At 47.1% G+C, this 57671-nt stretch carries 47 protein-coding genes (2 of these 47 running past the window's edge); 31 read left to right on the forward strand and 16 right to left on the reverse strand.

The window, feature by feature from the left end; translation table 11 throughout:
* Positions 1-140, forward strand: partial view of a DUF6544 family protein gene (locus DCMF_RS24405; RefSeq protein WP_148136844.1) — the final stretch only. Its footprint begins 712 nt before the window's first position; only the last 140 of its 852 coding nucleotides appear in the window; its start codon lies beyond the left edge, outside the window; the stop codon is at positions 138-140.
* Between the two features lie 4 nt (positions 141-144).
* Here the strand turns inward: DCMF_RS24405 and DCMF_RS24410 are convergent, their stop codons facing one another.
* The gene (locus tag DCMF_RS24410) at positions 145-1014 is read right to left on the reverse strand and encodes a carbon-nitrogen hydrolase family protein (RefSeq protein WP_214658872.1); all 870 of its coding nucleotides are present in this window, start codon (positions 1012-1014) and stop codon (positions 145-147) included.
* Between the two features lie 73 nt (positions 1015-1087).
* Positions 1088-1435 (reverse strand): PilZ domain-containing protein, encoded by a 348-nt coding sequence (locus tag DCMF_RS24415; RefSeq protein WP_148136846.1) that lies wholly within the window; start codon positions 1433-1435, stop codon positions 1088-1090.
* 245 nt (positions 1436-1680) lie between these two features.
* Between DCMF_RS24415 and DCMF_RS24420 the strand changes: the two genes are divergently transcribed.
* On the forward strand, positions 1681-2454 hold the full coding sequence (locus tag DCMF_RS24420; protein WP_148136847.1) for an acyl-CoA dehydratase activase: 774 nt from the start codon (positions 1681-1683) through the stop codon (positions 2452-2454).
* 247 nt (positions 2455-2701) lie between these two features.
* Here the strand turns inward: DCMF_RS24420 and DCMF_RS24425 are convergent, their stop codons facing one another.
* Positions 2702-6133 carry a pyruvate carboxylase gene (locus tag DCMF_RS24425; protein WP_418219662.1) on the reverse strand — a complete coding sequence of 1144 codons (3432 nt, stop codon included), beginning with the start codon at positions 6131-6133 and terminating at the stop codon, positions 2702-2704.
* A gap of 362 nt (positions 6134-6495) precedes the next feature.
* On the opposite strand from DCMF_RS24425, the gene DCMF_RS24430 reads away from it, so the two are divergent.
* From DCMF_RS24430 to hisC, 8 genes are all read left to right on the forward strand, one after another.
* The gene (locus tag DCMF_RS24430) at positions 6496-7731 is read left to right on the forward strand and encodes a phenylacetate--CoA ligase family protein (RefSeq protein ID WP_418219663.1); all 1236 of its coding nucleotides are present in this window, start codon (positions 6496-6498) and stop codon (positions 7729-7731) included.
* A 488-nt stretch (positions 7732-8219) separates the two neighbouring features.
* Positions 8220-8648, forward strand: a complete 429-nt coding sequence (locus DCMF_RS24435) for a HutP family protein (protein ID WP_148136849.1) — start codon at positions 8220-8222, stop codon at positions 8646-8648.
* A 287-nt stretch (positions 8649-8935) separates the two neighbouring features.
* Positions 8936-9571 carry a cobalamin B12-binding domain-containing protein gene (locus DCMF_RS24440; RefSeq protein WP_214658873.1) on the forward strand — a complete coding sequence of 212 codons (636 nt, stop codon included), beginning with the start codon at positions 8936-8938 and terminating at the stop codon, positions 9569-9571.
* A gap of 32 nt (positions 9572-9603) precedes the next feature.
* Entirely contained in the window at positions 9604-10980 is a 1377-nt protein-coding gene (locus tag DCMF_RS24445; RefSeq protein WP_148136851.1) for a monomethylamine:corrinoid methyltransferase, read from the forward strand.
* Between the two features lie 210 nt (positions 10981-11190).
* Positions 11191-12588, forward strand: a complete 1398-nt coding sequence (locus DCMF_RS24450) for an FAD-binding oxidoreductase (protein ID WP_148136852.1) — start codon at positions 11191-11193, stop codon at positions 12586-12588.
* Entirely contained in the window at positions 12585-13853 is a 1269-nt protein-coding gene (locus tag DCMF_RS24455) for a (Fe-S)-binding protein (RefSeq protein ID WP_148136853.1), read from the forward strand. Before DCMF_RS24450 ends, DCMF_RS24455 begins: the two co-directional genes overlap by 4 nt.
* Positions 13854-14033: 180 nt before the next feature.
* Positions 14034-15536, forward strand: coding sequence for a Na+/H+ antiporter NhaC (gene nhaC / locus DCMF_RS24460; RefSeq protein ID WP_148136854.1), 1503 nt, complete (start codon positions 14034-14036; stop codon positions 15534-15536).
* An 84-nt stretch (positions 15537-15620) separates the two neighbouring features.
* Positions 15621-16736 carry a histidinol-phosphate transaminase gene (hisC, locus tag DCMF_RS24465; RefSeq protein WP_148136855.1) on the forward strand — a complete coding sequence of 372 codons (1116 nt, stop codon included), beginning with the start codon at positions 15621-15623 and terminating at the stop codon, positions 16734-16736.
* 76 nt (positions 16737-16812) lie between these two features.
* Here hisC and DCMF_RS24470 read toward each other — a convergent pair whose 3' ends face one another.
* Both DCMF_RS24470 and DCMF_RS24475 read right to left on the reverse strand, forming a co-directional pair.
* Positions 16813-17190: a hypothetical protein gene (locus tag DCMF_RS24470; protein WP_148136856.1), complete on the reverse strand. Its 378-nt coding sequence runs from the start codon at positions 17188-17190 to the stop codon at positions 16813-16815.
* A gap of 246 nt (positions 17191-17436) precedes the next feature.
* Entirely contained in the window at positions 17437-17805 is a 369-nt protein-coding gene (locus tag DCMF_RS24475; protein WP_148136857.1) for a YtxH domain-containing protein, read from the reverse strand.
* 253 nt (positions 17806-18058) lie between these two features.
* On the opposite strand from DCMF_RS24475, the gene DCMF_RS24480 reads away from it, so the two are divergent.
* From DCMF_RS24480 to DCMF_RS24535, 12 genes are all read left to right on the forward strand, one after another.
* Complete coding sequence (locus DCMF_RS24480; RefSeq protein WP_214658874.1) at positions 18059-18967, forward strand: ketopantoate reductase family protein; 909 nt, start codon at positions 18059-18061, stop codon at positions 18965-18967.
* Between the two features lie 10 nt (positions 18968-18977).
* Positions 18978-19838 (forward strand): riboflavin kinase, encoded by an 861-nt coding sequence (locus DCMF_RS24485; RefSeq protein ID WP_148136859.1) that lies wholly within the window; start codon positions 18978-18980, stop codon positions 19836-19838.
* A 409-nt stretch (positions 19839-20247) separates the two neighbouring features.
* Positions 20248-21555, forward strand: coding sequence for an acetyl-CoA hydrolase/transferase family protein (locus DCMF_RS24490; protein WP_148136860.1), 1308 nt, complete (start codon positions 20248-20250; stop codon positions 21553-21555).
* 55 nt (positions 21556-21610) lie between these two features.
* Positions 21611-22750, forward strand: coding sequence for an acyl-CoA dehydrogenase (locus tag DCMF_RS24495; protein WP_148136861.1), 1140 nt, complete (start codon positions 21611-21613; stop codon positions 22748-22750).
* 13 nt (positions 22751-22763) lie between these two features.
* Positions 22764-23546 (forward strand): electron transfer flavoprotein subunit beta/FixA family protein, encoded by a 783-nt coding sequence (locus DCMF_RS24500; protein ID WP_148136862.1) that lies wholly within the window; start codon positions 22764-22766, stop codon positions 23544-23546.
* Between the two features lie 13 nt (positions 23547-23559).
* The gene (locus tag DCMF_RS24505; protein ID WP_148136863.1) at positions 23560-24489 is read left to right on the forward strand and encodes an electron transfer flavoprotein subunit alpha/FixB family protein; all 930 of its coding nucleotides are present in this window, start codon (positions 23560-23562) and stop codon (positions 24487-24489) included.
* 12 nt (positions 24490-24501) lie between these two features.
* Positions 24502-25788 carry an FAD-dependent oxidoreductase gene (locus tag DCMF_RS24510; protein WP_148136864.1) on the forward strand — a complete coding sequence of 429 codons (1287 nt, stop codon included), beginning with the start codon at positions 24502-24504 and terminating at the stop codon, positions 25786-25788.
* The gene (locus DCMF_RS24515; protein WP_148136865.1) at positions 25785-26069 is read left to right on the forward strand and encodes a ferredoxin family protein; all 285 of its coding nucleotides are present in this window, start codon (positions 25785-25787) and stop codon (positions 26067-26069) included. The genes DCMF_RS24510 and DCMF_RS24515 overlap by 4 nt, the downstream gene beginning before the upstream one ends.
* Before the next feature lie 107 nt (positions 26070-26176).
* Positions 26177-27724 carry a 4-hydroxyphenylacetate 3-hydroxylase N-terminal domain-containing protein gene (locus DCMF_RS24520; protein ID WP_148136866.1) on the forward strand — a complete coding sequence of 516 codons (1548 nt, stop codon included), beginning with the start codon at positions 26177-26179 and terminating at the stop codon, positions 27722-27724.
* Between the two features lie 104 nt (positions 27725-27828).
* Positions 27829-29472 (forward strand): AMP-binding protein, encoded by a 1644-nt coding sequence (locus DCMF_RS24525; RefSeq protein ID WP_148136867.1) that lies wholly within the window; start codon positions 27829-27831, stop codon positions 29470-29472.
* Between the two features lie 21 nt (positions 29473-29493).
* Positions 29494-30078 (forward strand): flavodoxin family protein, encoded by a 585-nt coding sequence (locus DCMF_RS24530; RefSeq protein ID WP_148136868.1) that lies wholly within the window; start codon positions 29494-29496, stop codon positions 30076-30078.
* A gap of 17 nt (positions 30079-30095) precedes the next feature.
* Positions 30096-30449: a hypothetical protein gene (locus tag DCMF_RS24535; protein WP_148136869.1), complete on the forward strand. Its 354-nt coding sequence runs from the start codon at positions 30096-30098 to the stop codon at positions 30447-30449.
* A 106-nt stretch (positions 30450-30555) separates the two neighbouring features.
* Here the strand turns inward: DCMF_RS24535 and DCMF_RS24540 are convergent, their stop codons facing one another.
* Positions 30556-31923: a hypothetical protein gene (locus tag DCMF_RS24540; protein ID WP_148136870.1), complete on the reverse strand. Its 1368-nt coding sequence runs from the start codon at positions 31921-31923 to the stop codon at positions 30556-30558.
* 845 nt (positions 31924-32768) lie between these two features.
* Between DCMF_RS24540 and DCMF_RS24545 the strand changes: the two genes are divergently transcribed.
* From DCMF_RS24545 to DCMF_RS24560, 4 genes are all read left to right on the forward strand, one after another.
* Positions 32769-34859 (forward strand): sigma 54-interacting transcriptional regulator, encoded by a 2091-nt coding sequence (locus DCMF_RS24545; RefSeq protein ID WP_214658875.1) that lies wholly within the window; start codon positions 32769-32771, stop codon positions 34857-34859.
* A gap of 332 nt (positions 34860-35191) precedes the next feature.
* Complete coding sequence (locus DCMF_RS24550) at positions 35192-36475, forward strand: ArsB/NhaD family transporter (RefSeq protein ID WP_148136872.1); 1284 nt, start codon at positions 35192-35194, stop codon at positions 36473-36475.
* Positions 36476-36541: 66 nt separating this feature from the next.
* Entirely contained in the window at positions 36542-36787 is a 246-nt protein-coding gene (locus DCMF_RS24555) for a heavy-metal-associated domain-containing protein (RefSeq protein ID WP_148136873.1), read from the forward strand.
* A gap of 98 nt (positions 36788-36885) precedes the next feature.
* Entirely contained in the window at positions 36886-37353 is a 468-nt protein-coding gene (locus DCMF_RS24560; protein WP_214658876.1) for a helix-turn-helix transcriptional regulator, read from the forward strand.
* A 62-nt stretch (positions 37354-37415) separates the two neighbouring features.
* Here the strand turns inward: DCMF_RS24560 and DCMF_RS24565 are convergent, their stop codons facing one another.
* The gene (locus tag DCMF_RS24565) at positions 37416-38603 is read right to left on the reverse strand and encodes an MFS transporter (RefSeq protein WP_148136875.1); all 1188 of its coding nucleotides are present in this window, start codon (positions 38601-38603) and stop codon (positions 37416-37418) included.
* 284 nt (positions 38604-38887) lie between these two features.
* Here DCMF_RS24565 and DCMF_RS24570 point away from each other — a divergent pair, with 284 nt between their 5' ends.
* Positions 38888-41350: a DsrE/DsrF/DrsH-like family protein gene (locus DCMF_RS24570; protein ID WP_148136876.1), complete on the forward strand. Its 2463-nt coding sequence runs from the start codon at positions 38888-38890 to the stop codon at positions 41348-41350.
* Positions 41351-41440: 90 nt separating this feature from the next.
* Here DCMF_RS24570 and DCMF_RS24575 read toward each other — a convergent pair whose 3' ends face one another.
* Positions 41441-41881: a hypothetical protein gene (locus DCMF_RS24575; protein ID WP_148136877.1), complete on the reverse strand. Its 441-nt coding sequence runs from the start codon at positions 41879-41881 to the stop codon at positions 41441-41443.
* 173 nt (positions 41882-42054) lie between these two features.
* Entirely contained in the window at positions 42055-42699 is a 645-nt protein-coding gene (locus tag DCMF_RS24580) for an S-layer homology domain-containing protein (RefSeq protein WP_148136878.1), read from the reverse strand.
* 237 nt (positions 42700-42936) lie between these two features.
* Here DCMF_RS24580 and DCMF_RS24585 point away from each other — a divergent pair, with 237 nt between their 5' ends.
* The 3 genes from DCMF_RS24585 (at position 42937) to DCMF_RS24595 (ending at position 46796) form a co-directional block, all read left to right on the forward strand.
* The gene (locus DCMF_RS24585) at positions 42937-44661 is read left to right on the forward strand and encodes a copper amine oxidase N-terminal domain-containing protein (RefSeq protein ID WP_148136879.1); all 1725 of its coding nucleotides are present in this window, start codon (positions 42937-42939) and stop codon (positions 44659-44661) included.
* A 75-nt stretch (positions 44662-44736) separates the two neighbouring features.
* Positions 44737-45546 (forward strand): ABC transporter ATP-binding protein, encoded by an 810-nt coding sequence (locus DCMF_RS24590; RefSeq protein WP_335582365.1) that lies wholly within the window; start codon positions 44737-44739, stop codon positions 45544-45546.
* Entirely contained in the window at positions 45543-46796 is a 1254-nt protein-coding gene (locus DCMF_RS24595) for an ABC transporter permease (protein WP_148136880.1), read from the forward strand. The genes DCMF_RS24590 and DCMF_RS24595 overlap by 4 nt, the downstream gene beginning before the upstream one ends.
* A gap of 36 nt (positions 46797-46832) precedes the next feature.
* Here DCMF_RS24595 and DCMF_RS24600 read toward each other — a convergent pair whose 3' ends face one another.
* Complete coding sequence (locus DCMF_RS24600) at positions 46833-47654, reverse strand: sulfite exporter TauE/SafE family protein (protein ID WP_148136881.1); 822 nt, start codon at positions 47652-47654, stop codon at positions 46833-46835.
* Positions 47655-47770: 116 nt separating this feature from the next.
* Here DCMF_RS24600 and DCMF_RS24605 point away from each other — a divergent pair, with 116 nt between their 5' ends.
* Entirely contained in the window at positions 47771-49126 is a 1356-nt protein-coding gene (locus tag DCMF_RS24605) for a sigma-54 interaction domain-containing protein (RefSeq protein ID WP_148136882.1), read from the forward strand.
* On the opposite strand, the gene DCMF_RS24610 is transcribed toward DCMF_RS24605, so the two are convergent.
* The 6 genes in view from DCMF_RS24610 to DCMF_RS24635 are tightly spaced (at most 10 nt apart) and all read right to left on the reverse strand, a layout consistent with a single transcriptional unit that may run on beyond the window.
* Positions 49123-49980: an FAD/NAD(P)-binding protein gene (locus DCMF_RS24610; RefSeq protein ID WP_148136883.1), complete on the reverse strand. Its 858-nt coding sequence runs from the start codon at positions 49978-49980 to the stop codon at positions 49123-49125. The two genes, DCMF_RS24605 and DCMF_RS24610, sit on opposite strands and share 4 nt — an antisense overlap.
* Positions 49964-51001 (reverse strand): 4Fe-4S dicluster domain-containing protein, encoded by a 1038-nt coding sequence (locus DCMF_RS24615; protein ID WP_148136884.1) that lies wholly within the window; start codon positions 50999-51001, stop codon positions 49964-49966. Before DCMF_RS24615 ends, DCMF_RS24610 begins: the two co-directional genes overlap by 17 nt.
* Positions 50991-51830, reverse strand: coding sequence for a 4Fe-4S dicluster domain-containing protein (locus tag DCMF_RS24620; protein WP_148136885.1), 840 nt, complete (start codon positions 51828-51830; stop codon positions 50991-50993). The genes DCMF_RS24615 and DCMF_RS24620 overlap by 11 nt, the downstream gene beginning before the upstream one ends.
* Positions 51823-52248: a hydrogenase iron-sulfur subunit gene (locus DCMF_RS24625; protein WP_472297455.1), complete on the reverse strand. Its 426-nt coding sequence runs from the start codon at positions 52246-52248 to the stop codon at positions 51823-51825. Before DCMF_RS24625 ends, DCMF_RS24620 begins: the two co-directional genes overlap by 8 nt.
* A 10-nt stretch (positions 52249-52258) precedes the next feature.
* Positions 52259-56671 (reverse strand): FAD-dependent oxidoreductase, encoded by a 4413-nt coding sequence (locus DCMF_RS24630; RefSeq protein WP_148136887.1) that lies wholly within the window; start codon positions 56669-56671, stop codon positions 52259-52261.
* A protein-coding gene (locus DCMF_RS24635; RefSeq protein ID WP_148136888.1) for a (Fe-S)-binding protein crosses the window boundary here: on the reverse strand, positions 56668-57671 show its 3' portion. Its footprint extends 247 nt past the window's final position; 1004 of the gene's 1251 nt are visible here — the last part of the coding sequence; its start codon lies off the right edge, out of view; it ends in the stop codon at positions 56668-56670. The genes DCMF_RS24630 and DCMF_RS24635 overlap by 4 nt, the downstream gene beginning before the upstream one ends.

A 57671-nucleotide genomic window follows, 5' to 3' on the forward strand; every position in this document is an offset into this window, starting at 1 on the left:
CGGTCAAGGATTACCAGGAAATGAACGGGGTAAAAGTACCCACTTACGGAGAAGGGATCTGGCATTTTGCCGAAGGGGATTTTTGCTATGCAAAATTCAGGTTCCTGGAAATTGAATATAATTGTAAACAATTTAAATAAATAACTATTTTCCCAAGCCACAGGCCTGGTATACTTCCGGCTTACGGTCAGCTAAGAAACAGCCGTTGATGGTGCGGCTGTTTCTTAACCCTGCGGCAAAAGGAACGGTTGTCACCAGCACCTCAGATTGACATTTTTCCCCCATCTGTATATAAGAGGCCTGGGAAATGGTTTCTCCCATGGGGGTGATGATCCGGCTCCAACCAAAAAAGTGGGATGTTTTGTCCGGGGTATCACCAACCATATTGGCCGAGGCACACCAAACCCCATTCACCAAAGCGGCAGCTTCATAGAGTTTTGTCCACCAGCCAAAGGTCTCGCAAGGGCTTTCGTAGGCCGTGGGGTGCAGGATCAGGTCTGCTCCTTTTAAGGCAAGAATGCGCCAGCTTTCCGGAAAGTCGCCGTCATAGCAAATCAGCATGCCAATCCGGCCTATTTCAGTTTGTACCACCTGGAAGCTGTTTCCTGGATGCCAGATTTTATCTTCTCCCAAGGCACAATAAAGGTGGACCTTGCGGTGCACCAAAATAGGGATGCCCTGGGGGTTGACTAAGATCGCCGCATCATAGCACCGGTCCTCCTGACCTTTTTCGGGGAATCCTCCCGCCAGGTAGATGCCATGCTTTTTCGCCTGATCAGACATAAACCCGGAGATTATTCCCGGGATTTTTTCCGCATATGCTTGCGGATTTTCTATTCCATAGCCGATGGCCCAAAGTTCCGGAAGCAGGACAATCTGAGCGCCTTGTGCCGCCGCCTGCCCGATCAGCATCTCCGCCTCCTGTAAATTTAAGTCCACTTTTCCCGGATGAGCCTGAAATTGGATCATCCCTAAGGTAAGTTTTTCCGGCAATTTTTCAAAGGGATTCGTCACCTGTTCTGCACCTGCCCTTATCCGGTTATTTTTTACTCCATTCTTTTGGTTCAAGCTAAAGCCGGACAGTTTATCAGTTTTCTTCCAATGCGCCGGCGTATTGCTCCACTAACCTGCTCATGGTATCGGACAAACCTACAAATTCACAACCAACTAAATACCCGTCTCCTTCTTTATCAATACGGATGATTTTTAAGACGGCAAAGAAAAATTTCTCTTCCGTTAACTGGATTTTGGCGTCAAAATAATAATCCAGGGGAAGTTCATGACCACAAGTAAATCCTATGCCGGCTTTGGAAATGTTAATCACCTGGATATTTTCGTTCAAATCGCCAATCAAATTTTGGTTTTGCTTAAATAGGGAAGAAATAGTTAATTCCAGTTTTGCAGGCAGTCTTGGGGATTTTCTTCGTTCTTCCATCAATCCTCATCCTCCTATGCTTTTTGCTGTACCTGATACTTTCCATCCTCTGATATGTTAAATTCTATCATAAAAAAACGAGACCAGCCTCAGGCCAGGAATAAAAATTTTTTAAAAATCAGCAGCATTCAAAAATAAATTTTATCTGAAACAAAAGATCCATAAAAAAAACTGATTAGACGGACGGGGCTTTTGAATCTATAATTTCTATATCCAGGCTTTCTTAGAAATGGTGAGGAAATAGCATGTTTTTTGCGGGTGTGGATGTAGGTTCCGTTGCGGCCAAGGCCCTGATTTTGCAAGATCGTGAGATTATTGCATCGGCTATAGAGCCAACCGGTTGGAGTCCCAGGGGTGCGGGGCGTAGCGTATTTGAGAAGGCGGCAGAAAGAGCCGGTATACAGCCGGCTGATTTGAAACGAGTCATAGGAACGGGTTATGGCCGGGTTTCTCTGGATTTTATTGATCAGGCGGTCACGGAGATTACCTGCCATGCCAAAGGGGCTAATTATTGGTTTCCCGATCCGGCTTTGGTGATCGATATTGGCGGGCAGGACAGCAAAGCAATCGCTGTGGACGGTAAAGGAAAAGTATTAAACTTTGTCATGAATGACAAGTGTGCTGCGGGTACAGGACGTTTCCTGCAGCTGACGATGCACACATTGGGTTTGGAATTGGACCAGCTGGATCAGTTAATGCTGGTAGAGCCTGTAGCAATCAACAGTATGTGTACCGTTTTTGCGGAATCGGAGGTGGTCAGCTTGCTTGCGGCAGGAGTGCCGAAAGAAAAGATTGCGGCAGGCCTATACCATTCCATTGCCCGGCGCATATCCGCCATGATTGGTTCATTTGGACCTTTTTCCCAGGTCATTTTTACGGGGGGACTGGCAAATAATAAAGGCATGCAAACCACCCTGTCCAAAGTGTTGGGGGCGTCCATTGCCGTGCCTGAGAACCCCCAAATGATCGGTGCTTTAGGAGCCGCACTGATTGGTGAAGGTATGGCACATCACCAGTAAGCGGCATGATTCCGTCTCCACCTCATACCATTTTCATAGAGCAAAAAAGATGGTTGGATCTATCCGGACCATCTTTTTTGCGATTAGGAAAAATTTTTCAGCCAATTGGTTTAGCGGAAAGGGGACACACCTGCTGAAGCTGTGGCCTTTCTTAAGAGACAGGAATGTCCCCAATAATATCTTATGGGTCTCAGCAAGTAAGCAATATTACTTTAGTTCGAAAAACCCTTTGGCTTTTGGGAGTGGATCATTTCAGCTTGATCAACAGTTCCCCGGTGTTCACATGCTGTCCTTGCTTCACGAAGATGGACCCGATCACTCCGGCCCCGGGAGCGGAAACATTGGTTTCCATTTTCATGGCCTCAATAATGAGCAGGCCCTGGTGCTCTTTCACCTCGTCCCCTTCCGCAACCAGTATTTTTAAAACCGAACCGGGAATGCTGGCCCCGATCTCTAATGGGTTGGACGGGTCGGCCATTTTGGTAAAACCGGCTTCACTGTTATTGACCGTACAGGCCTTGTCTTTAATTCTGATCTCTCTTCTGTTGCCGTTGATTTCGAAGATTAAAGGCCGGCATCCTTCACTATCCAGCTTGCCGATTTCCAAAAGGCGGATGATCAGAGTTTTACCTTCGGCGATTTCAATTTCACAGATTTCACCTTCACTCAAGCCATGGAAGAAAATATCACTGCCCATGCGGGTAACGTCACCATATTTCTCCCGGGCGTGCAGGTACTCTTCGTAAACTTTGGGGTAGAGGGCATATGAGAGGATTTCTTTCTTAGAGGGCTCTTTCTGATATTTCTCCTGAAGATATTTTTCAATTTTATCAAAATCCTCCGGTTCCAGGATTTCTCCGGGCCGGCAGGTAATGGGTTTTTCTCCCTTTAGGACCAGCTTCTGCAGTTTTTCCGGGAAGCCCCCTTCCGGCTGGCCCATCATGCCCCGGAAATAATCCACTACAGAGTCGGGAAAGGATAAATCTTTCCCTTTTTCATAGATATTTTCCGGCGTCAGCTGGTTCTTCACCATGAAAATAGCCAGATCGCCCACCATTTTGGAGGAAGGCGTGACTTTGACAATGTCGCCCACCATGTCGTTGACGGTTTTGTACATTTTTTTAATGTCATGGAAATGGTGCCCCAACCCAAAGCTTTCCGCCTGGGATCTAATATTGGAGTACTGCCCGCCGGGCATTTCATGGGCATAAATTTCTGCGGTGCAGGATTTGAGCTCAGATTCAAACTGGCTGTACACCGGCCGGACGTCCTCCCAGTAATCGGAGAGCAGTTGAATATCATGGGTATCCATTCCCGTGTCCCGTACGGTATTTTTTAAGGCGGCGACGATGGAGTTCAAAGCCGGCTGGCTGGTCAAACCGGACATACTGTTAAAAGCCGTATCCACAATGTCCACTCCTGCTTCCGCCGCCATTAATACCGTGGCCACGCCGTTTCCGCTGGTGTCATGGGTGTGCAGGTGCACAGGCAGGGAAATCTCTTCTTTTAAGGCCCGGATCAGTTTTTCCGCCGCGTAGGGTTTGAGCAGGGCGGACATATCTTTGATGCCCAGGATGTGGGCTCCCATTTTTTCGATTTCCGTGGCTTTATTTACGTAGTAATGGAGTGAATATTTATCCTTGGTAGTATCCAGAATGTCGCCGGTATAGCAAATACAGGCCTCGGCAATTTTCCCGCTTTTCAGCACTTCGTCTACGGCGATCTCCATCCCTTTCAGCCAGTTTAGGGAATCAAAAATGCGGAAGACGTCGATGCCGCTGGCGGCCGATTCCCGGATGAACGCCCGGATCACATTATCCGGATAGTTTTTGTACCCTACCCCATTGGCGCCCCGGAGCAGCATCTGGAAGAGGATGTTGGGAATGCGCCGCCGTAATTCCTCCAGCCGGTCCCAGGGAGATTCTTTGAGAAACCGGTAGGCCACGTCAAAGGTAGCGCCTCCCCACATTTCCAGAGAAAAAAGGTCTTGCGCCAAAACCGAGGTTGCCTTGGCGATTTTGATCATGTCCCTGGTTCTCAGTCTGGTGGCCATTAAGGATTGATGGGCGTCCCGCATGGTATTGTCGGTGAGGAGCAGTTTATGCTGGCTTTTGATCCAGGCGACCACTCCTTCCGGTCCCATTTCCTCCAAAATCTGTTTCGTGCCTCTCAAACGGTTGGGCTGCTCCACTTTGGGCACGACGGGAACGTTAAACTCTCTTTTCAGGCCCCGGGTTTCATTGACAATGATTTCCCCGAGAAATTTCAGCACCTTTAATTCTTTATCGGCCTTCGTTTTGATATCGAAAAGCTCCGGGTGGTTGTTGATAAATCCCGTATCACAGGTGCCCTGAAGAAATTTTTCGTGGTTTAAGACGTTGATCAGAAAGGCCACATTGGTTTTTACCCCCCGTACGGTCACTTCCCGCAGGGCCCGGATGGATTTCCGGATGGCGTCTTCAAAGGTGCGGGACTGGGATGTTACTTTCACCAGAAGACTGTCGTAATAAGGGCTGATTTTAGCGTCGGTATAGCCTTCCGCGCCGTCCAGCCGGATGCCGAAACCGGAGCCGGTCCGGTAAACATCGATTTTTCCGATGGACGGGGCAAAATGATTGGAGGGATCTTCTGTGGTCACCCGGCATTGGATAGCATACCCTCTGGGCTGAATCTGGTCCTGTGAGGAAATGCCGATTTCGGGAGCATGCAAGGCATAACCCTGGGCAATGAGCAGCTGGCTTTGCACGATGTCAAAGCCGGTGACCATTTCCGTAACCGTATGCTCCACTTGAATCCGGGGATTCATTTCAATAAAATAGTGGTTCCCATAAATGTCGACCAGAAATTCCACCGTACCGGCGCTGCGGTAATTGACCGCCCGGGCGATCTTCAAAGCAGCGGCGCAGATCACTGCTCTTTTTTCCTCGGAGAGGGAAAAAGCAGGTGTAAATTCAATCACTTTTTGGTGCCTTCTTTGGATGGAACAATCCCTTTCATACAGGTGCACCACATGGCCGTATTTATCTCCCAATACTTGCACCTCGATATGCTTGGGCTGCTTGAGATATTTTTCAATGAAAATGTCGTCGATGCCAAAGGCGGATTTTGCTTCGTTTTTGGCGCTGTGGAAGGCTTCCATTAATTCCGCTTCGTTTTTTACTATCCGCATGCCCCGGCCGCCTCCTCCGGCGGCTGCTTTCAGCATCACCGGGTAACCGCAGTAGCGGGCAAATTCTTTGGCTTCCGCCTCTGAGCCGATGGGCCGTTCAATTCCGGGGATCGTAGGGACGCCGACTTCTTTGGCCAACAGTTTCGATTTGATCTTATCGCCTAATCTGTCCATCATCAGATGGGTCGGCCCGATAAATTCCATGCCGGCTTCTTCGCATTTCCTGGAAAATTCCGGGTTTTCGGCGAGAAAACCATACCCGGGATGAATGGCATCAACCCCTTTTTTTAAGGCCAGATGGATGATCTCATCAATACCTAAATAGGCTTGAATGGGCCCCTTGTTTTTCCCGATCAGGTAGGATTCATCTGCTTTGGTTCTAAAAAGAGAGCATTTATCCTCATTGGAGTATATGGCCACGGTACGGATGCCTAACTCGGTACAGGCCCGGAAAACCCGGATCGCGATCTCTCCCCGGTTTGCCACTAATACACGTTTCAATCTCTTAATCAATCCCATGTCCTCCTCTACTTACTCACAAAAAAGATATTTAGAAAATATCATAGGTGTTTTTACATAGATTTACAAGCCTTTTCCTTCATGTATACAATATATTATTCGCCAAAGGGCGGGAAAAAACTAGTGACGCTTCCCGGATCATTGTGCTATAATATAACTTAAGTTGAGAGATTTCAGTTTAGTTGACAAAATTCCATAGATGAGTTGAGTAGAGATGAGGGGAGCAGAGTCAGGTTGAGGTGAGCTTTTGGGAAACCACCAAACCGGGCAAAAGCCTGGTTTTTATTTTTTTACCTGAGAAACGGGGGAAAGGCACGATGGCGATTCAATTGGAGACCTACGACTTGGAGAGAATGTATCTGGAACAGGAAACAAAGCTGAGAGAATTTATGCACCGGCTCTTTGCCAAGTCTGCTTATTACCGGAACAAGCTTCAAGAAGCAGGGATCGGGCCAAATGATGTGAAAACAGTGGAAGACCTGAATGGGGTTCCTTTTACGGAGAAGGACAGCTTAAGGGAAGCATATCCCCTGGGCATGATGGCCGTAGACGAAGAAGAGGTGGTGCGCATTCATTCCTCTTCCGGTACCACAGGAAAACCTGTGATTATTCCTTATACCCGGCAGGATGTGGATACCTGGGCAGAGATGTTTGCCCGGTGCTACGAAACTGCAGGCGTGACGAAAAGAGACCGGGTTCAGGTAACGCCGGGATATGGGCTTTGGACCGCCGGCATCGGTTTTCAGGCCGGTGTAGAACGGCTGGGCGCCATGGCGATTCCTACCGGCCCGGGAAATACGGAGAAACAGTTGGAAATGATGCTGGACCTAAAGACCACGGTTCTTTGCGCTACTTCTTCTTATGCGCTTTTGCTGGCTGAAGAAATCAACCGTCGAGGCTTAAGGGACCAGATCCGTTTAAAAATCGGCATTTTCGGCTCTGAACGCTGGGGCGAAAAAATGCGGGCTAAAATTGACGACTATTTGGGCATCGAAAGTTTTGATATTTACGGGCTGACGGAAGTTTACGGCCCGGGGATTGCCATCGATTGCCCGGAACATCAGGGGATGCATTTCTGGTCCGACTATTTGCTCTTTGAGATCATTGATCCGGTAACAGGAAAACAAGTGCCCATCGGGGAACAGGGAGAATTAGTGATTACCACCCTGACCAAAGAAGGCTTGCCTCTCCTAAGGTATAGGACCCATGATATTACCAGAATTATTCCCCGCTATTGCTCCTGTGGCAGCCCCTACCCCATGATCGACAGGATTTTGGGGCGTACGGATGATATGATCAAAATCAAGGGCGTGAATATCTACCCGGGTCAAATTGATCATGTGCTCCGGATTACCCCGGGATGCAGCAGTGAATATCAGATTCATCTCAAAAGGGAGCAGGGCAAAGACCAAATGACCGTAAAAGCCGAATGCGAAGAAGGTTGTACTTCCCAAGAAGTGGGAGAGCGGTTGCAGAAGAATATCAAAATTAAAATCGGCATCGCCGTGGATGTGGAAATAGTACCCATCGGTGCTTTAGGGAGAAGCGAGAAAAAAAGTAAACGGGTATTTGATCTGCGCTATGTTTAATTTCTAAGCGCAGGTGTTTGATCCCTTCATTTTGGAAATAACCTTTTGAAGCCACGGGACATAGACTATAAAAAAGACGACCTAAACAGTCCGGCGGTGATTAGAAAGGGAAAGCAACAACATGGGGGGACAAAACATGGAGGGAAGAGGATTTGCGCACAAAAGCGGGTGAGGGCCTCGTCTTCCCAAGGATGGGAAAAAAGGCGGCTCTCAGAAAGAGGGAAATACTCCCGGAAAATAATGCATCATACCCCAAACCTATGTAAAGGGCTTGGGGTATTTTTTTGGATCGAAAGACAGAAGGATTACGAACACGACCGGAAAAATTTACTAAATATGGGAAGGAGAAAAAATTAATTTGCCGAATATGAAATATTCATAAGAGAAGAGTTTCCCTTTGTGAGATCCCATTTGGATCTGCTCTCGTTTCCGATTATCTTTCGTGAGATGCATACCCATCGTTAATTTTTAGGGAGGATAAAACAGCTATGAAACGGATAGGAAGGCTTGCCACTTTGCTTGTATTGGCCTCTGAAGAGGAACGGGAAAAAATGATGGAAAAAAGAAAAAAAGAGGGGTTACGCATCTGTATTGGAAAGGTGGGAACCATGCATGCGGAAAAAATAATTTCTGCCGTGATGACGGCAGCAAAGCGGGAAGAAATCTGGAACGGGGAAAGCTTTAAGGAGGAACATGCTCTTTACGCTGCCATTATGGAATCCCTGCATGGGATCTGCCGGGGACAGCTTATTTTTAATGAAGCACTGCGTACGGTTGGTCTCACTTTTTCTATTGTGAGAGGACAAATGCTGGAAGCTCCCGGCGATTGGGTTGCCGTATGTTTATATGGGACCATTGGGCCCCCGATTAAAGGATTTGAACACGAAGTGCTTGGCCTGGGCATAAACCATATCTAAATACCATGGAGTTACGCTGGTTTAAAAAAATAAAAAAATTTTAACAATAGAAGGAATTTTTAGTACAATATAGAAAATAGATTATTAATGATACAATGGAAAAAGCCCATAGATGGTTAGCGAATTAGGGGGCATGTTTAAGTTTTTGAAAAACTTAAACGTGCCCTTTTTTTGATGTGAAGAACGCATGAGAGGAAGGGGGATTGCAGGGGCAGAGGTGCTTTTTAATTATGGGCGGCACAGATTTGTACGGCACAAAGAAGAAATTTAATGGAGGTGTTCAAAAAATGGGAAGCAGGGAAAATTTAATTCAAGCCGTGATAGACGGCGACCGGCAAGCTGCGGAAAATTTGGCAGAAGAAGTGGTAGCCGGTGGCGGGGACCTGAAAGAAGTGACAGAACGGCTGACGGATGCCATGAGAATGGTGGGGGAAAAATTTAATCGATTTGAGATTTTCCTCCCGGAAATGATGTTGGCTGCCGAGGCTATGACCAGAGCGATGAAAGTGATTGGCCCGAAGATGATGGTTGGGGCAGGTATTCAGAAAAAAGGCAAGGTCGTGATAGGGGCTCCATCCGGTGATATGCACGAGATTGGAAAAGATATCGTCATCACCGTATTAAAGGCAAGCGGATTTGAAATTGTCAACTTAGGGACCAATGTGGATGCTCTGGAATTTATCAAAAAGGCCCAGGAAACCAAGGCAGATATAATCGGAATTTCTACTTTGATGACCACTACCATGCCCGGTGCGGGAGAAGTGATCGAATTATTAAAAGAAAAGGGGCTAAGGGATCAAATAAAAGTGATGGTTGGGGGAGCTCCCACTTCTCTGGAATGGGCTAAAGCTATAGGCGCCGACGGTTGGGCGGAAAATGCGTCTCAGGCGGTAAACCTGGCGGAACAGTTATTGAAAAAATAAAAAAACAACAAAAATTGGGGGAGGTAGATCAGATGGCATACAGAATGTGGGAAATCATGGAGCGAGCCCGAAAGGGCCCTTTTATGGAGCAGGAAGATTTCATCTACAACCGGATTATTCCTAACATGCGGGAAGTAGTAAAGAAATATGGCATCAAGTATGATCCCGCTCATCCCATACCGGCCGATGATGACCTGGCGGACCGGGTGTGGCAGGCGGCCGTGGAGTTTTTCCTGAAGACGGGTGTCTATAACCAAGATACCCATAGAATCATTGAATGTACGGAACGTGAAGTAAAGGAGGCCCTGTACGCTGCTCCGGACCATTATCTGGTCGGGACGGGTAAAGAGGAGAGAACCTTTGGGCATCGTGAGGTGGAAGACCAAAGACCGCCTTTTGTGATCATGAGTCCGGACATTACCTATGATGAGCCGGACCATCTGGCCTCATGCCTGGCCTATTTAAAAGAGCCGTTAATGGATGGGATTTGTTCACCCCTGTTGGAAGAATTTATGGGCATGAAAATCAGGGCAGGAAGTCCGGTGGAATTAGGCGGCTGTATCGAACATGCCATGAACTTGAGGCAGGCTGCCAAACTGGTGGGACGCCCCGGCATGTTTTTTGTCGCCGTGGGCACTGCCGAATCGGATATGGCCCAGATCGCCGTCAGTGATAACGACTGGGGAGTAAGAACGACGGATGGCCGCTTGGTGGGAACGATTACGGAAATGATGACCAATAATGCCATGTTGAATAAGGCGGCCCATTACCAGCAGTTCGGCTGCTTTGGCGGCAGTCTCACCGGGGCTATTTTTGGCGGATATGCCGGAGGCGCGGAAGGGACAGCCGTGCTGGAAACCGCATACCACCTCAAAGGCCTCATGGTGCACCAATGCCAGTTCCAGCAAAGTTTCCCCTTCCACCTGCAATATGGTTCCAATACGGGAAGGGAAATGCTGTGGGTTGTGAGCATCTTTTCCCAGGCCGTGGCGCGCAACAGTCATCTTGTTCAGGATTCCAACGGCTTTGCCAATGCCGGGCCGGGTACAGATATGCTCTATTATGAAACGGCGGCCCATGCTCTGGCCAGTACCGTATCGGGAAACAATCTGTGGGAAATGGCGCCTGCCCGAAACAAACATCACAATAGAGGAACCCCCTTAGAGTGCCGTTTGGCGGCGGAAGTGGGTCATGCTGTGGCGCGGCAAGGGATGACCAGAGCACAAGCCAATGAGATTGCCCAGAAATTGCTGGCGAAGTATGAAGAGCAAATTTCCACGGCCCCCATGGGAAAAACATTCCAGGAAATGTATGATGTGAGAAGGGCCGTGGCTAAACCTGAGTTTGAAGATCAATATTACAGGATTAAAGAAGAAATTGCCGGCATGGGCATCCAGTTTATCTATTGATAAGAAAATTTTCTGAAAAATTTTTAATCTTTAAAGGAATTATTTGCCAGATATAGAAATAACTATATTTATAAATCATAACTTTAATTCAAAGCATGATGCAAGGGATTAGGCCCATAGTTATTAGTGGATTAGGGGGCTGAACTGAAGAAATTCAGAACAGCCTCTTTTTGTTTCCTTCATTGAACAATAAGGTGGGGAGGGAGAGGGATGACACCGGAAATTCTTGCTCAAATCCGGAAAATTGTCGGGATGGATTATGTTTTTACGGAAAAGGAAGATTTATTCTGTTATACCTATGACGGCAGTTTTGTCCTTGACCGGCCTAAACTGCCGGGAGTCGTGGTGATGCCGGGAAATACGGAGGAGACTTCCCGGATCATGAAACTGGCCCATACCTACGGAATACCGGTGGTGCCGCGGGGAGCAGGGAGTAATTTAAGCGGGGGGAGTTTATCGGAGCAAGCCTGTATTGTCATGCAGATGACCAGGATGAACCGGATCCTCAACATGGACCGGCGCAACATGACGGCTGTCGTGGAAAGCGGAGTGATTACCGGAACCTTTCAGGAGGAAGTAGCCAAAATGGGCCTTTTTTACCCGCCCGATCCATCCAGCTTAGCATTCTCCACCATGGGAGGAAATGTAGCCGAGTGTGCCGGCGGTCCGAGAGGTGTCAAATATGGGGTGACCCGGGACTACGTCCTGGGGCTGGAGGTGGTTCTGGCGGACGGCAGTGTGATTAAAACCGGTTCCGCCACCATGAAATGTGTTGCCGGCTATGATTTGACAAAGCTATTTACCGGATCTGAAGGCACTCTGGGCGTCGTGACCCAAATCACGGTGAAATTGTTGCCCATGCCTCAAGCCAGGCAGACTGTACTGGCTTCTTTTTCCAATCTAGACCAGACTGCGGAAACAGTGGTGGAAATTCTTTCCCGGGGAATTATCCCGTCTGCCCTGGAATTAATGGATCAAGTTTATATTCAAAACATTGAGAGTTTCATGCCTTCAGGGCTTCCTTTAGATGCGGAAGCGGTTCTCTTAATAGAAGTCGATGGCCCGAAAAGCTCTCTGGACGAACAAATCAGTGAGATTGCAAAGATTTGCCGGAACCAGGGCGCGATGCACATCCGGTGCGCCAGTTCCCAGGAAGAACGGGAGAAACTTTGGGCCGCAAGGAGAGGGGCCTACGGAGCAATAGCAAGGAATTATCCTACCATTATCTCGGAGGATGTGACCGTGCCCAGGGATAAAATTCCGGAAGCAGTACGCCGGGTGCGGAAAATTGCCGAGACCTTTCAACTCACCATTGCCATCATCGCCCATGCCGGTGACGGGAATTTCCATGCCAGTATCCTTACCGATGAAAAGAATAGCACAGAAATGGCCAGGATTCAGCAGGCCCTCCCGGAATTGTTCAAAGCGGCCCTGGAGCTGGGGGGGACGATTACCGGAGAACATGGCGTGGGCCTTACCAAAGCCCCTTATCTCCCCTGGGAAACAGGTGCCGGGGGAATGCACGTCATGAAAGCTATCAAAGATGCCTTGGATCCCAAAAACATTCTCAATCCGGGAAAAATGTTTGGGAACAGGAGCTGGTCATGATGGACAGCAAAGATGTAGACGAAATGTTGAAAAAATGCAACAGGTGCGGGGCCTGTCAGTCTGTATGTCCGGTCTATGCGGAACTGGGAGTGGAATCAGGATTGGCCCGGGGTAAAATCCAACTGGTCAGAGGGCTTAAGCAGGGTGAACTAGTCTGGTCCCCAGGCATCGCCAAAAGAATGGATCTCTGTCTCCAGTGCAAACGCTGCACCGTAAACTGTCCTGGAGGAACCGAGGGAGATGCCTTGATTCGCTGGGGAAGAGCAGAAGCGCAAAAAAAAGTAGGGGTTCCTTTTCTCTATAAGCTGATTGCCCGCTTTTTACTGCCCAGACGTGAGATTTTTACTTCCGCATTGACCATGGGCAAATTCGGCCAGAAGATCCTTTTTCGTCCCGGGCCTAACGGGCAGGGTCAACTGCCCCGGATTCCCCTGGGATTGGATCAAAGAAGGGTAATCGGCACCCTGGCCTCTCAAACATTGAAACAAAGACTGCCCCAAGTGAATCCGGTGCCGTCGCCGGTGCTGAAAGTGGTCTATTTCAGCGGTTGCATGGCCAATTATCTCTATCCCCAGGTGGGGGAAGCACTGGTCCGGGTCTTAAATCAAAACAGGGTGGAGGTGGTTGTGCCCAAATTGCAGCATTGCTGCGGGATGCCGGTATATTCCTCCGGAGACTTTGAGACCGCCCGGATCATGGCCCAAGAAAACATCAAAGTGCTGGCCGGCGTGGCGGCCGATGCAATTGTAGTATCCTGCGGCTCCTGTGGTTTGGCCCTGAAAGAGCATTATCCGGAGCTTTGGGCAGATGGTTCCGAACTGAGGGAAAAAGCCCGCCAAGTAGGGGAAAAGGTAAAAGATATCACAGAATTAGTGGCTTTATTGGATTTCACAAAAGGATTGGGACGGCTGGATGGCAAGGTCACTTACCATGACCCCTGCCATTTGAGGAACGGCATGAAGGTGGCCCGGCAGCCCCGGGGCATCTTGAAAAGTATCCCGGGGTTAACCTTTATCGAAACCCAGCAAGGACATTGCTGCGGATCAGGCGGATCTTTCAGTTTAAAACACTATGATTTATCGGCCAAAATTACGGACTGCTGCCAGGAAGAGTTGTCCCGTACCGGGGCCGAGATCGTGGCTACCGGTTGCCTGGCGTGCAGGATGCAGTTGGAAGATGGGATCGCGCAAAAAGGAATAAACCTTCAAGTTAGACATACCGTGGAACTCTTGGATCATTCCTATCGGGGGAAAAGTATTCTGTGAAAGGAGGGTAGCAAAGCCCGGGACGATTGGCATATGGCGTCAAAATCCGGAAAGGAGGGAGGGGTGAAATAGTTTTTCACAAAAAGATGCAGTGAATAAAAAAGAAAGACCTAGAGAAAGATGAATCCCAAGAATTAGGTGCAGAATAAAAAATACAAAAAAGGAAAGAGGGGCTATTGAATGGAGAAAAATGTAAGACCATCCTTTGGTATTGCTCTATTTATATTCCTTGCCATTATCGCCACGCTTTCTATCGGCATGTTTGTCCTCAAGGTTGACTTGCATCCCCTGCTGATCATTTGTATCCTTTTTACCGCCCTTATTTGCATGAAAGTAGGCTTTACCTGGGAGAATGTAGAATTGGCCTTGTGCAACGGCATTAACCGCGCCATGACCTCCATGTTTATCTTCATTCTGATCGGCATGCTCATTGGTTCCTGGACCCAGTCCGGCACCATTCCCGGCCTGGTATACTATGGGTTAGGCTTATTATCCCCCCAATTTTTCTTACCGGCAGGCTTTATTGTTTGTTCCATCATGTCTTTTGCCACAGGCACCTGCTGGGGTACCGGAGGTACCCTGGGTGTGGCGCTGCTTGGTATGGGCGCCGGCATGGGCATGCCCTTGCCTCTGGTCGCCGGGATGGTGATTTCCGGGGCATATTTCGGTGATAAAATGTCCCCCGTTTCCGATACCAACAACCTTTCCACCGTCAACAGCGGGGCCAACATTTACGGCCACATTGCTTCCATGGCCCGTACCGCCATCCCCACCTTCATCATCAGCCTGGCCCTTTATTCTATTATTGGCATCAGTTATGCCGGCGCCAGCTATAATGCTGCTGATGTGGAAGCTATCCGCAGCACCATTGCGGGAAAATTCCATATTAACATCGCTATTTTGCTTCCCCTGGTGGTCCTTCTGATTGTTTCTTTCTTGAAGGTGGCTCCGGTTCCCGCCCTGTTTTCCGGGGTCGTGGCAGGCAATATCATTGCCGCACTTGTTCAGGGCACTTCCCTGCACGATATTCTCACCTGCCTGAATTACGGCTTTTCCAGTGAAACCGGCAATGCAGTGGTGGATAAAATCGTCAATAACGGGGGCATTCAGGATATGATGTGGACCTTTTCCCTTGCCTTCATTGCCGTTACTTTGGGCGGTTTATTGGACGATATGAAAATTCTCGAGGTACTCATCGAAAAGGTGGTAGTGAAGATCAAGTCCCAGTTTTCCTTGGTTACCACCACCATTTTTTCCTCGATCATCAGCAATGCCGCTATGGGTGAAAACTATCTCTCCTCCATCATCAACAGCCGCCTCTGGGGGAGAGCCTACGACAAGCTGGGCATGCAGCGCCGCATGCTTTCCCGCTGTGTGGAAGAAGGCGCTAACCTTACCTCAGCCCTGATCCCCTGGACAACGGCCGGGGCATTTTTCTACGGGGCCTTCAAAATCAACCCCTTTGTATACGCGCCCTATGCTTTCTCCAATTATATCTGCTTCTTGATGACCATCGTCCTGGCCTTTTTCGGCATTGCCATCGTCAAGGTCCCCGCAGAAGGGAAAAAGGACCGTTTCTACGAAATGGAGCAGGCCAACCTGCACAGGGCTGTCGCCTCAGGGGACATCAAGTTTAATCCCCGCGAAATCGAGCAAACTCCCCACGGGGACGTCACTGCTTAAAATCATCTTTTGGGCTGAGGCAGGAAGGAATGGGTGAGTGGTGCCAAAAGGGGAGCAAGTTCTTCATGTGAGAGGGGGAAATCCATGAAAAGAATAGAGAAGAAAGCTTTAGCCAGGCGAGGCATTGATGGATTAGCCGCCTATGTACCAGGCAAGCCTGTAGAAGAAGCAATAAGAGAGTATGGTCTAAAGGAGATGATCAGGCTGGCGTCCAACGAAAACCCTTTGGGTACGTCGCCCAAGGCACTCGAGGCCATGAAGCAGGCGCTGGATGACGCTTACCTGTATCCGGAAGGCAGCAGTACGGAATTGAGGAGAAAAGTCGCCGCTACCTTTGGCATAGAAGCGGATATGGTGATCTTCGGCAACGGGGCGGACAATATCCTTTTGATGATTGCTCAGGCTTTTATCGATGAGGACGATGAGGTGATCGTAGGAGATCCCACCTTTTCCGTATATGAAACCGTGACGCGAATCATGGGGGGAAGGGTGGTCAAAGTACCCTTGCGTGATTTTACCTATGATTTATCCGCGATTGTCCGCAAAATTACGCCCCAAACGAAACTGATTTTTGTGTGCAATCCCAATAATCCTACCGGGTCATTGGTTACAGAAAAAGAGGTGGCCCAGTTTATGGACCAGGTGCCTGCCCATTGCGTGGTGGTTTTTGATGAAGCCTATGCGGAATTCGTGCAAGAAAGAAATTACCCGCAAACGATCCGATATATCCATCACCAAAAAAATGTGCTCATGGTACGGACTTTGTCCAAAATATTTGGTCTGGCAGGGGTACGGATCGGGTATGCGCTAGGGCCCCAAAAACTGATAAATGTTTTATGTAAAGTAGCGGAGCCTTTTCCGGTTAATCGGGTAGCCCAGGCCGGGGGTCTGGCCGCTCTTGACGATGGGGAATTTGTTAAACGAGTTTTAGAAGTAAATGAAGAAGGAAAGCATTACCTGTATGAACAGTTTTCCCAATTGGGCATGTCCTACGTTCCCTCGCATACGAACTTTGTTTTTGTGCATCTGGGCATGGACGGAAAACTTGCTTTCCAAAAGCTGTGGGAAAAAGGCATTGTCATTCGTCCGGGAGATATCTGGAATCTGCCGGAATTTTCCCGGATTACCATCGGAACGGCGGAACAAAATGAAAAATTGGTAAAAGCGCTGGCAATGATCAAAAAAGAAAATGCATCCTAGATGGGGTTGTCAATCCCAGCCTACTTCGGAAAAAATCCCGTATCACTGTCCAAGTGGTACGGGATTGATTTTTCATTCAATCTTTGGACTTGCTGAAAATGTCGACGAGAATTTTAAAAATTTCCCCTACTCCTTTAATCAAGGTAATGCCGGTATCCGCCTTATCATTGATGGTGGCTACGGTCTCCGACAGGCCGCTGCCCAGGTTGGACAAGGAAGATCCCACTTCATCCACTTGATGCCTGATGGACTGGGTCATTTCGCTGGTATTTTTTAAGGTTTCGGGAAGCAATTTAAACGACTTATCCATATTTTCCTGGTGGTGTTTAAAAAAATCCCTTCCGCTTTTGAGCAGGTCGTTCAAATTTTTTAAAGTAACAATAAAATAGATTCCGGCACAAAGGGCCACAATGAAGAGGATAATTAAACCTAAATCATGCAGTGAAATATACATTTTAGCACCTTCAGTCTGCCCGCTCCAGGGCACTCGTTATCGCTGGGTCATCAACCCTGTCCACTAGCCTGCATCAGCAGGGGAATGCTCCAGGTGCCGGCGGCACCGTATCCTTCAGGGAAGAGTGTTCCCTAAAAGGCATTGCACTTCTTTAAGGGTACTTCTGCCTTTATGCGCAATATTCCGATCGTGAAGTTCCCAAACCCCGGCAACCGGTACCCGGATCCCGAAAAGCCCTTGGGGTTTTTATGGTTCTTCCATTTCCCCCGTGTTTGGAAATATTTCCGGCTCGCTTTCCCCAACAGGAGCTTCCTGAATTTGTTTCTTGCCTTGTTTACTTACGGAGGCGACTTTCTCTTTTACTTCTTTTGTCACCTTTTCAATTTTTTCTTTGGCATCAGACATTTTTTCTTTCGCTTTCTTTGCCGCTTCTTTCGTTGTTTCGGAAATTTGCTCCCTGGTTTCTTTCCCTGGTTTGGGAGCAAGCAAGACGCCTATGGTTCCGCCTACGGCCGTTCCTACGGCAGCTCCGATGGCCAGGTTCTTGGCGGTCTTTTTGCGTTCGGCCTTTTGCTTTTTCTTTTTGCTTTTTTCCAGCAGCTCTTTGATTGGCATTTTTAGCACCTCCTAAGTTTTTTTTGAAGGCAGCGTGCAAATGGATAAATTAACCTATAAACTAAATTCTATTTTTTTCTAATTATTCCTGCAAAATTTCGTTCATTTCCGTGAAAAAGGTAATGGAAAAAAATTATTTTCTCTCACAGGTGTTTTTGCGGTCCAATTTGGAGATTAAATTTGGCATTGTTTTTGCTTATAATTATTTTTGTGTTCAGTTAGATTAGGATTAATGTTACGAGGGGAAGGTATTATGAGAACAGTCATTGTCGGGGCAGGGGCAATGGGCAGTTTGTTTGGTGCATTATTGACAGAGGCAGGTGTTGAGGTATTACTATACGATATTGCAGAGGAGCAAGTAAATGCCATCAACAACCATGGGTTGATTATTGAACGGGACAACCGGCGACGGGTGATAAAAATTAAGGCTACTACACAGGTGAGCCACTTGGGAATAGCTGATTTACTGATTATATTCGTTAAGTCCTATGACACCATGACAGCTATTGAGGAAGTTAAGCCCTGCATTCGTTCACATACCCAGGTCTTAACCCTGCAAAATGGTGAGGGAAATATAGAGGCAATCATCAAAGCAGTTCCTTCCCGGCAAGTATTGGCAGGAGTGACATCCCACGGGGCAATGCTTATTAGTCCTGGAATCATTCGCCATAACGGGGGCGCCAAGACCTTTATCGGATCAGTAGGTAAAATGGAAGGATCTTCAGTTGAAGCTGTTGCTCAACTATTGAATCAGGGGGGCATCGAAACAGTGGTGTGTGAGGACATCAAACAGGCTATTTGGACTAAATTAATCGCAAATGCAGCCATCAACCCACTAACAGCTATTACTGGATGCTGTAACGGAGAGTTACTGGATGAAGAGAATCTGTTCGTGCTGATGAGGAATATTGTGGAAGAGGGTAAGAATGTGGCTAATGCTCAAAAAATAAGGCTTTTTCAAGATGATATGTTTGATTATGTAAAGAGCGTCTGTTTAGCCACTAAGAAAAATAAGTCTTCTATGCTGATGGATATATTAAAAGGTAGACGTACAGAAATAGATGCCATAAATGGAAGGATAGTTCTAATAGGTAGAAAAAGTAACGTGAATGTACCTGTAAATCAATGTGTTACTTTATTAGTCCAGTATATGGAGAAATGAGGTGGGTAATATGGATGTTGTTACGGGGTTAAAAAATTTGAATAAGTACCATCATATTGTTATTGCACTGGGAAACTTTGACGGGATTCATCGTGGCCATCAAAGGTTAATTAAAAAGACTGTTGAACTGGCCAAACAATTAGATGGAGTGCCCTCATTATTATTCTTTGAGCCACATCCCATGAACGTATTAAACCCTAACAGCAATTTTCGAACTCTTTTGTCCATAAAGGATAAAATTAGAATGATTGAACAGTTGGGGATTAGATTACTAATTATATTACCGTTTACCCAGGATATTGCTAATTTAACACCCCATGAATTTGTAAAAAGCGTTTTGGTTGACAAACTAAATGTGAAAACTGTGGTAATCGGCTATAATTATACCTTTGGTTATAAAGGCGCTGGAAACGTTTTGACCATGGACACTCTGGCAAGGCAGTATAATTTTAGAATGACCGTTATTAGTCAGTATAAAATTAGAAATCAAGAAGTCAGTAGCACGCATGCTAGAAATTTATTATTAGAGGGAAATGTCAGCGGCGCTGCTATGATTCTGGGTTATCATCCTTTTTTGTGGTGCAAAGCAGGTGCGGTAGACAGGTGGAAAAGTGGCCGGATGATAATGACATTGATTCCGGGATACAATGTCATAGTACCCGCTGACGGTGTCTACTTTGCTAAAATAAGTCTAAATGATGATCTGTTTGAAAGCATGGCCTATGTGGGTATTAAAGCAAGCACTGGCATAAAAATAGAAGCTTTTTATCTTTCTGAAGATATTTACGGATGCACAATCTGTGTTGAATTTATCAGGCGGCTTCATGATGGTTTAAGGTGCGAAGAAAATAATAGATTATTAAATGCTTAGAGACAGTTGTCTGGCGGCATCAGTGATGTCTCCAGACATCACTCTGATGAAGATCCTTTGATAAAAGAAAAATAGGAAAAATCAAAAAAAAGCAGAGGTCTAATGATGTCCAACAGCATCATTAGGTCCCCTGCTTTTTTTCTTAAATCGTCGTGATGTTTTGTTTCAGTATGGGAAATCATTAATTCATTTTCTGTTTAGTAAGAATTTGCAATGCAAAAGGGCAATTTTATCAAGGATTCAGGGGCAAAAGTTTAATCAATAATAACTTTCATCGGACACAAAAATTTGCATCTAAATACATTTTTCCCAAACGGGAAAAGTTGGCCCGGTTTATGCTAAATATCCATACTAAATGCCAATTCGGCAAATTAGTTAGAAAAAGTACAAAGAAAGGAGTCAGTATAAGATGAGCAAATGGGAAGAACTGTATCGTCAAAAGTTAACCACTCCGGAGGAAATCGCCAAGAAATTTAATTCAGGGGATTATTGTGTTAGTAATGGTCAAATAGCAGAGCCCTGTGCCATTATGCGAGCATTGGCCGAAAGGGCCCAAAAAGATGATCTGAAAGGCATTGTGCACACGATGCTGCTGCCCATGAGAGATCAATTGTATTTAAAACCGGAGATGTCGGAAAGAATCCATTATAATTCTTTGTTTATTAGCGGGTATTCCCGTGAGCTGATTTGGAACGGGTATGCCGACTATCTTCCCAGTTTTTATAGTGAGGATCCCAGGAATGTAAAAAGCCGGGGAGATATTGATGTGTTTTATGGCACCGTTTCCCCCATGGATAAACACGGCTACTTCAGCTTTGGCACAGCCTCGGATATGGGCGACCTGGTTTATGAGGCGAAAAAGGTTTTCTTGGAAGTAAATCCTACTGCTCCCCGCTCTCATGGCAATTGTTTTATCCATGTTTCTAAGGTAACCGCTCTTTGCGAATCCAAGGTCCCGATTACGGAAGTCCCCAGCCCGGAAATAACCGATGTGGACAGAGCCATAGGCGGATATATCGCCGCGGAAATCCCGGATGGGGCCTGTATTCAGCTGGGAATCGGCGGCATGCCCAACGCCGTTGCCCAAGGTCTGTTTGACCGGAAAGATTTAGGCGTGCACAGCGAAATGTTTACAGAATCTATGGTCGATCTGATCGAAGCAGGGGTGATTAATAATTCCCAAAAGAGGATTCACCGGGGAAAATGTCTGGTTACATTTACATTCGGGTCCCGCAAAGTGTATGACTTTCTTGACGATAACCCGTGCATTGAATTTGGCCCGGTAAATTATGTCAATAATCCTTTTTTAATCAGCCAAAACGATTACATGATTTCTATCAATGCCTGTGTGGAAGTAGACCTGTTCGGTCAGGTTTGTTCTGAATCCATTGGACCGAAAAATTTCAGCGGTGTAGGAGGGCAGCTTGATTTTGTGCGAGGAGCGATGGCGTCAAAAGGGGGTAAATCCTTTATTGCCATGCCCTCAACGGCAAAAGGCGGTAAAATTTCTAAAATCAGAGGGGTGCTTACTACCGGAGGGATCGTTTCTACATCCAGAAATGATGTGGACAATATTGTGACTGAATATGGGATTGCCCGATTACGAGGGAAAACATGCTCTGAAAGAGCAAAAGCATTGATTGCTATCGCTCATCCTAGTTTCAGGGAGGAACTCACCAAAGAAGCTCAGGATATGCATATTATCCCGAAAAAATAGGGTATTGCGGGCAGGTTCGTGTGGAGAAATGATATGTGAAACAGGGGGATTAAAAATGGATTTACAACTTACCGAAGAGCAGGAACTAATTATCAAAATGGCGCGTGAATTTGCAGAAACGGAGGTTGGGCCGAAAGCGGCCGAGGTGGATAAAAATCACCGTTTCCCGGAAGAAACGGTGGCCCGGATGGCAGAATTGGGGCTGATGGGCATTCCGATTCCGGAAGAATACGGGGGAAGCGGATCGGACTATCTGACCTATGTGATGGTGGTGGAAGAATTGGCCCGGGCTTGTGCGACTACCGGCGTGATCCTGTCCGTACACATGTCGGTATGTACGTATCCTATTTTTCAATTAGGGTCTGATGATCAAAAGAAAAAATATGTTGTACCCTTGGCTGCCGGGGAAAAGCTGGGAGCATTTGCCTTAACCGAGCCGGGTGCCGGCTCTGATGCGGCAGCACAGCAGACAACAGCCGTTCTGGACGGCGGCCACTATGTGCTAAACGGCACAAAATGCTTTATTACCAACGGAGCGTACGCCGATGTCTTCATTGTCGCGGCGATGACGGATAAAAGCAAAGGGACCAAAGGCATTTCCACCTTTATTGTGGAGAAAGGTTTTCCTGGATTCTCTGTGGGACAGACGGAAGACAAAATGGGCCTAAAGGGTTCCAGCACCACAGAAATCATTTTGAAAGAATGCAGGGTACCGGTAGAGAACCTGCTGGGAAAAGAAGGCGATGGTTTTAAGGTTGCCATGGCCGCTTTAGACGGCGGGCGGATCAGTATTGCCGCCCAGGCTGTGGGTATCGCCCAGGCCAGTTTAGACGCTTCCGTTGCCTATGCCAAGGAGAGGAAACAATTCGGGAAACCGATTGCTTCCTTCCAGGCGATTCAATTCATGATTGCGGAAATGGCCACGAAAATTGAAGCTGCCAGGGGACTGGTGCATCGTGCCGCCTGGCTGAAGGATCATCATTTGCCTGTAACCCAGACCTCTGCCATGGCCAAATATTATGCCGCAGAAGTTGCTTCCTGGTGCAGCAATCGAGCCGTGCAAATTCATGGCGGGGCCGGATATACCACAGCTTATCCCGCGGAGAGATTGATGCGCGATGCCAAGGTTACCGAAATCTATGAAGGCACCACGGAAATTCAAAAGATGGTAATCGCAGGCAGTCTATTAAGATAACGGGGTGGTAGCGATGAAAATAGTAACTTGTTACAAATGGGTGGCTGATGAGGCTGATATTCGGGTTGATGAACGAAACAGGACGCTGCAGTTCGACCGGGTCAAATATAAGATCAGTGAATATGACCGCAATGCGCTTGAAGTGGGGAGCGAATTACAGGAGAAATACGGTTATCAGTTTGTGGCGGCAACCTGCGGGGATCAGGTGGAGCCATCCTTAAAGGATGCCCTCTCCCGGGGCCCGGAAAACATCTATTATGTAAACGATGAAAAACTGGCGCAAGCCGATGGTTGTGTGACCGCAAAAGTTTTGGCCGGCATCATCAGGACAATTGGCGATGTTGATTTGGTAGTGTGCGGAGAGGGTTCTGGTGATGAGTATGCCCAACAGGTGGGGCCCCGGCTGGCGGCTCTTTTAGGATATGCATCTTGTACGTATGTCAACAAAATTACTGTTCATGATCATGGCTTTCTGGTGGAGCGAAAACTGGAAGACGGAGTGGAAGTGCTGGAAGTAAACGGGCCTGCTGTCGTCACCGTTCTGCCCGACATGAATACGGCGCGCATCCCCAGCCTGAAGCAAATACTGGGAGCCAAGAAAAAGCCTTCGACCAGGCTGACTTTTGAAGATATCGGTTGTAACCAGGCGGACTGCGCACCAAAATTAAAAACCCTGAGCACCTTGGGCACCGTGATGGAGCGGAAATGCTTATGCATGAATGCAGACGGCCTGCCTATTCAGGAAGCGGTGGTTAAATTGGCGAAACAGCTTGATGCTGACGGGGCTCTCGTCTAAAGGAGGAAACAGTATGAGTGGAGTTTGGGTGATTTCGGAAACACCGCAGACAGCCTGGGAATTGTTGGGGAAAGCCCGGGAACTGGCCGGGGGAGATGCTGTAACGGCTTTTGTGGTGGGGGATGATGCCGTTGGGCAGGAAACCATTGCTTATGGAGCCGATCAGGTAAGATTGATGGACCTGCCGGTAAGCACCCCATGGGAAGAATATGCGGGTGTAATGGGCCGGGAAGCGGAAACAGCCAGACCGGCAGCAGTCCTGGTAGGCGCCAGCCGCCGGGGCAAAGACCTGGCCGCCCGACTGGCCGCCCTGCTGGATGCGGCCTATGTCTCAGAATGCAAAAGCATCCGTTCGGAAGACGGAAAGTACATTACGGAAAGAATCGTTTATGGGGGTCTGGCGGTAAAGAAGATGGAATCGACCGGTTGTTTGGTGGCCAGCATTGCTCCCCGGACTTATGAACCAAAGAAAGATGGGGAAAGGACCGGTATTGTGGCAAAATTGGATCCGGCCGGCGCCAAGGTAAAGGTCAAAGAAAGAAGACCAAAACCGGCCGAATCAGTCAATATTTCTGAGGCCAGCATTGTCATCGGCGTGGGCAGAGGTTTCAGTTCCCAAGCAGAGGTGAAACTGGCGGAAAATCTGGCTGCTGTTTTGGGCGGCGAGATCGGCTGCACCAGGCCCATTGCCGAAGATTTGCACTGGCTGCCGGAAGACAGGTATATCGGCTTGTCCGGGCAGGTTGTGAAGCCTATCCTGTATATTTGTGCCGGAGTTTCCGGACAGGTACAGCATGTTTACGGGATTAGGGATGCCAAAACAATCGTGGCTGTTGAAAAGAACGAAAGTGCACCTATTTTGCAGGTGGCCGATTATTACATTATCGGTGATCTCAAGGAGGTTCTGCCTGCCTTAACGGAGGCTATTTCAGCAGTTAAATAGGGGGCTTTGACGATGTCGCAAGACAAGTTTGATGTGATTGTCGTAGGGGCGGGTCCGGCAGGCAGTACGGCGGCATACATGCTTGCCGGCGCCGGCAAAGAGGTCCTGCTCATCGAAAGAGGGGATGCGCCGGGGTCCAAAAATATGACCGGGGGGCGGCTGTATGGTCATAGTCTGGAACAGGTGATGCCAGGCTTTGCCAAGGAAGCGCCGGTGGAAAGAAAGATTGTCAAAGAAGTGATCTCATTTCTTACGCCGGACACTTCCGTTTCTTTGGATCTCCAGTCTCAACTTTTGCTGGGATCGCCAAAAGAGTCTTATTCGGTGTTGCGGGCCGAATTTGACCGCTGGTTGGCAGAAAAGGCCGAAGAAGCGGGAGCTTGTCTGGTGCCGGGAATCAGAGTTGACGATCTATACCGGCAAAATGGCCGGGTGGCAGGTGTGATCGCCGGAGAGGACACCATGGAGGCAGATGTGGTGATACTGGCGGATGGGGTAAACTCTCTCCTGGCACAAAAAGCCGGCTTGAAGACGGAATTGAAACCACACCAGGTTGCTGTTGGGGCCAAGGAAATTATTGAACTGCCTGAGGACGTAATTGAAGACAGGTTTAGCCTAAATCAAGGGGAAGGGGCATCCCGGCTTTTTGTGGGTGACTGTACGAAGGGAAAAATTGGCGGAGGATTTTTATACACCAATAGAAACAGTATTTCCCTGGGGGTGGTATGCACCCTTTCGGATTTGCCCGGATCGGAGAAAACCGTGCCGGAAATGGTGGAAGAGTTTAAACAGCATCCTGCCGTGCGGCCCCTGGTCAAAGGGGGAAAAACCGTGGAGTATTCCGGGCATCTGGTCACGGAGGCAGGTTATGGAATGCTGCCTAAACTCTATGCGGACGGTGTGCTGGTGGCGGGGGATGCGGCCGGCTTTGTGATCAATATCGGCTATATGGTGCGGGGAATGGACCTGGCTATTGCTTCGGGAGAGGCGGCGGCTCAGGCAATTATTTCCGCCCAGGGTGATCATAGCGCCCATGCATTGTCCCGGTACCGTCAATTATTGGACCAGAGCTTTGTGATGCGGGACCTGAAACAATACCGCAAATTCCCGGCATTTATGGAAAACCACAGAATTTTTCAGGATTATCCCAAGTTAGCGGAGGAGTTGATGACTGATCTCTTTTCCGTTGACGGGGCACCGGCCCCTTCTCTGATCAAAAGAGTTCTGGGCCCTGTAAAAAAAGTCGGTTTGTTTAAAGTCGCCGGGGATGTCTGGAAGGGGGGGAAGGCACTGTCATGAAGGGGATGGGAGTTGAGCAAAAATTAGGGGTCAACAAGTTTGTAGTAGATGATGGCAATCCCCATATCAAAGTCAATAAAGAAATATGCAAAACCTGCGGAATTAAGCCCTGTTTGGTTGCTTGTCCGGCATCCTTATACACTTTAAAAGAGGATGACATCAGCTTCGATTTTGCCGGGTGTTTGGAATGCGGTACCTGCCGTGTGATCTGCCCCAAGCCTGGTGCTATTGATTGGAACTACCCCCAGGGAACCTTTGGGGTGGTCTTTCGTTACGGTTAAAGTTTTGGGCTGAGAGATTTCTCTAGAGCGGCGACATTTGCGGTGCATCGAAAAGAAATGGATCAGCCCAAATAAAGAATAATAAAAATTTAAGGAGGAAAATCATTATGACCCTGAAAAACAAAGAAGCTTTCCAAAAGAGTATTCGTGACCGGAAACCAATGGATGTGTGGTTTCTGGGAGAAAAAGTGGATGATTTGACCAAGTTTCCCCCCCTGGCCGCAAGTTTCAATGCGCTGTCTAAAGTGTATGAGCTGACCAGCGACCCTGCCTGGGCGGATTTGCTTACCACCGATTCGGATTTGATTGAGGGGCCGGTCAGTATTTATACCGCCCCGATCAGGTCAGCTGCTGAAGCCAACCGGAAGACCCAAGCGGCTCGGGCTTTAGCCGAAGTGATCGGATGCTGCACCCATCGGTGCACAGGTTCGGAAGCTTTTGCCGGTTTGGGACCCTGCTGCTACGATATGGATCAGGATTTGGGGACGGATTATTTTAAACGTTTTACCAATTTTATGAAATATGTCCAGGAAAATGACTTAAGCTGCACGGCCACCGTTACCGATGCCAAGGGATTACGCACGCTGAGCCCCCATGAGCAGCCGGATAAGGATGCTTATGTACACATTGATGAATACCGGGAAGACGGTATTGTGATCAGCGGCATTAAGGTCAATCAGACCGGTATTCTTTTTGCCCATGAGGTCGTGATTGTACCTACTACGGCCATGAAGGCAGAAGACAAGGACTTTGCCGTGGCTTGTGCCATTCCTGCGGATGCTCCCGGATGCACCTATGTATTAGGGCGCACGCCACAGGATAAAAGATTTTTTGAAGTAGAAGGCGACATAGAAGGAATAGACCTGGGCAAGAACTTTGCCGACCACCAGGCTTTCATTTATCTGGACCACGTATTTGTACCGAAAGAAAGAGTTTTTATGGCCGGTGAATGGAAATATGCCGGACGTTTGCTGAATTACTTTACTGCCGTGCACCGTCTTACCGCCGGCGGGTGCAAATCCGGCGGGTTATGTGCCTTATGCGGGGCTACTTCTCTAATCGCCGACATGATTGGCGTGAACAAGGCCGGGCACATTAAGGAAAAATTAGGCGAAATGGTGATAACGGCAGAGACCGTATACGGATTGTCCATGGCGGCAGGTTCCCTGGGCTTTAAACATCCCAGCGGATTCTGGGTTCCCAATCCATTAATGGCCCATACCTGTAAGTATCAATGCACCTGGATCCCATTCAATGCTGTGCGTTTCGCCCGGGAAATCATTGCGGGCACCGGGGAAACTGCGCCGTCGGAAATCGACATGAGACACCCGGTAATCGGCAAGATCGTGCAGAAGGAATTCAACCCCGGCAATCCCAATTATGATGCCTTTGACCGGCTCCGCGCCACCAGGTTTGTAGAACATATGGCCCGGGGCTCCAACTGGACTGCCATGGCATTGCACGGCGGCGGCAATCCGGAGGCTGCCCGCATGATGGCTATAAGGTTTGCAGACTGGAAGCACATGCAGGATATGGTAAAAGTAGCAACCGGAATGAACAAGGATCCGGAATTCGTGCAGAAGACATATGAGAATATTGGACAGAAGAAAGGGGCGGTGGATACTCTTCTGGATCTCCCAGTGGCTGATAAATAGGAAAAACAAGAGTTACAGTATAGGCCGTATTTTTGAAAATAGCGCCGTGTCTTCGGGGATACGGCGCTAAATTAATCATGGAGTGAAATGGAAAGGTGGTCGCCATGAATACTGAGGAACTGGGAACTGACAATGCCGTTAGAGCCTGGCGCACAGAATACGGGGCAGAGGCGGTTGCGGTGGCCGACATGTTGTGTGACAGATATGCTTGTGCGCCTGAAAAGGTTGCTTTGTTTTATGAAAACGAGAAAGGAGAAAACCTCCAACTGTCTTTTGCCCAACTGTCCGCATCTTCGGCAAAGATGGCAGGTTTTTTAAAATCATTGGGTATTAGAAAAGGAGACAGGATAGCGGTAATGCTGCCGAAAACTCCCGAACTGGTCATAGCCGCCCTGGCCATTTGGCGGTTGGGAGCGGTGTATTTACCGCTGTTTACCGCTTTTGGGCCGGAGGCGATCAATTATCGTTTAAAAGATAGCGGAGCCCGGGCCCTGGTAACAGATGTAGGAAACAGGACAAAAATTTTGGAAGATGAAAGAAACAGGGACGGACTTCAAATTATTACCGTAGCCGGCCCCCGGGAAAGCGGGTTTGCCCCGGGAGATTTCAGCTTTTGGGAGGAATTGGAGTCCGCGGTCCCCTTGAAGCAGGCGGTTATAGTAAGTTGGAACGACCTCCTGGTCTTAATCTATACATCCGGGACTACAGGGCACCCTAAGGGCTGTGAAATGCCGGTAAAAAGTCTGGCCGCTTTTGAAGCCTACATGCGCTATGGACTGGACTTGCAGGAAAATGATGTCTACTGGAACATTGCCGATCCCGGATGGGCTTACGGGTTGTACTACAATCTCATTGGCACGCTGCTGATGGGAAAGACTATTTTGTTCTACCATGCTCCCTTTAATCCTGCCGGTGCCTATCATATTATGGAAAAGTATCAAGTAACCAATTTGACCGGGGCTCCCACTGCATACAAAGTTATAATGGGGGCGGGAGAAGAGATGGCCAGGAAAGCGCAACTTCACCTAAGAGTCCTTTCCAGCGCCGGAGAACCCTTAAATCCGCATGTGATCAAATGGGCAAAAAAAATGTGGGGGTTGCCTATTTATGATCATTACGGCCAAACCGAAGGGGGAATGATGCTGAACAATCATCATTTTCCAGGGCTGGATGAAAAAATTAAACCTGGGTCCATGGGCCGGCCCATGCCCGGATACAAGATGGTCGTGCTGAACAGCGAGGGACAGGAACTGGCCAACGGGCAGCGCGGAGAATTGGCGGTTGACCTGGCAAATTCTCCTTTATTCGGTTTCCGTCACTACTGGCAAAATGAGAAAGATACGAAAGAAAAATTTACCGGGGACGGACGCTATTATCTGACCGGGGATATTGCCCGCGTGGATATAGAAGGGCATTTCTATTTTGTGAGCCGGTCGGACGATATTATTTTAAGCGCGGGGTACCGTATTGGTCCCTTTGAAATAGAAAATGTCCTCATGCAGCATGAGGCGGTTCTGGAAGCTGCCGTGATTGGGGTGCCCGACGAATTGCGGGGAGAGATCGTGAAAGCTTTTGTTGTTTTAAAACCAGGGTCATTCAATAAAGAAGCTTTGGCCCAGGAATTACAAAATTTTGTCAAGAAAAGACTGTCCGCTCATGCTTATCCCAAACAAATTGAATTTTTAGATCAGATTCCCCGTACCAGCAGCGGTAAAATCCAGAGGTACTTGTTAAGAAGGGCGAATTAAGATGTCAGGGGAGGCCTTAAAATGAAGAAAAAAATTACTGCCATGTATTTTAGTCCGACAGGCACAACCAAAGAAGTAGTATCTGCATTAGCAAAAAACATTTTGGTGAATGTTGACAGGGAAATATCGGTAAATATTATTGATTTTACCTATCCGGAGGTAAGAAAAAAACCAGTGTCTTTTAGCGAGGAAGATGTTGTGCTGATCGGAGTTCCGGTCTATGCCGGAAGAGTTCCTAATGTATTGCTAAAATATTTAAGTACCATCACGGGCAATGGGGCATGGGCAGTTGCTGTGGTTCTATATGGTAATAGAAACTACGACGACGCCTTAATAGAATTAAAAGATATCCTGGAGTTTCAAGGGTTTAAACTGATTGCAGGGGGAGCATTTATTGGGGAACACTCATTTTCTAATCGTCTGGCCCAAAACAGGCCAGACGAAAAAGATATGGCTCTGGTGCATGATTTTGCTGATCACATATACACAAAGATAACAAGGTGTCCTGCTCAGGCTAAGTATTTCGATGATCAGGATTATTTAAGACATAAACATGAATTAGAATCTGAGTATTCGGGTCGAAAAGAACCGGAATTATTCGTGTAACTATAGGAGGTTGTCAAATGATTAACAGCAAGGTATTATTCGGCTGGGATTTTAGCTTTAGCGGTACTCCGGATTTTTGGAATGGACTCAGTATAGATGATTATTCCCTCAGGTATGTGGATAAAATGAATCAGGTGCGTCAAATGCATTTCAAGGAGATTTTTGAATTGGCGGAATATGTGCGTGCAAATGATATCCGGTTTGGCTCTTTCAAAAAAGAAATTTTCCCACCCTGCAGTATTGCCATGAAGGGGTATACTTTTTATTATTTTGATAATGACGTGCTATTAAAGGCCAGAAGATCTTTGTCCAATTCCTGGAAATCTCAGTATCATGCTGTGGATCGGGGAAAAAGTCTCATAGCCGGGTAACCGGCTTAAATTTTTTTATTTATGATAGCAATAGAAAAACTGCCGTTCCCAGGATTTACCCGGATGAGCCGGCAGTTTTCTTAACATTAATTCATCATATTAAGGTTCATCCACTTACAGACTCACCCGATTCAATTTTAACCGTGTTTTCGTGTTTGACTATTCCAATAGCAAAATAAAGGATAATTCCTGCTGCCAAACCCCACATTGCCCCTTTAAATGCCAGGAAAAGAGCCATACAAGAAGCTACACCCATATCTTCTCTTGTTTTTAACATTTGCATGGCCATATAACAACACCCATATGCCTGGATAGTCAATGTGGCAATATATGCAATGGGCATTACCGGTTTCATTCCCGATACAATCGGCAGGAGAATGGAGCCGATCGCCATGGCAATACTAAATGACATGATTCCGCTATGCACGCTGTCCATTTGCTTTCTCCCCTGCTTATATCGTTCGGTAATCGAGATTTGCACGCCCCCCCAGAGCGGGCCGCACAGGGTCGGATAGGGTGCAAGCGTGGCGAAGAAAAGGTTTCTGAACCCTGAAATAAGATTGGATCGGGCAGGGTTAAATGCAACCTTTTCATCGGTACGAACGTGGTCTGCATCACGAACAACAGTTTCGGCAAAAACAAAGTCCCCGTATGCAATGATATATGCGGCGATGGTCATGGGCAACGCTTTGATAAAATACTCAATGGGCGGAAATCCTATGGCAAAAACACTACATTGTCTAATGGCTTCACCAAATTTCCAATCGATAAAGCCCCATTCGATTGCCGGAAACTGGAGTTCACCCACCAGGGGGCCCACTATTAATGCCAAAGCAATCCCTGGCACCATGCCTAAATTTGCAATAGCCTGCAATATTCGATTTTTTTTCATTGCCCTTTGATAAACAGCAGAAAAGAAGAGCATATAACTGACAAAGGTTGCAACCATTGCCGATATTACCTTCCCATCCATCCGCCCCCCAGGCTGAATCACGCTGACCATGGCGGCAATGCCTGCCCCCAGAAGAATGCCTGCCCGCAGAGATGAGGGTACGATAGCTACAACCTTATTTGCTAACCCTGTTATTCCTAGGAAGAAGAAGATAAAGGCCATAGAGTACTGTAAAGCCATCACGGCATGAATTCTGTCGGGCCCCGGTTCAAAGCCGGCCGCAAAAGCTAATGTAAGAGGTATAGCCGGGGTAATCCATCCTGGCATGCAAGGGTCGCCGAACAAGGGGTGCAAAATATAAAGCATGGTTTGAAGCGCTATCATGGAAATACATACTTCATAAGGTAGCCCTAAACATTCTGTAAGGACAGGAAGGGCTCCAAATGCAACGGCATTTAAAAAAACTGCCTGGATCGCCTCCGGCCATTCCCATTTCAGATGTACAAAAGGAAGACGCATTTGGAATACTCCCAATGGAATATAAGGCTGAACAGCACCCTCTTCTCTTTTTAAAAAGGCCATTTTAAATTCTCCCCTTTTTTAATTTTTAGGTATTCAGTTAAATAGATAGAAAATAATCCGTTATTGTTTTTTTGTGTGTCGTTAGGGGTTAGGAACATTTAAAAATAAAAAAAACATTTCTGTCCTCCTTTCTTTTTTGAGATTGGTAGTTATAGGTTGTGAAATTCTTTACAATTGCAATAATTTTGCCAACATTTTTTTCAAGATAAGATTCGGCCAAGGTTTTATTCATTCAGCCGGCATTCATAATAGCTTCCCAGGCTCAATCGAAAGGATCAATTAGCTGCAATAATTATTACCTCTAGATTATAAGAATGGCATATGATCTGTAGTTGCATCGGCTTAGAAGCAAAAACAAAAATCCTCTATTAATCTAGGGCAAAAGTTGGCGATGCTCCTACGCATCACTGCCTGCACCAGGACATCACCTGCTAACAGTTGATAGGCATAGAAAAAGAGAAAGCGTGCTGGAGAAAGACGATAATTGGGCATGAAAAACAATAGACAATAAACGTAATTTAAGCAGGTTGTACCAATCAAGACTGGAAAAAATTTTTTCGCAAGGAAGGAAAAACCATTTATTTGTGGAAAATCCCCAGGAAATGATGTAAATATTAGAATTTTGTAATGCTGAGGTTACTTTGGCATCATCTTTGCAATAGATATTTTATTGCTCTTAAACATTCGGTTAGGAAAGAAGGATGTGGAAGGCTGAACGAAGGAATATCCGCCAATGCAATAAAGGTTTTGGTGCCTATTCTAATAGCTTCAATATTTGGCGAAAACCCAGAAGACCCTCAAGTTGTTCCAAGGAAATAAGTTACATTGTGATAGGAGGAATTGAAGTGTCGATTACGGATTTGATAGAAGATTTTTCTCCCACACCTTGGTCTATTCACCAGCAGGATTCAATTAAAGATGCTTTGGCAAAGTTTTCTGAGTCCAGAAGCAATATGCTTCCTGTGATAAACGGCAACAATGAGGTAATCGGAAGTTTATCGCTGTTTGATCTCCTCTTGCCCGTTCAGGATAGCGCGAAACTTAACGAGAATATATGTCGTTGGATGGAAGATCGTTTAGTTCCTTTGAAATCGGACAAGAATCATGACCCGGTTGTAGACAAGAATAATTTCAGGGTGATTTTGGCGGATCAAAATGACCGGGCAGAGTTGTTCAATCTATCTTCTGATAGCTCATATTTCTGGAGAGATCATGAGAAATTGGAATATGAGTTGTTGCGGCAAATTACGGAAAACGTTTATTGTGGAATCGTCACAATAAATGAAACGGGAAAGGTCGTTGTTTATAACGCGTCCGCCCAGCGGCTTCTCAAGCTGAAAAAAGAAGATATCCTGGGGAAAAATATCAAAACGGTCAGAGCTTTAGAGGACTTCTCCAAATTAATTTTGGATCACAAAGGGCAGGGAAGGCACAAATTATCCTTAGGCGATGTCACCTTTGTGATCAATCTGACTCCGTTATTTAGAAATAACCTGCGGATTGGGGTCTTGGCGGTTTTTCATGAATCAGCCAAAACAGAGTGCGTCTCTCAAGAACTTAAGGTTACCGAAACATTGCTAAAAGAGATTAATATCTTTATCGAATCTTCTTACGATGGTTTATTTGTAACCGATAACCAGGGAAGGGTCATCAGAGTGAATGCCGCGTGGGAAAAAATTTTTTCCGTATCGCGTCAAGACGTCATCGGGCAAAAGGCAAAAGACCTGGTTAAAAGGGGGGTCTACGGAAAATCGGCAGCACAAGAGGTTTTGGACACAGGAAAGAGTGCTACGGTTATGTTTGAAAATAAGGGCCGAAAAATTCTGGCAACCGGAACCCCGGTATTTAACAGTCAGGGAGAAATTACCACGGTTGTAGTCAATGTAAGAGATATTACCCAGCTGGAGGATTTAAGGTGCCAGTTGGAAAAACAACAGCAACTTACAGAGAAATACTCACAGGAGATCAAAGAAATACGCAGGCAGCAGCAGGTATTTCCGGGCATCATTTGCCATAGTAAAATCATGGTACAGGTTATGGATATGGTAAGCCGGGTGGCGGAAGTCGATTCAACGGTATTAATCACCGGAGAATCGGGTGTGGGAAAAGAAATGATTGCAGGCCTGCTCCACAAATTAAGTCCGAGACGAAACGGACCGATGATAAAAATTAATTGCAGCGCGATCCCTCAGACTTTACTTGAGTCGGAATTGTTCGGATACGAGCGGGGGGCTTTTACCGGGGCATCCGTACAGGGGAAGATCGGGCTTTTTGAATTGGCCAACGGAGGCACCTTAATGCTGGATGAAATAGGAGAGACCGCTATTGAGCTACAGGCGAAGTTGCTCAGAGTGATTCAGGAGAAAGAAATTATTAAGGTGGGAGGAAGCAAATCCAAAAAAATCGATGTCAGAATAGTAGCCGCAACGAACCGTGATCTAAAAAAGATGATTCAGGAAAGAACTTTTCGGGAAGATTTGTTTTACAGGCTCAATGTGATCAGGATTAACGTTCCCTCATTAAGAGAAAGAACGGAGGATATTGTCCCGTTGTCCCTTTTTTTCCTTGAAAAGTATAATAAAAAATACAATAAAAATAAGAGACTCTCTTCATTTTTGATCAATAGCCTGAATGATTATAATTGGCCCGGCAACATTAGAGAGTTAGAAAATCTGATAGAGAATTTAGTAATTCTGGCAAGAAATGATGAAATTACTGTTGATGACTTACCGGAAAATTATAAGCAACCGGTAATATCTGACCAGAGAATTGTTGTGAACGGGGTCATGCCGATAAAAAAGGCCATCGAACTGGTGGAATTGCAACTAATTCAAAACGCCCGGGAAAGATATGGCAGTACAAGAAAAATTGCCAACGCTTTGGGAATCAATCAATCAACGGTGGTGCGAAAAATGGCTGTACAGCGGCATCAGTGATGTTCCTGCGCATCGCCTTATTTTGTGGCTATCTACCGGATATTTTTTAGGTTTTATAGCATAGAGTTAGTCGTACGATTTTAGAAAGGAAATATAAAGATTAAAAGACAGTAAGCATCTAATCGATGACGCATAGCATCATCAGAAGCTTACTGTTTTTTGTATTGAGTCCCATGCCTGAAGACTAGAAGCCTTATGATCCGGATCTAGCCTCCAGCAACAGCGGTAACACTAAGGGCTAAGAGAATACAGTCCAAAAATTTTTTCTAATGATAAAGAATTGGTACGGTAGTTGCTTAAAAATAATCAAAATATCATTGGGAGGGGTATAAATGGAGCATTCAACATGGGAAGTGGCACTCTCTGGTGCCATATTTGTCGCAGCCTATGTGCTGATTATTTTGGATAAGTTTGACAGGACGATCATCGCGCTGTCCGGTGCGGCATTGATGATATTTTTGAAGATACTTAATCAGGAGGAAGCCTTTCTGGAAATAGACTATAACACCATCGGGCTTTTGATCAGCATGATGGTCATTGTGATGATCACCAGAAGGTCGGGGGTTTTTGAGTACCTGGCGGTGAAGACAGTAAAAATTGCCAAGGGAGAACCCTTTCAGATTATTATCCTCTTATCCCTGATCACAGGCATCATTTCCGCTTTTCTTGACAACGTCACAACCATCCTGCTCATCCTGCCCGTTACATTTACCGTGGCCAAAGATTTGCATATTAATCCTGTACCTTTCATTATCTCAGAAATATTTGCTTCCAACGTAGGAGGAACAGCCACCCTAATTGGGGACCCGCCCAATATTATGATCGGCAGCGCTGTGGGATTAAGTTTTATTGATTTTATCAAAAATGATGCGGTAATTGCTTTCCCCATGATGTTTTTAACCACATATATTTTTGCAGTGCTGTATAAGAAAAAGCTTACTGCCACGAAAGACGCGAAAGAAAAAGTGATGCAGATGGATGAGACCAGATGCATCACAGATCATACTCTGCTTAGGAAGAGCCTGATCGTATTAAGTATTACTATTCTAGGGTTTCTCCTGCACAGCCAGCTGCATTTTGAATCGGCCACTATTGCCATCGGCGGAGCAGTCTTGCTTTTGGCCATTTCAAAGGTGAAGGCGGAAAAGATTCTGGAAGAAGTAGAATGGAAGACCATCTTTTTCTTTATAGGCTTATTTATCATGGTGGGAGGAATCAAAGAAACAGGCATCATCAAAATGCTGGCCCAGGGTGTTCTGGACTTCACCCATGGGGATTTAGTCTTAACCACCATGGCGATTTTATGGGTATCGGCCATTGCCTCCGCTTTTATCGACAACATTCCTTTCGTCGCCACGATGATCCCTATGATTAAGGATTTGGGCGCTCTGTCCGGGATGAATCTAAATCCCCTATGGTGGGCCTTGTCCCTGGGCGCTTGTCTGGGAGGCAACGGCACCATCATCGGCGCCAGTGCCAACGTAATCGCTACAGGAATGGCCGAGGAACGGGGACATAAAATTACCTTTGCCAAATATTTTAAAATTGCTTTTCCCGTGATGCTTCTGACTATCGTCATTTGCATGTTTTATCTGTACTTGTTTTATCTGATGTAGATAATATTGCATCTCTCCTTTATTAAGGCTGATGCTGAATATCTTTGAAGAGATGGGGGCTTTTTGATGTGTGAGAATTGCGGTTGTCTCACAAACGTAAAAAAAACACAAATTGAAATATTTGTAAAAGGTTGTAGCAATAAAAATGTCCAGGGCATAATGAAAAGCCTCTCCGGATTACCGGGAGTATATCACGTCGATATTAATGCCAATAACGGAAAGACAGCCATTGATTACAACCCTGTCCAGACTTCTCTTGCTGAAATTTTGGATATGATGGAAAAATATGGTTTGTATGTAGATGAAATATAGTTGGGGTTTCTGTCTCGAAAAGTGTCAGTGGGATTACCGTGAAAGATGCAACATCCCCAATAAGTCATCAAACCACACGTGAAAGGGAGGCGTTGCCTGTGCTTAATATCGGCCCGTCGGAATTAATTTGGGAGCTGTTAGATATTGAAAAGGTGATAATTAAACCAGAGGAAAATGTTTATAATTTACGGAACGGCCGGCATGTTTATCTTATAGACAAAGCCGCTCGCTATATAGAAAAAAACTACCGGCAGGAACTAACTTTGGAGGAAGTGGCGCGCCTGATCTATTATAGTCCCTGTCATTTTAGCCATGTATTTAAACAAATAAAAAGTTGCAGCTTTAGTAAGTACCTTACTCATGTGAGGATAGAGCAAGCAAAAAGTCTCTTGACAAGCACAGATTTTCAAATTTCACAGATCGCTAAACTAGTGGGTTATCGAGATGTCCGTTACTTCTGCACTGTTTTTAAACAAAATACGAATAGTACGCCGACTAACTTTCGTTATAAGCATTTGATGAACAAATTCAAAGAGCCGAGATCAAGTGAAGGTACTCCAGGGTAGTTCGATAAAATGGATGTTGCTTTGCCCCTAAGTGAAGCGACATTTTTATTGTTATTATACCTCTACCGTGCCAGACTACGTTCGATACGGGCTGCCGGGCGACTTTTCATCAATAAGCCAATTAGCCCGGCTAAAATAGGGAGCAGGAAAATAACGAAAACGGCCGAGGAAAGACCCCAAATGTCGCCGATGCGGCCGATCAGAATGACGGCCAGACCCCCTATTCCTCCGGCAAATCCCATGGTCAGCCCTGCTGCCAGCGCTTTGTTATCCGGAATGGCTTCTTGGGCAGCTACAACAGTGACAGAGAAGCTGGACAATAATGTTGCTCCCGCCAGGGCCAGGAAGATGGTACCCAAAGTGCCCTGAGAATGGAAAAACGCAAAGAATAGAGGTGTAGACAGTATAAGTGAGCCGACAATTAATCGTTTGCGTCCATAAAAATCTGAGATAAAACCGCCCAAGATCCCTCCCAAAGCTCCTGCAAAGAGCATGATGGTGAGCAGGTGGCTGGCGGCAATGTTCGATAAGTTTTGTGATTTAAAGTAGAGAGGAAGGATGGTTAACATCCCCGTATAAGCAAGAGAACGAACCGCAATCACCGTGATGATGGCAGAAAGTTCACCCGCTGCTGATTTGAGCGAGCGGATTACCACGGAAAGTGACGGGGCGGGGCCGGATGAAATATCATTTCGGGGTGCAAATAAGAGGAGCAGGACGGCAACGAAAATTCCGGGGATCACTGTGATGACGGTGGCCCGTAAACCGTATGCTTGAAATAAAGGTACCAAGAGAAGTGGCCCTAAAGCAAAACCAAAATTGCCAAAAGCTACAAAAGTGGAGAGTAAAACGGCCTTACGATCACCGCTTAAAACGTTAATCATCGTTGACGCTTGCGGATGGAAAGCGGCTGTACCAAGACCTGCTAACCCTGCAAGGATCACGAGAATCCAATAGTCCTGAACGATCCCCGTCAGGCTAAGCATCACCGCCATCCATAAAGTGCCCACATGGACCAGCCAACGTTTACCCTGCCGGTCTAAAAAGTAGCCAAAAAGGGGCTGAATCAATGATGATGAGATGGTAAAAGCAGAGACTAAGATAGCAGCCCGGGTAGCTGTAAAATCAGGATTTAAAACAACCAGAAACGGGAGCATCTGGGGTAGATAGTTGCTGTAGAGATCATTAAGCATATGGGCTATAGAAAGTATCGTGATTTTAGAATATTGAATTTGGTTTCCCTGACGCATGTAAAGACTCCTCTAAGAAGTTTTTTAAATTGATACCCCTCCTGGGTATATAATAGCAGCGGTATCTTAAAATTTCAATAGATGAAGAGGAAATGTTTATTCCCTATATCCCGGGCTGCCCCCCTGTATAGATAACTTAATTTTGTGCGGTCCACTCTTACATAGATTTACTTAGGACGAATTGGGAAAAATAAGAAAAATGTTTATTGACATAAACCCTAAATTAAAATAAAATTTAAGTAACATCTACCCCTGCCCGGTAGGGGTTAAACGGAGGAATTCTGATGCAGAAAAAAATTATTATCGTCGGCGGAGTTGCCGGCGGTGCCGGTGCGGCGGCAAGACTGCGCCGGCTGGATGAACAAGCGGAAATCATCCTGTTTGAAAAGGGAGAATATATTTCATTTGCCAATTGTGGACTGCCTTATTATCTAGGGGGAGTCATTTCCGAGCGGGAAAAACTTTTGGTCCAAACAGTAGATAAAATGGAGGAACGGTTTCATCTTGATATCCGGACGAGAAGTGAAGTTACCGCAATTTTTCCAGATGTCAAAGAAGTGGAAGTGGTATCCGGAGAGCAAATCTACCGGGAGAATTACGATTACCTCGTTCTTTCTCCCGGAGCGGCGCCTGTTGTGCCCCCGGTCCAGGGTGTTGGCACGGAAGGAATCTTTACGCTGCGCAATATGGCCGATGTAGATTTGGTTAAGAATTATCTTAGCAACAGCAAGCCCCGCCGGGGGGTCGTGATAGGCGGCGGCTATGTGGGGGTGGAAATGGCAGAAAACCTGAAGCAGGCAGGGTTGGATGTCGTTCTCATCGAGGCGGCGGATCAGGTAATAGGGCCGCTGGATCAGGAAATGGCCAGGATTTTAGAAAAGGCATTGCTTGACAACGGGATAAAATTGGTTCTGAAAGATATGGTGGAGAAGTTTGAGAGAGAAGATAGGATCAGTGTTTTTCTGAAAAGCGGGAGAAAATTGGAGACAGACCTGGTTGTGCTTGCCGTGGGCGTAAAGCCCGATGTTAAACTGGCCCAAGAGGCCGGATTAGCAATAGGAGAAAAGGGCGGCATCAAAGTGGATGAACACTTAAGGACCTCCGATCCGTATATCTATGCAGTGGGCGACGCCATTGAAGTCAAGGATTTGGTGAGCGGGCAGTTTTCCCTCATCCCTTTGGCCGGGCCGGCTAATAAACAGGCGCGGATTGTTGCGGACAATATCTGCGGAAGGACAACAAAATATCAAGGGTCACAGGGGACGTCAATCCTAAAGGTTTTCCACCTTACCGGCGCTGCAACCGGGAATAATGAAAAAATGCTTCGGGCGGCAGGAACTCCTTACCTCAAGTCATATACCCATTCCGGCTCGCATGCCGGTTATTATCCCGGGGCGTTGACCATGACGGTGAAAATCCTTTTTGCCCCTGAAACAGGAAAAATCCTGGGTGCCCAAATTGTGGGGAGCAAAGGAATCGATAAAAGAATTGATGTACTGGCTGCTGCCATCAAACAGGGCATGACGGTTTATGATCTGGAAGAGCTGGAGCTTGCCTATGCTCCTCCCTTTTCTTCGGCGAAGGATCCGGTAAATATGGCAGGTTTTGTAGCCGCCAATATTTTAAAGGGAGACGTAAAAGTCGTTCACTGGGATGAAATGGGAAAGCTGAATCCGGACGCGTATTTTATCCTCGATGTGAGAACGAAAATGGAATATGAAAACGGGTATTACCCGGGGGCGGTCAACATCCCCCTGGACAATTTGCGCCAGCGTTTAAATGAAATACCGAAGGATAAAAAGCTTCTCGTCTACTGTAAAATCGGCTTAAGAGGCTACCTGGCCTGCCGGATTTTAACCCAAAACAGTTTCGAAGCATTTAACATCAGCGGGGGCTATGATTTATATTTAGCCGGCACCGATCAGAGCGGGAAAAGCTTGAATCTGGATGAACAGATGACCAAAATTGAAGATCCGGAGAAGCCCAAAAAGCCAGAAACCGAAACGGGCAAAAAAGTGATTAAAATCGATGCCTGCGGCCTCCAGTGCCCAGGGCCCATCATGCGGGTGCATCAAGAGCTTGAAAATATTTCTGAAGGAGATATATTAGAGATCCATGCGACCGACCCGGGATTTGCCATTGATATTAAAGCTTGGTGCCGCAGAACGGGAAATACCTTACTGGAGGTCAAAGCCACGGACATGGATCATGTCGCTTTGATCAGAAAAGGCAGCGATAATGAAGGAAATGGGGCTCAGGTGCCCACCGGGGAGCTTCCTCAAGGGAAATCTCTGCTTGTTTTCAGCGGTGACCTGGATAAGGCCATGGCGTCTTTCATCATTGCCAACGGGGCGGCAGCGATGGGGCGGAAAGTTACCATGTTTTTCACCTTTTGGGGGCTGAATATTTTGCGTAAAGACAGAGCCGTCCCTGTAAATAAGACATTGATGGAGCAGATGTTTGCCCTGATGATGCCGAGAGGAAGCAGAAAACTTACCTTGTCTAAAATGAATATGGGCGGCATGGGAGGAAAAATGATCCGGGGTATTATGAAACGGAAAAACATTGCTTCCCTGGAAGAATTGATTGACCAGGCAAAAGCACAAGGAGTAAAGCTGGTGGCTTGTACCATGTCCATGGATGTGATGGGAATCCGGAAAGAAGAACTGATTGACGGCATTGAGTTTGGCGGGGTAGCGGCCTATCTGGCAGATGCGGAAGAATCCAATGTAAATCTCTTTATTTAATGATCTATCCTGCTGATGCTGAAAGAAAATATTTAGATGCCCCAGGGGCCACTCAAAAGGATTTTGAGTAGGCTCCTTGCTATTTATGATTTAGACAGTTATTTTGGACCATTTTTTGAGCAGAATGGCCTGGATGATTCCCAGCACGGAAAGACAAAATAGGGCAACAAAGTTCGTCGCAGGTTCGTTGCGTATTTGAGGCCAAATATTTAATAGACGCATAAACAAGCCCAAATTAATAAAACCTAGAGCATTCGCGGCAATAATCCCTTTTAACCAGGCATATTCAAATCCGGTGGCCGATAAAATGCATGAGATTAGAAGTGAGGTAGCGATACTAAGGGCAATGGTGCCAATAAAGCCAATAATGATTCCGGACGGAGTGTAAATAAGGGGAGGATTTAAGAAGATACTGGAGGCGATTTCCCACGGGGTGCTCGTTGCGATGCCTAACTGCAGACAAAGGTAAGTTAAGCCGTCTACAATGACTGCCCCAATTATACCGGTAATAAATATAGAATTAAAGTTCATTGGATCAACACCCCGGATGAATTTACGACATAGATCTCACTTAATTTTTTTCTAAGAATATCTCTCAATAATAGTCTTTGCGGCAGTAAAATCCTTTATTCATGAAAAAACCAGGATAAAAATCCTTATTTTTCTGCTGCTGCCGTCTCTGCTTCATGGGGTATTCCGTCTGATTATTCGGCAGGCGCCTCCATAGGACTGGCGTTTTCTAGGGTAGCCAAAGTTCTGTGGAGTATTACCGCTAATTCCGCTTTGGTAATAGGATCGTCAGGAGAAAATTTTCCCTCGGTTTTTCCTTTCATAATACCGGTGTTAAATACAAAAGATAATGCATCGGTTTCCTCTTGGTCCAAATTTTCCGTGTCATCATAAACAGGGAACATGAGTGTCATGATTACCGATAGCTTTTTAGCCGTAAAGGACTTCTCAATGGCCTTTGCCGCTTCCATTCTGCCGATTCCCCCATGAAGGTCAAAACCAAAGTCGGGTTCGGTGTCAAAGGCAAAAATCTTATCTAAATATGCGGCAAATTCAGCCCCTGTGACCACCTCTTTCGGCTTAAATTCCCCGGATAAGTCCCCCCATACCCCTTTTTCCTCCAGGGAAACTATTTCGTCAAATGCCCAATGTTTCCGGATATCTTTAAATTTGGTTTCAAACAGTTTCTCCGGCTCTTCATTATTAATAGGGGCAGATATGGGGATAATTTGATCGGAGGGGAGGGTGTTGGTGTCTGCCGAATCAGCAAAAGCCATACCGCATCCCATTAATAAAATTGCCCCTGTTAAAGTAATGCCGATTAATTTCTTTTTTACCACTTTAAGCAGCCTCCTTTTTTATGTTTCATAATTTGGACGTGGCGAAAAGGAAAATTGTTCCCACCCTGGCGAGAAACAAAAAAGTAGTGTGAGAAATGGAACAAAAGAAGAGGGCTGACGTCTAGAGTAGTGGGACAGGTTGCCTGTCCCGCCTAGTCATGCCGGTTATGAATGGGATAATAAACCTGCCCCTTGTCCCTCGTTATTCTTGAAAGTATTGTTAGAAAGGGGTGTCATATGACAAAATCTAAATTATGGTTATGGACGGTAATTGCTATATTTTTTCTGGCAGGGGATGGTTTAAGTTCACCTGTTTTAGCTGACCAACCGGTAATTACGGTTACCATAAACGGTCAAAGGATTGAACTACCTGAGCCACCACGTATACGGAGCGACGAGAGCAATTATTTATGGCTAATCGTACCGGTGCGGGAGATTAGCAACGCTTTAGGAGCCAGTGTGACTTGGGACCCAGCCACTAATGTGGCTACTGTCATTAAAGATAATCAAACCATTAAACTGAAACCGGATGATCGGGAAGTTTGGGAAAACGGTCATCAGTTTGAACTCGCAACCTCGCCACAGATCATAAACAATCGCCTACAAGTCTCCCTTAATTTTCTGGCGTCCGCCCTGGGAGGCCGGGCTAGATGGGATCAAGCTGCATCAATGGCTCAAATCACCATCAGCCAACCGATCCAGCTACCTAAACCGGAACGGATTGAGACGGCGGCTTTTGACGCCCGAGTAGCTTTCACCAGTGATGGCCACTTGTGGCTGGTAGATGGCAGGCAGGCTGAGAGCATACCAATTCGTCTTACGGGGGCTGGCCTGGTAGAAATCGTGGGTTGGTCTTCAAATGGTGAGTGGTTAGCCTATCTGCAGAGCGATAGCAGTGATGAATATGCCAGTAAGCAGTATCTCTGGGTGGTAAAAGCGGATGGGACTGACGCTATACAGTTGGACGAAAGGCCAGTCTATATTACCCCATCCTGGTCGCCGACAGAAAATCTGCTTGCTTATACCACTCAAGATCCCCAAGAAGGCTATATTCCAGATGGTAACTTGAAAATTTCTTCTTTAAAAACCGGCGTGGCCGCCACAACCGCCTTGTGGCCACAGAATAGCGAAATCATTGAGAGTTTGGCCTGGGCACCGGATGGGAAAAGTTTAGCCATTTCTCTGCCTAGAAATGAAAAACAACCTTTACGAATTGATCAGGTTACATTAAAAGGAGATCATACCAATCTACTGACCCTAGGTGAAGCTGGTAAAATGGAAAACGGAAGTTATACCCGGGTTGCCACCGGGCTAAAGTGGTCCCCGAACGGACGATACCTGGCCTACTATTTAAAACCCAATTCAGCTTCAATATCGGCCGATGGGGTCGCCATACAAGTGCTAAATATAGCGCAAAAAAAGTCGATCGATCTGGGTGGTGGATTGGCCTATGTCCAATGGTTTGATTGGGCGCCTGACAGCAGTCAACTGGGTTATATTGTAGGTGGCGGCCGGGAAGCGACTATTCAGAAACGCTTACATATCGTAGACGTGGAAACTGGTCAAATTACTGATTGTGGGCAGACTGGTCAAGTTGATACTCAACCCAGGTGGCTGTCAACTCCGGCAAACGGTATTTTGTTCTGTAGGGGAACAGAAACATTAGGCTGGGAAGGTCAAGAGCAAGCTGGTGTCCTGGTCCCAGGACAGCGAATTTGGCACAGAACAGCGGATGGGAAAGAGTTAGCTGTGACAAGCGGACCGGTTGATACGGCTGATTATGCTCCGTGCCTTTCCCCTGATGGTCAGGGTTTATTATTCCTCCGGCTAACTGACTATAATTGCGGATCATTGTATTATCAACCGATGGCAGGTGGACCGCCCAAAGAATTAATTCGTGGTGTCAGCGGGGAACCTGGCTACTATGGCAATTACTATCCTGAGTGGATTAATATTTATTGAGCCGTTTAGTCTTGTCCGACAAAACCTGTCCCCCTGTCCCTCCTGACCCGCGCTAAAGGATCCTTGAAGGTGCAAGTGAGCCAGGAGACGGTTTCCCGGCTCACTTGCTATTTGACTTCAAATAGTACGTTTAGTATCATGGGTAAAAAGGTATTTGGCAAGAAAGAGGCTTTGACTTTGGAAGTATTAAAAGTGGACATTCACCATGCCGGTTATTCAGGCAGGCAAGACGCCGTGCAGGATATCCATTTTACTTTAAACAGCGGTAAACTGGTGGGTTTGATTGGCCCTAACGGAGCGGGAAAAAGCACCACCATCAAGGCGATTATAAATCTTTTGCCTGAGCTGGCGGGTAACATTCTCTTTATGCATGAAAATAAAACCTGTGCCTATATTCCGGAGCAGCCGGTTTTATATGACGAATTGACTTTATGGGAACATTTAGAACTGTCCGCCGCTGCCTATGAGATGGACCGGGAATATTTTATCAAAAGAAGCGAGGAATTGCTTTTCCTGTTTCATCTTACAGACGTGAAACACCATTTTCCCGGCAGTTTTTCCAAAGGCATGCAGCAAAAATTAATGGTGATTATCGGTTTGCTCATTCAGCCGGATGTATATATCATCGATGAACCTTTTGTCGGTCTGGATCCCCGGGCAACAATGCAATTCATCAATTTATTGGAAGAGGAAAAAACACGGGGCGCGGGTATTTTAATCTCCACACACCAGCTGGATATCGCGGAAAGAATCTGTGATGACATCATTTTGATCGCCAACGGCAAGTTGGTCACCCAGGGCAACTTGGAACAAATCCGGGAGCAATGCCGTTTGCCAAAGGCCTCTTTATTCGATTGCTTTAATAGCATATTGGAGAATGCATGATGATTACACCTGAAAAATTATTTTATCAACGGATTGTATCCGAATGGAAATATAACTTTGGTGCTTGGAGAACCGTGATTGATTGGACGGTAGCTTTATATATCCTGATTCCCTTCTTGGCCTTTAGCGGTTATCAGTACCTGGAATGGTGGAAAACCACTCCCCTTTGGCTTGAGCCGGTGCCATTCAGCTTTTTTGCGCTCGCTTCCCTGTTATTTGCCTGGTCCGGTACGATCAGGGTGTTTTTAAAAGAAGCCGATCAACTTTTTTTATGGAATCGGCATAAATGGATTAACACCCTGATGGGGAAAGGAATCGGGTACTCCATTTTCTTAAACCTTGTCACAAGTGTATTTTTCTTTTCTTTGCTGGCCCCCTTTCTGATCGGACATTACCGTATGGATATTGATAAACTGATCTTGCTGGGTTTCATTACTTTTTTAGCCAAAGTAGTTCTGGGCTTATCAAAACAGCTCCTGGCTTTAATCTTTCCTGGCTTTAAGCAATGGATCATCCTCAGAGTCTTGTTCCTCTTTTCCAGTTTGCTCTTTGTTACATGCATCCCTTATCTCCTGTTAAACCGTGTCCTTTGTATCCTCTGCATTTTCATCCTGTTTCTGGTTATCCTCATATTGATCCGCAGAAGATTGACGATTAGAGGCAGTTTCCTGCCGGACGTTGAAAGAGAGAATTCCGAGAGGCTAAAATATGTGACCTTCTTATTAAAGATGTCCGGCATAACCATTAAAAACCCGAAAAAACAAAAAAAGCAGCCCTGGATTTTCAGAAATTCAAAACTCATTTTTCATCAGCGTACTGCGGTGAACGGATTAGTCGAATTTGGTATTAAATCAATGTTAAGAAACAAACAACGCATCCAGCTATATATCTCATTTGTCGCCATTTGCCTCCTGGCAGTGCTGGGATTTTCCACCCTTAAATGGTTGGTTTGGCTGATACTGGCCTTTATTCTGACCAACTTTGTCAGTGCGGATTGGAAAGAAGCAATACAGTCTGATTTCATGAGAATTCTTCCCTGGAAAAAAGAACATCTATATCTAGCCACACGTAAGTTTCTATTTTTGATGACACTGCCCGGACTGATCATCATTAGTGCCGCCATGGGTTTTCAGACTTTCTCATGGCTGGGGGCTATTGCTGTTTTGCCTGTCAGCGTAGGCGTTGCTTTTTTTATGAGCTACATCGTTGCCTTTTGGTGTCAAGTGGTGTCAGGGGGACGGGGTTGTTGACACTAGTGTCAACAACCCCGTCCCCCTGACACCTATTCATGAAAAAGCCAGGATAAAAATCCTTATTCCCACCAAGGCTAAGGCAATGGCAAGGCTTTTCATGATGATATGGCTATGAATTTTCTTAGATAACCTGGCACCTAACTGAGCGCCCACCAAAACTCCTATTGATAAAAAAAGGATTTGGTGGATGCCGGCGATCAGCGTACCTGAGAACAAGTGGACCATACTTCCGGAAAATGCTGTGATGCATAGAACAAAGTGAGATGTTGCTGTGGCGATATGAACAGGAAAATTCAATAAATTTACCAGGGCCGGAACATGAATAATTCCTCCCCCGATGCCTAAAAGACTGGAAAAACACCCGACCAAAAAACTTACCATAATACCTGTTGTTAAGCTATATGAAAAAGTGTATGACGTGCCGTCCCCATCGGTGATGATCCGGGTTATGTTGTTCGATTGATCCAAATTATCCTTTTCTCCATCTGCCGGAGTCTTTTTGGTCAACAGAAAGGCAGCCAAGGCCACTAACAGGACACCAAAGATTCCGTCAAAAATGTGCCGGGGAATAAATGAGGTGGCATAGGCCCCTAAGATGGATCCGGGCAATGAAGCTGCGGAAAAAATTAGACCGGATTTATAGTCAATCTTTTTCATTCTGCCGTACGCGAACGAGCCGGATAAGGCATTGAAAAAGACCACGGCTAATGAGATACTGGTAATAATATTGGGATCGTTTTCAGGGTAGAGAAGCAGTAAGACGGGAACGAGAATAAATCCTCCGCCGGCACCGATTAACGTCCCAAATGTACCAACGGCAAAACCCAATAATATTTGAAGAATGGATGCCAACATTTTTTACTCCCCAATAAAAATTAAAATATTAATATCCATTATAGTATGCCGTTCCTTTTTAACCAAGAATAAATTATTTTTTCCCATATTTAAAAAATTTTCGCAGGAGGGAAAGTATGAAACCAGAGGGAGGGCTATCACCGCAAATTTTAGATAGTGTCGCAGACGGCGTATTCACTGTTGATCATCAGTGGAAAATCACTACTTTCAACAGGGCGGCGGAGGTCATCACCGGTATTAGTCAAAAGGATGCTTTAGGCTGCCCGTGCCGTGATATCTTCCACTCTGATATTTGCGACGGGGCCTGTATTTTAAAGCAAAGTATTGAGTCCGGGAGGCCCATAACCAATAAGTCGATCCATATTATTAAACCGACGGGGGAGAAGATTCCTGTAAGCATTAGTGCCGCTCCCTTAAAAAAAGAGAACGGAGAAATTATCGGCGGCGTGGAGACCTTCCGGGATATGTCTGAGGTGACTCAGCTCAGGAAAGAACTGCAAAAATCCTATAACCTCTATGATATTATCAGCAAAAACGATTCTATGCAGAGGTTGTTTCATATTTTGCCTGATCTGGCTAAAAGCGACAGTACGGTTTTAATACTGGGTGAAAGCGGCACCGGAAAAGAACTGGTGGCCCGGGCTGTGCATAATTTAAGCGACCGGAACCGGAAGCCTATGGTGGTGGTAAACTGCGGCGCCTTGCCGGATACCCTTTTGGAGTCGGAGCTTTTCGGCTATCTGGCCGGGGCTTTTACCGATGCCAAAAAGGATAAGCCCGGCTATTTTGCCCGGGCGGAGGGAGGGACTATTTTTCTCGATGAAATCGGGGACGTTTCCCCTGCTCTCCAGGTAAAGCTGCTGCGTGTTCTGCAGGAAAGGACCTATGTTCCCCTGGGCGGGGTAATGCCTGTCAAAGCCGACGTGCGGGTAATCGCGGCCACCAATAAAGACCTGGAGACGCTGGTCCAGGAAGCAAAATTTAGACAGGATTTATATTACCGGATCAATATAGCCCAAGTCAAACTCCCTTCCCTGCAGAACAGAAAAGAGGATATCCCTCTCTTGGCAGACCATTTTGTTCGGCGTTTTAATCACCTGAAGGGCCGTCATGTGCTAGGCTTGGCACCGGAAACTCTGGCGATTCTGATGAAATATGACTACCCGGGAAATATCAGAGAACTGGAAAACATCATCGAGTATGCATTTATTTTGTGTCATCACGGCTTGATCCTTCCGGAACATCTGCCGGAGAAATTCCAGAGCCATCCCGGTAAAGACCTTCATGTGACGGGAAAAACGTTTAAGTTGGCAGAGATTAAAAAGGCAGCCGTATTAGAATCTTTAAACCGCAACAACTGGAAACGGATGGCTGTTTGCCGGGAACTGGGCATTTCCAAAGGTACCTTAAGGCGCATGATTCAAGAATACCAGATTGTGGAACCGGAATCCTGGCGTCATCATGAATCCTAATAATCGTCAGGCAGCTGATTCAGTTCGGCCAGGCTAAAGACGGGACCGTCTTTACATACATATTTAGGCCCGATGTTACAGCGTCCGCACATGCCGATGCCGCATTTCATCTTCATTTCCAGAGAGGTAAAAATATTTTCCGGGGAAAAACCTATTTTCTCTAAAACAGGAAAAGTAAATCTGATCATGACCGGGGGGCCGCAAACTACGGCTACAGCATGAGACGAAGAACTTAATACCTGTTCTGCCACAGCAGGAATAAAACCTATTTGGCCGGACCAGCCTTCAGCGGGCTGATCTATCGTTAAATGCAGATGCAGGTCGCTTCTTTCCAACCATTTTTTTAATTCCTCTTTGTAAAGAAATTGATCAGGATCACGGGCCCCGTAAATGACGGTCAAATCCCCGATTTTTTTTCTGTTTTCCGGGTCTAAATAATAGTAAACCAAGGAACGTAAAGTGGTAAAAGCAAATCCTCCCCCGATCACAACCAAATTTTTGCCTGAAAAATACGGCAAAGGCCAATGATTCCCCAGGGGTCCTCTTAACCCGACCACATCTCCTTTTTCCAACATGTGCAGGGCGGAAGTTACGGAGCCCACTTTTTTCACCGTAAAACTTAAGATTCCTTTTTCTGTGGGCGAGCTGGCTAAGCCAAAAGGAGCTTCTCCCGTGCCGAATACGCCCAGTTCCCCAAATTGACCGGGAAGGTAGCGAAAGGAACTTTCTTGTTCCGGATGTAAAAACTTCAAGTAAAAGGTTTTTAAATCTTTTTCCGGGTTTTCTTCTTTCACGGCCAGAATTTCCAATGGGTAAGGCAGATAAGGATTTTCTCTTTCATGATTCGTTTTCATTTGCGAACACTCCCACTCTCAGTAATACTTCGCGCATATCGATGTTTACCGGGCATTTCAGAATACATCTGCCGCAGCCGGTACAGGCAAGGGCCTGATAATTCTTAGGAAAATATTTAAATTTGTGCAAAAACCGCTGCCTTAATCGTTCTTTATTGCTAGGACGGGGATTGTGGCCGGAACCATGTAGCGTGAAACTGCTGAACATACAGCTGTCCCAATTCCGCACCCGCCTTCCTTCCCTATCTGTTGCCTCCTCACTGATATCGAAGCAATGACAGGCAGGGCACAGAAAGGTACACACGCCGCAGTTGAGACACTTCCTGTAAAGTTCGTCCCAGACCGGATGGGTAAAAAGGTCGGGTATTTTCTTATCATGAAAGCGGCGGTCCAGGGAGGAAGGAAATTTTCTTACCATTTCCTTCCGCATGCTTTCAACCAATTCTTCCCTGTGCGGGGAAGCCTTTTCAAAAGGTCCTTTCATCAGTGCCTGATTTCCCTGATCAGTGCCGGACAAGGCGACATAGGTATCTTCCAGGTCGATTAAGAGAATGTCGGCACCGTCCTTCGCCATCGGGCCTGCGCCCAGTTCCCAGCAAAAACAGGTGGATCCGGGATTCTGGCAGGCTAAAGAAATAATGAATGAATTCTCCCGGCGCCTGCAGTAATATGGATCTTGGAATTTCGCCCCGTTAAAAACGGCATCCAGCAGCAGGATGCTTTGGGCATCGCATGGCCTGGCCCCAAAGATGAGCACCGGTTTATCTTCTCTTGGTTCGGGAGTAATTTCTACAGCCCTGTCCGGATCTAACCGGTATTTGATCAAGCTTTCCCACTGGGGAAAGAAGACATCTTTGATCGGCTTTAATGAATTTACATAGCCGGAAAGATTGATGGCGCCGCCGTTCCAGGGCAAAAAAAGATATCCTTCCTCTTTTTCCTGAGGGACCAACACTTCCTTTTCCCGGCATTGTGCCTGCAGCCATGTTTGTAAATCATTTTTGCTAATTTCATAGAGCATGCTTCTCACCTCTTACCCGGAAAGGCTCCGGATCATTTACTGTGCCCGTGTTCAGGGGAGGTTCCTGGGTTTCCGCCAGTCCGGCCTCAAATTGGTAGAAATTCTTTACATCCATCATGACTTTATGGTTTAACAGGCGCAAATCTACGCCCATGGGACAGGCCCTTTGGCAGGCTCCGCAATCCACACACCGTCCTGCCAGGTGGAGAGCCCGGGTCAAATGAAAAATCACATTGTCGGCAATATCGGTGGATTTTCCCACCCATGGGGGCAGATTGCTTTCCACAAAGCATTCTGGGCAATAGCAAGCAGGACAAGCATTGCGGCAGGCATAACACCGAATGCATTTGGAAACCTCCTGGTAGATATAGGCCTTTCGCTCCTGGGCGGGAAGCCGGGCAAAGTCGTGGACATCACGGAAATCATTTTCAGCCCTATCTTCTGAGGCACTGTCAATGAGGTGATCAAAAATAAGGGGAGCGGTGGTTTGGCAGCCGGGGCATTTTTCCCTTACCGGACAGGGTGCGCCGATGATAAAGATGCGCTCCCGGGACAATTGATTTTCTGTGAGAAGATTGATCAAAGAACGGCTGTCACAGCCTTTGACAATCACCGCCGCCTGGCGCTTCTCTTCCCGTAAATAGTTGGCCAGATTGTTTTGGCACCCCTCCTCCCAGATTAGATTCCCGCAATCTTCCTTTTCCGTGATAAAACAGGGAGTGGGTCTCCCAGGCAAGGTCCCGGTTTTGAAACCAATGACCACGTCCACTTTTCCTTCTTCTAAAAGGTAACGGGAAATAGCTCTCATCTTTTCCACTACATCAGTCATTCTTTTTACCCCCCCATCTGTCCCATGGGTCCAGTTTTGCCAATTCCTGCGTCATTTTTGTTACTTTACGGGCAAAGGCATTTCCTTCCGCTGCGGAAATCCAGTCAAACCGGACTCTTTCTTTTTCCACACCGATAAAATCAATCAGGCTGTGCAATAAACTAAACTTTCTTCTCGCCACTAAATTACCGGAGCTGTAGTGACAGTCGCCCGGGTGGCAGCCGGCGGTAAATACGCCGTCGCACTGTTTTAAAGCGTTCAGGATAAAAAGGGGATCCACTCTTCCCGAACAAGGTACCCGGATAATTTTTATATTGGGGGGATACTGGAGCCGGCTCACACCGGCTAAGTCCGCGCCTGCGTAACTGCACCAGGTGCAGAGAAAAGCGCATATTTTCCTTTCTTCCATGATTCTCATCACCTCTTTGTCAAACTTGACGAATCATCGCTAAGATTTGCCTGTTCCGGAAACCCTGGATGTCAATGGCGCCGGAACGGCAGGAAGCGGCGCAGGCCCCGCAGCCTTTACACAGGGCGGCATTGACCCGGGCAGTTTTTTCCTTTTCATCGACTTCTACGGCCTGGGCCGGGCAAATGCTTGCACAAGTGGCGCAGCCGGTGCACAGGGCACTATTTACAAGGGCAGAAAGTCCTTCCCCCTCCAGGAACTTTTTGTTTAGAACGGTACAAGCCCTTGCCGCAGCGGCCTTGGCCTGGGTCATTGATTCCGTTAAAGGCTTCGGCCCATGGGCCAAGCCGCAAAGGAAAATCCCATCCGTGCTGAAATCTACCGGCCGCAATTTCATATGGGCTTCCAAGAAAAACCCTTCTTCATTCAGAGGCACCTTTAAGGCTTTGGACAAATAAGAATTGTCGACAGGTTCTATAGCGGGGGCCAAACTGACCAAGGAAGCAGGGATTTCCATTTCTTCCCCTAACACGTGGTCGGTGCAGGTGATGACCAGGTGATCTTTTTCTTCTCTCATTTGGGGCGGATGGTTTAAATCATAACGGATGAAAATGACCCCTTTTTGGCGGGCCTGAAGATAAGCCTGCTCCTGGAATCCATACGTGCGCATATCCCGATAAAGAACGTAAACAGGGGTTTGCGCGTGGATTTCTTTGATTCTCTTTGCCAGCTGCACGGTTTGGGTGCAGCAGACTTTACTGCAATAGAGATGGGTGGTATTTCTGGACCCCACACAGGTGATCAGAACGATGGCATCCATCTCTTTGATCTTTTCGGGTTCTTCTAAGAGCAGGTTGCCTAAGGCCAGATGGGTTTTCACCCGGTGATCCTGGCCGTAAAAATATTCCCCGGGCCGGCTTTCCCTGGCTCCCGTAGCAACGATCACAACGCCGTGATGAATGGTGTGGGTGCGGTTTTCTCTGACTAAAGTAGTTTGAAAATTACCCACATATCCTTTGATCTCCTGGATGGTAGTGGACAGATACCTGGTAATGAGGGGATGGGCGGCCACTTGCTTCTCCAGATCAGCCAAAAACTCTTTTACCGGCTCTCCGGCATGATTGAAGGCCAGGTGCCGGGCGATGCCGCCCAAAACCGGATTCTGTTCCACTAAAAAAACCGGATAATTTTGGCCGGCAATAGCCAGGGCAGCCGTCATGCCGGCCACACCGCCGCCGATAATGAGCGCCTTTTGTTCCACAGGCAGCGCTCTTGTTTTTATTGGCTCTAAAAGCCGGGCTTTTGCCACCGCCATTTTCACTAACCCCATCGCTTTCTCCGTTGCTTTTTCCGGCTCGTGCAGATGCACCCAGGAACATTGGTCCCGGATATTGGCCATTTCAAACAAATAGGGATTTAACCCGGCTTCCTTTAATGTTTCCCGGAAAAGCTGCTCGTGGGTGCGGGGGCTGCAGGAGGCTACGACCACACGATTCAGCCGGTGTTCCTCGATCAGGTCTTTCATTTTCATTTGGGTATCCTGGGCACAGGTGTATAGGTTATCTTCCGCATAAACCACATGGGGCAGAGCCCGGGCAGTTTCCACCACCTTTTTTACGTCGACCACCTTACTGATATTAATGCCGCAATGGCAGACAAAGACGCCAATCCGGGGCTTTGCGCCGGATACATTTTTTTCGGGCGGGTATGTTTTTTCCCGGACCCGGGTATTTTTTGCCGGGGCCAATATTGCCGCCGCCTCCTCCGCAGCAGCACAAGCCTGCACCACCGTGTCCGGAATATCTTTCGGCCCGCTGAAGGCTCCCGCCACAAGAACCCCTTCTCTGGTACTTGCGATGGGATGATATCCTGACGTTTGGGCAAAACCATGTTCATTGAGGGAAAAACCGGCAGTTTGGGCCAGTTTTTCACTGTCTTCACTGGGACAAAGACCGACGGAGAGGACCACCAGGTCAAATTCCTCCTCATGAATGGTGCCGTTTTCCGCCGCGTAGCGTATCAATACATTCTTTGATGCCGGGTCTTCCTCCACCGTAAAGATCCGGGACCGCACAAAGCGTATGCCCTGGTCCTGCCCGCGCCAATAATATTTTTCAAAATCTTTTCCTTGGGTGCGCATATCCATATAAAAGATGGCGGTTTCCAGGGGATAATCGCAGTGCTCCTTAGAGATCAGGGCCTCTTTAATGGCAACCATGCAGCAGACGCTGGAGCAATAGGGTTGATCGTCTTTCAGGGTGCGGGACCCGGCGCATTGAATCCAGGCAATTTTTTGGGGCTCCTGATGATCGGAAGGCCGCACCAGATGCCCCCCAAAAGGACCGGAGGCGCTGAGAAGTCTTTCATACTGCATACTGGTGATCACATTTTCACATCTTCTATAGCCCAGGTTTTTTAGCTTAAAGGCAGGAAATTCACGAAAGCCAGGCGACAAAATGATTGCCCCCACCTGAAGATCGATCTCTCTGACCCCGTCAAGATGATTGATGCAGCCTGCCTGGCATATTTCAACACACTGCATGCATTCCGAGCACGGGCCGCAGCCTAAACAGCGCTGCGCTTCCTTTTGGGCTTCTTCTGCAGAAAGGCCCAGGACATACTCGCGAAAATCCCGCACTCTTTCTTGAGGGTCCAATTCTTTTCGCGCTACCCGGTTTATTACCGTGATTTTTTCCGGGAGAGGGACTGTTTTGACCGTTTTTTCCCTACCCTCGTCATCCCGTGCTGATTTTTTCCCCTGGAAAAAATCCCTGATGGAAGCGGCCGCCTTTTTCCCTTCCGCTACGGCCTGGATGGCGATACCGGGTCCGGTTCGCACCTCACCGCCGGCAAATACGCCGGGTAAAGAAGTGGCTAAGGTTTTTTCGTCGGCCCAGAGGGTTCCCTGACCGGTACGCTTGAGCAACCGGGGCAGGAAAGTAAGATCGGGTGTTTGGCCGATGGCGTTAATCACCGTATCCACCGGAATAAAATGGGCAGAATCTTTGACAGGAGCAGGCTGGCGCCGTCCTGTCGCGTCCTGGGCGCCAAGGGTCATTTCCACACAGTTCATGCCCTTTAGTTTGTGGTGTTCTCGAATAAAGGCAGTGGGTGCCACCAGATATTTAAATTGGATGCCTTCCGCCCGGGCCGCCTCAATTTCTTCTGCCCGGGCCGGCATTTCTGCCCGGGAACGGCGATAATAAACGGTAACTTCCCGGGCCCCAAGACGCAGGGCGCTCCGGGCGGCGTCCATGGCCACATCTCCGCCCCCGATCACCGCAACATTTTCTCCTAAAGGCGGCTTTTCGCCTAAATTTACTTTGCGCAGAAATTCTATTCCAGCATAAACGTTTTCTCCCTCTTCACCGGGAATATGGAGTTTTTTATTGACATGAGCCCCGGTGGCCAGAAAAACGGCCTGATAACCTTGATTTTTCAAGTCTTCTAAGGTAAAAGAGGATCCCAAGGGGCTGTTGGTCTTGATCTCTACGCCCAGGTCCCGGAGATAACGGATTTCCTGGTCTAAAATCACGGGGGGCAAACGGTAATCCGGGATTCCTACGGCCAGCATGCCGCCGGCTACCGGCAAAGCTTCGAAGATGGTAACCGGGTAACCGTTTTTCACCAGTTCAAAAGCCGCACTTAAGCCTGCCGGCCCGGAGCCGATCACCGCCGTCTTTTCTTTTTTCATCTCGGGGAGAGGGATTCTTTCCCGGGGCTGGCTGTCGGCCAAAAATCTTTTTAACGCAGCAAGGGAAACAGCCCCCTCCGCTTGGGCCCGGGTACAATCATTTTCACAGGGATGGGGACAGATTCTTCCTAATGAAGAAGGGAGTAACAAATCGTCATAGATGATTTTTGCCGCTTCCTTAAATTTACCCAGGGCGGTAAGTGCCACATATCCTTGGGCATTAACACCCGCAGGACAAGTTGCTTTGCAGGGAGGGGGCCCGTCTTTTTCAATGGCATAGGCATGGGGAAATGCCTGGGCATATTTCTTATGAATCGCTTTTTTCTTCGCCAAACCTTTTTCAAATTCATTTTCGGTTTCCACCGGACAAACAGCGGCGCATTCCCCGCATCCCGTACAGCGATTCGGATCAATATAGCGGGGCTTTTGCCGCACCGTGACGGTAAAATTGCCCGGGTTGCCTGTGATCCGGCTTATTTCTGTATTGGTCAGGATTTCAATATTTAAGTGGCGCCCGCATTCAACCAGTTTGGGAGAAAGAATGCACATGGAACAGTCATTGGTGGGAAAGGTTTTATCCAGGGCCGGCATCGTTCCCCCAATCGCGGAGGACTTTTCCGCCAGATAAACCTGATATCCCATTTCGGCCAGATTCAGAGAGGCCTCGATTCCGGCAATGCCGCCCCCGGCAACCAAAACAGAGCCGGTTAAATGTCCTTTGTCGTTTAACAATTTCATAAACTTTTCCCACCCTCTAGTTTGTCATCCAGGATTAATGATTTTGCCACCAGCGTGCTGATATGAACAACCTTGGTGCCAAGTTTGAAATATTTTCCTATGTCTGTGAGCTGGTCAAAGCAATTGTGACAGGGGACAATGATTTTAGCCGCTGCGGTTTTTTTGATCTGCTCGGCCTTGAGCCGGCCCTTTTCCATTCTGATCGCGCGCAGCCCCATTTCGGTACCCATGGAATTTGCGCCGCCGCCCCCGCCGCAGCAAAGATTGTATTCCCGGTTTGGATACATTTCCACCAGATCAATGCCCAAATATTGAAGCACTTCCCGGGGTTCCTTAAGTAAACCCTCTTTTCTGCCGAAGTTGCACGGGTCATGATAGGTAAACTTTTCCGGAAACAAACCGGATGCGACTTTAATTCTTCCTTCTTTCAAATAGCCTAAAATGATCTCAACAATACTTTTTACCGGATAGGACCGCTGAAACCAGGCTTTGCCGCCCCATGACTGAGAGCGCAGGGCATGACCGCATTCGGTGACCACCAGGGTTTTACAGCGCAGTCTTTTCATGGCCTGATCAATCATGCCCACAATTTTCCGGGCGTCCTCATCCCGGCCGCTAAACAGCCCCATGTTTGTAGCATCCCAGCCTTCGCTGCTCATGGTCCAATCGGCCTTGGCCGCATAAAAAATTTTAGCCACGTTTTGAATGTCCTGGGGATAGAATTTGGCTTCCCGGGAATTAATGACATAGAGAATATCGGCGCCTTTTTTGTCAAGGGGAATTTTCGCATGGGCGTCCTGAACTTCTTCCTGCAATTCCTCTTCCAGCCAGTTCAGCGTATCCAGATAATCTTCGGCCGATAAAGCCTGCTGATTGCCTGTTGCCATATGGATATCGGCAACCTCCTGGATATGCCCGGGAGCTTTTAAGCCGAAATGCCCCCGGACCGTGCGCACCACTCCGGCCAGATCCACCTTCATGGGACAAAACATGGTGCATC

Origin of the sequence: Candidatus Formimonas warabiya (assembly GCF_002777255.1) — a bacterium.
In the GTDB taxonomy this organism is placed as follows: Bacteria; Bacillota; Dehalobacteriia; order Dehalobacteriales; family Dehalobacteriaceae; genus Formimonas; species Formimonas warabiya.

Excerpts from the sequence above, each read along its gene's own strand:
- DCMF_RS24415 (WP_148136846.1), bottom strand. The coding sequence starts at position 1,435 with ATGGAAGAACGAAGAAAATCCCCAAGACTGCCTGCAAAACTGGAATTA.
- DCMF_RS24420 (WP_148136847.1), top strand. The coding sequence starts at position 1,681 with ATGTTTTTTGCGGGTGTGGATGTAGGTTCCGTTGCGGCCAAGGCCCTG.
- DCMF_RS24430 (WP_418219663.1), top strand. The coding sequence starts at position 6,496 with ATGTATCTGGAACAGGAAACAAAGCTGAGAGAATTTATGCACCGGCTC.
- DCMF_RS24435 (WP_148136849.1), top strand. The coding sequence starts at position 8,220 with ATGAAACGGATAGGAAGGCTTGCCACTTTGCTTGTATTGGCCTCTGAA.
- DCMF_RS24440 (WP_214658873.1), top strand. The coding sequence starts at position 8,936 with ATGGGAAGCAGGGAAAATTTAATTCAAGCCGTGATAGACGGCGACCGG.
- DCMF_RS24445 (WP_148136851.1), top strand. The coding sequence starts at position 9,604 with ATGGCATACAGAATGTGGGAAATCATGGAGCGAGCCCGAAAGGGCCCT.
- DCMF_RS24450 (WP_148136852.1), top strand. The coding sequence starts at position 11,191 with ATGACACCGGAAATTCTTGCTCAAATCCGGAAAATTGTCGGGATGGAT.
- DCMF_RS24455 (WP_148136853.1), top strand. The coding sequence starts at position 12,585 with ATGATGGACAGCAAAGATGTAGACGAAATGTTGAAAAAATGCAACAGG.
- nhaC (WP_148136854.1), top strand. The coding sequence starts at position 14,034 with ATGGAGAAAAATGTAAGACCATCCTTTGGTATTGCTCTATTTATATTC.
- hisC (WP_148136855.1), top strand. The coding sequence starts at position 15,621 with ATGAAAAGAATAGAGAAGAAAGCTTTAGCCAGGCGAGGCATTGATGGA.
- DCMF_RS24470 (WP_148136856.1), bottom strand. The coding sequence starts at position 17,190 with ATGTATATTTCACTGCATGATTTAGGTTTAATTATCCTCTTCATTGTG.
- DCMF_RS24475 (WP_148136857.1), bottom strand. The coding sequence starts at position 17,805 with ATGCCAATCAAAGAGCTGCTGGAAAAAAGCAAAAAGAAAAAGCAAAAG.
- DCMF_RS24480 (WP_214658874.1), top strand. The coding sequence starts at position 18,059 with ATGAGAACAGTCATTGTCGGGGCAGGGGCAATGGGCAGTTTGTTTGGT.
- DCMF_RS24485 (WP_148136859.1), top strand. The coding sequence starts at position 18,978 with ATGGATGTTGTTACGGGGTTAAAAAATTTGAATAAGTACCATCATATT.
- DCMF_RS24490 (WP_148136860.1), top strand. The coding sequence starts at position 20,248 with ATGAGCAAATGGGAAGAACTGTATCGTCAAAAGTTAACCACTCCGGAG.
- DCMF_RS24495 (WP_148136861.1), top strand. The coding sequence starts at position 21,611 with ATGGATTTACAACTTACCGAAGAGCAGGAACTAATTATCAAAATGGCG.
- DCMF_RS24500 (WP_148136862.1), top strand. The coding sequence starts at position 22,764 with ATGAAAATAGTAACTTGTTACAAATGGGTGGCTGATGAGGCTGATATT.
- DCMF_RS24505 (WP_148136863.1), top strand. The coding sequence starts at position 23,560 with ATGAGTGGAGTTTGGGTGATTTCGGAAACACCGCAGACAGCCTGGGAA.
- DCMF_RS24510 (WP_148136864.1), top strand. The coding sequence starts at position 24,502 with ATGTCGCAAGACAAGTTTGATGTGATTGTCGTAGGGGCGGGTCCGGCA.
- DCMF_RS24515 (WP_148136865.1), top strand. The coding sequence starts at position 25,785 with ATGAAGGGGATGGGAGTTGAGCAAAAATTAGGGGTCAACAAGTTTGTA.
- DCMF_RS24520 (WP_148136866.1), top strand. The coding sequence starts at position 26,177 with ATGACCCTGAAAAACAAAGAAGCTTTCCAAAAGAGTATTCGTGACCGG.
- DCMF_RS24525 (WP_148136867.1), top strand. The coding sequence starts at position 27,829 with ATGAATACTGAGGAACTGGGAACTGACAATGCCGTTAGAGCCTGGCGC.
- DCMF_RS24530 (WP_148136868.1), top strand. The coding sequence starts at position 29,494 with ATGAAGAAAAAAATTACTGCCATGTATTTTAGTCCGACAGGCACAACC.
- DCMF_RS24535 (WP_148136869.1), top strand. The coding sequence starts at position 30,096 with ATGATTAACAGCAAGGTATTATTCGGCTGGGATTTTAGCTTTAGCGGT.
- DCMF_RS24540 (WP_148136870.1), bottom strand. The coding sequence starts at position 31,923 with ATGGCCTTTTTAAAAAGAGAAGAGGGTGCTGTTCAGCCTTATATTCCA.
- DCMF_RS24550 (WP_148136872.1), top strand. The coding sequence starts at position 35,192 with ATGGAGCATTCAACATGGGAAGTGGCACTCTCTGGTGCCATATTTGTC.
- DCMF_RS24555 (WP_148136873.1), top strand. The coding sequence starts at position 36,542 with ATGTGTGAGAATTGCGGTTGTCTCACAAACGTAAAAAAAACACAAATT.
- DCMF_RS24565 (WP_148136875.1), bottom strand. The coding sequence starts at position 38,603 with ATGCGTCAGGGAAACCAAATTCAATATTCTAAAATCACGATACTTTCT.
- DCMF_RS24570 (WP_148136876.1), top strand. The coding sequence starts at position 38,888 with ATGCAGAAAAAAATTATTATCGTCGGCGGAGTTGCCGGCGGTGCCGGT.
- DCMF_RS24575 (WP_148136877.1), bottom strand. The coding sequence starts at position 41,881 with ATGAACTTTAATTCTATATTTATTACCGGTATAATTGGGGCAGTCATT.
- DCMF_RS24585 (WP_148136879.1), top strand. The coding sequence starts at position 42,937 with ATGACAAAATCTAAATTATGGTTATGGACGGTAATTGCTATATTTTTT.
- DCMF_RS24595 (WP_148136880.1), top strand. The coding sequence starts at position 45,543 with ATGATGATTACACCTGAAAAATTATTTTATCAACGGATTGTATCCGAA.
- DCMF_RS24600 (WP_148136881.1), bottom strand. The coding sequence starts at position 47,654 with ATGTTGGCATCCATTCTTCAAATATTATTGGGTTTTGCCGTTGGTACA.
- DCMF_RS24605 (WP_148136882.1), top strand. The coding sequence starts at position 47,771 with ATGAAACCAGAGGGAGGGCTATCACCGCAAATTTTAGATAGTGTCGCA.
- DCMF_RS24610 (WP_148136883.1), bottom strand. The coding sequence starts at position 49,980 with ATGAAAACGAATCATGAAAGAGAAAATCCTTATCTGCCTTACCCATTG.
- DCMF_RS24615 (WP_148136884.1), bottom strand. The coding sequence starts at position 51,001 with ATGCTCTATGAAATTAGCAAAAATGATTTACAAACATGGCTGCAGGCA.
- DCMF_RS24620 (WP_148136885.1), bottom strand. The coding sequence starts at position 51,830 with ATGACTGATGTAGTGGAAAAGATGAGAGCTATTTCCCGTTACCTTTTA.
- DCMF_RS24625 (WP_472297455.1), bottom strand. The coding sequence starts at position 52,248 with ATGAGAATCATGGAAGAAAGGAAAATATGCGCTTTTCTCTGCACCTGG.
- DCMF_RS24630 (WP_148136887.1), bottom strand. The coding sequence starts at position 56,671 with ATGAAATTGTTAAACGACAAAGGACATTTAACCGGCTCTGTTTTGGTT.